52 protein-coding genes (2 of these 52 cut by a window edge) are annotated in these 57,671 nt (G+C 30.8%); 7 read left to right on the top strand and 45 right to left on the bottom strand.

The features are described from left to right. From flgL to BR66_RS0100840, 15 genes are all read right to left on the bottom strand, one after another. Nucleotides 1–468: the 5' portion of a flagellar hook-associated protein FlgL gene (gene flgL / locus BR66_RS0100910; protein ID WP_026881227.1), read on the bottom strand. 534 nt of this gene lie to the left of the window's left edge; 468 of the gene's 1,002 nt are visible here — the first part of the coding sequence; the start codon lies at nt 466–468; the stop codon falls past the left edge of the window. A 24-nt stretch (nt 469–492) separates the two neighbouring features. Continuing rightward, on the bottom strand, nt 493–2,244 hold the full coding sequence (flgK, locus tag BR66_RS0100905; RefSeq protein WP_026881226.1) for a flagellar hook-associated protein FlgK: 1,752 nt from the start codon (nt 2,242–2,244) through the stop codon (nt 493–495). 16 nt (nt 2,245–2,260) lie between these two features. Continuing rightward, on the bottom strand, nt 2,261–2,671 hold the full coding sequence (locus BR66_RS0100900) for a flagellar protein FlgN (RefSeq protein WP_026881225.1): 411 nt from the start codon (nt 2,669–2,671) through the stop codon (nt 2,261–2,263). 2 nt (nt 2,672–2,673) lie between these two features. Next, the gene (locus BR66_RS0100895; protein WP_026881224.1) at nt 2,674–2,961 is read right to left on the bottom strand and encodes a flagellar biosynthesis anti-sigma factor FlgM; all 288 of its coding nucleotides are present in this window, start codon (nt 2,959–2,961) and stop codon (nt 2,674–2,676) included. Between the two features lie 148 nt (nt 2,962–3,109). After that, on the bottom strand, nt 3,110–4,297 hold the full coding sequence (gene fliY / locus BR66_RS0100890; RefSeq protein ID WP_026881223.1) for a flagellar motor switch phosphatase FliY: 1,188 nt from the start codon (nt 4,295–4,297) through the stop codon (nt 3,110–3,112). Continuing rightward, complete coding sequence (fliM, locus tag BR66_RS0100885) at nt 4,290–5,285, bottom strand: flagellar motor switch protein FliM (RefSeq protein ID WP_026881222.1); 996 nt, start codon at nt 5,283–5,285, stop codon at nt 4,290–4,292. Before fliM ends, fliY begins: the two co-directional genes overlap by 8 nt. Nucleotides 5,286–5,302: 17 nt before the next feature. Next, on the bottom strand, nt 5,303–5,707 hold the full coding sequence (locus BR66_RS0100880; protein WP_026881221.1) for a chemotaxis protein CheW: 405 nt from the start codon (nt 5,705–5,707) through the stop codon (nt 5,303–5,305). Between the two features lie 41 nt (nt 5,708–5,748). After that, nucleotides 5,749–6,111 carry a response regulator gene (locus tag BR66_RS0100875; protein WP_026881220.1) on the bottom strand — a complete coding sequence of 121 codons (363 nt, stop codon included), beginning with the start codon at nt 6,109–6,111 and terminating at the stop codon, nt 5,749–5,751. 16 nt (nt 6,112–6,127) lie between these two features. Further along, entirely contained in the window at nt 6,128–6,730 is a 603-nt protein-coding gene (locus tag BR66_RS0100870; protein ID WP_026881219.1) for a chemotaxis protein CheC, read from the bottom strand. Between the two features lie 55 nt (nt 6,731–6,785). Further along, nucleotides 6,786–8,846 (bottom strand): chemotaxis protein CheA, encoded by a 2,061-nt coding sequence (locus tag BR66_RS0100865; RefSeq protein ID WP_026881218.1) that lies wholly within the window; start codon nt 8,844–8,846, stop codon nt 6,786–6,788. A 12-nt stretch (nt 8,847–8,858) separates the two neighbouring features. Further along, the gene (locus tag BR66_RS0100860; protein WP_026881217.1) at nt 8,859–9,626 is read right to left on the bottom strand and encodes a CheR family methyltransferase; all 768 of its coding nucleotides are present in this window, start codon (nt 9,624–9,626) and stop codon (nt 8,859–8,861) included. Between the two features lie 54 nt (nt 9,627–9,680). Beyond that, nucleotides 9,681–10,748 carry a protein-glutamate methylesterase/protein-glutamine glutaminase gene (locus BR66_RS0100855; protein WP_026881216.1) on the bottom strand — a complete coding sequence of 356 codons (1,068 nt, stop codon included), beginning with the start codon at nt 10,746–10,748 and terminating at the stop codon, nt 9,681–9,683. A 14-nt stretch (nt 10,749–10,762) separates the two neighbouring features. After that, complete coding sequence (locus BR66_RS0100850; protein ID WP_026881215.1) at nt 10,763–11,254, bottom strand: chemotaxis protein CheD; 492 nt, start codon at nt 11,252–11,254, stop codon at nt 10,763–10,765. Nucleotides 11,255–11,272: 18 nt separating this feature from the next. Then, the gene (locus tag BR66_RS0100845) at nt 11,273–11,719 is read right to left on the bottom strand and encodes a chemotaxis protein CheW (RefSeq protein ID WP_026881214.1); all 447 of its coding nucleotides are present in this window, start codon (nt 11,717–11,719) and stop codon (nt 11,273–11,275) included. A 29-nt stretch (nt 11,720–11,748) separates the two neighbouring features. Further along, on the bottom strand, nt 11,749–13,719 hold the full coding sequence (locus BR66_RS0100840) for a flagellar assembly protein A (protein WP_026881213.1): 1,971 nt from the start codon (nt 13,717–13,719) through the stop codon (nt 11,749–11,751). 360 nt (nt 13,720–14,079) lie between these two features. Here BR66_RS0100840 and BR66_RS0100835 point away from each other — a divergent pair, with 360 nt between their 5' ends. Beyond that, nucleotides 14,080–15,021 carry an L-lactate dehydrogenase gene (locus BR66_RS0100835; RefSeq protein WP_026881212.1) on the top strand — a complete coding sequence of 314 codons (942 nt, stop codon included), beginning with the start codon at nt 14,080–14,082 and terminating at the stop codon, nt 15,019–15,021. 57 nt (nt 15,022–15,078) lie between these two features. Here BR66_RS0100835 and BR66_RS22770 read toward each other — a convergent pair whose 3' ends face one another. From BR66_RS22770 to BR66_RS0100725, 22 genes are all read right to left on the bottom strand, one after another. After that, nucleotides 15,079–15,924, bottom strand: a complete 846-nt coding sequence (locus BR66_RS22770) for an aminotransferase class IV (protein ID WP_051624039.1) — start codon at nt 15,922–15,924, stop codon at nt 15,079–15,081. A gap of 18 nt (nt 15,925–15,942) precedes the next feature. After that, nucleotides 15,943–16,584, bottom strand: coding sequence for an HAD-IB family hydrolase (locus tag BR66_RS0100825; protein ID WP_026881211.1), 642 nt, complete (start codon nt 16,582–16,584; stop codon nt 15,943–15,945). 93 nt (nt 16,585–16,677) lie between these two features. Then, nucleotides 16,678–17,076, bottom strand: coding sequence for a DUF1292 domain-containing protein (locus BR66_RS0100820; protein WP_026881210.1), 399 nt, complete (start codon nt 17,074–17,076; stop codon nt 16,678–16,680). Nucleotides 17,077–17,281: 205 nt separating this feature from the next. Beyond that, on the bottom strand, nt 17,282–20,791 hold the full coding sequence (gene nifJ, locus BR66_RS0100815; RefSeq protein ID WP_026881209.1) for a pyruvate:ferredoxin (flavodoxin) oxidoreductase: 3,510 nt from the start codon (nt 20,789–20,791) through the stop codon (nt 17,282–17,284). Nucleotides 20,792–21,005: 214 nt separating this feature from the next. Then, the gene (locus BR66_RS0100810; protein ID WP_026881208.1) at nt 21,006–21,431 is read right to left on the bottom strand and encodes a flavodoxin; all 426 of its coding nucleotides are present in this window, start codon (nt 21,429–21,431) and stop codon (nt 21,006–21,008) included. Nucleotides 21,432–21,611: 180 nt separating this feature from the next. Then, the gene (locus BR66_RS0100805) at nt 21,612–22,691 is read right to left on the bottom strand and encodes an undecaprenyldiphospho-muramoylpentapeptide beta-N-acetylglucosaminyltransferase (RefSeq protein WP_026881207.1); all 1,080 of its coding nucleotides are present in this window, start codon (nt 22,689–22,691) and stop codon (nt 21,612–21,614) included. Nucleotides 22,692–22,935: 244 nt separating this feature from the next. Continuing rightward, on the bottom strand, nt 22,936–23,223 hold the full coding sequence (locus BR66_RS0100800; RefSeq protein ID WP_026881206.1) for a putative quinol monooxygenase: 288 nt from the start codon (nt 23,221–23,223) through the stop codon (nt 22,936–22,938). A gap of 29 nt (nt 23,224–23,252) precedes the next feature. Next, nucleotides 23,253–23,759, bottom strand: coding sequence for a nitroreductase family protein (locus tag BR66_RS0100795; protein WP_026881205.1), 507 nt, complete (start codon nt 23,757–23,759; stop codon nt 23,253–23,255). A gap of 76 nt (nt 23,760–23,835) precedes the next feature. Then, nucleotides 23,836–24,342, bottom strand: a complete 507-nt coding sequence (locus BR66_RS0100790) for a nitroreductase family protein (protein ID WP_026881204.1) — start codon at nt 24,340–24,342, stop codon at nt 23,836–23,838. Nucleotides 24,343–24,368: 26 nt separating this feature from the next. Next, nucleotides 24,369–25,997 (bottom strand): ArnT family glycosyltransferase, encoded by a 1,629-nt coding sequence (locus BR66_RS0100785; RefSeq protein ID WP_026881203.1) that lies wholly within the window; start codon nt 25,995–25,997, stop codon nt 24,369–24,371. 55 nt (nt 25,998–26,052) lie between these two features. Then, entirely contained in the window at nt 26,053–27,813 is a 1,761-nt protein-coding gene (gene recJ, locus BR66_RS0100780) for a single-stranded-DNA-specific exonuclease RecJ (protein WP_026881202.1), read from the bottom strand. A gap of 32 nt (nt 27,814–27,845) precedes the next feature. Continuing rightward, the gene (hydE, locus tag BR66_RS0100775; protein ID WP_026881201.1) at nt 27,846–28,895 is read right to left on the bottom strand and encodes a [FeFe] hydrogenase H-cluster radical SAM maturase HydE; all 1,050 of its coding nucleotides are present in this window, start codon (nt 28,893–28,895) and stop codon (nt 27,846–27,848) included. A gap of 21 nt (nt 28,896–28,916) precedes the next feature. Continuing rightward, complete coding sequence (locus tag BR66_RS0100770) at nt 28,917–30,131, bottom strand: M16 family metallopeptidase (protein ID WP_026881200.1); 1,215 nt, start codon at nt 30,129–30,131, stop codon at nt 28,917–28,919. Between the two features lie 114 nt (nt 30,132–30,245). Next, a complete protein-coding gene (locus BR66_RS0100765) occupies nt 30,246–32,087 on the bottom strand; it encodes an APC family permease (RefSeq protein WP_026881199.1) in 1,842 nt (613 codons plus the stop codon). Between the two features lie 167 nt (nt 32,088–32,254). Continuing rightward, entirely contained in the window at nt 32,255–32,812 is a 558-nt protein-coding gene (locus tag BR66_RS0100760; protein WP_026881198.1) for a DJ-1 family glyoxalase III, read from the bottom strand. 16 nt (nt 32,813–32,828) lie between these two features. Then, a complete protein-coding gene (locus BR66_RS0100755) occupies nt 32,829–35,717 on the bottom strand; it encodes a DNA topoisomerase IV subunit A (RefSeq protein WP_026881197.1) in 2,889 nt (962 codons plus the stop codon). A 12-nt stretch (nt 35,718–35,729) separates the two neighbouring features. After that, on the bottom strand, nt 35,730–37,688 hold the full coding sequence (locus tag BR66_RS0100750) for a DNA gyrase/topoisomerase IV subunit B (RefSeq protein WP_026881196.1): 1,959 nt from the start codon (nt 37,686–37,688) through the stop codon (nt 35,730–35,732). A gap of 208 nt (nt 37,689–37,896) precedes the next feature. Then, the gene (locus BR66_RS0100745; RefSeq protein ID WP_026881195.1) at nt 37,897–38,211 is read right to left on the bottom strand and encodes a DUF2325 domain-containing protein; all 315 of its coding nucleotides are present in this window, start codon (nt 38,209–38,211) and stop codon (nt 37,897–37,899) included. Between the two features lie 147 nt (nt 38,212–38,358). Further along, nucleotides 38,359–38,937 (bottom strand): 5' nucleotidase, NT5C type, encoded by a 579-nt coding sequence (locus tag BR66_RS0100740; protein ID WP_026881194.1) that lies wholly within the window; start codon nt 38,935–38,937, stop codon nt 38,359–38,361. A gap of 94 nt (nt 38,938–39,031) precedes the next feature. Beyond that, nucleotides 39,032–40,396: an MATE family efflux transporter gene (locus BR66_RS0100735; RefSeq protein WP_026881193.1), complete on the bottom strand. Its 1,365-nt coding sequence runs from the start codon at nt 40,394–40,396 to the stop codon at nt 39,032–39,034. Nucleotides 40,397–40,520: 124 nt separating this feature from the next. Continuing rightward, nucleotides 40,521–41,930 carry an MATE family efflux transporter gene (locus BR66_RS22765; protein WP_051624038.1) on the bottom strand — a complete coding sequence of 470 codons (1,410 nt, stop codon included), beginning with the start codon at nt 41,928–41,930 and terminating at the stop codon, nt 40,521–40,523. A gap of 163 nt (nt 41,931–42,093) precedes the next feature. Next, on the bottom strand, nt 42,094–44,175 hold the full coding sequence (locus BR66_RS0100725) for a helix-turn-helix domain-containing protein (protein WP_026881192.1): 2,082 nt from the start codon (nt 44,173–44,175) through the stop codon (nt 42,094–42,096). Between the two features lie 313 nt (nt 44,176–44,488). Between BR66_RS0100725 and BR66_RS0100720 the strand changes: the two genes are divergently transcribed. Then, entirely contained in the window at nt 44,489–44,968 is a 480-nt protein-coding gene (locus BR66_RS0100720; protein WP_026881191.1) for an S-ribosylhomocysteine lyase, read from the top strand. Nucleotides 44,969–45,035: 67 nt separating this feature from the next. Here the strand turns inward: BR66_RS0100720 and BR66_RS0100715 are convergent, their stop codons facing one another. Next, complete coding sequence (locus BR66_RS0100715; RefSeq protein ID WP_026881190.1) at nt 45,036–45,470, bottom strand: hypothetical protein; 435 nt, start codon at nt 45,468–45,470, stop codon at nt 45,036–45,038. Nucleotides 45,471–45,781: 311 nt separating this feature from the next. Between BR66_RS0100715 and BR66_RS0100710 the strand changes: the two genes are divergently transcribed. Beyond that, nucleotides 45,782–46,342: a nitroreductase family protein gene (locus BR66_RS0100710; protein ID WP_026881189.1), complete on the top strand. Its 561-nt coding sequence runs from the start codon at nt 45,782–45,784 to the stop codon at nt 46,340–46,342. A gap of 65 nt (nt 46,343–46,407) precedes the next feature. Here the strand turns inward: BR66_RS0100710 and BR66_RS0100705 are convergent, their stop codons facing one another. Continuing rightward, the gene (locus tag BR66_RS0100705) at nt 46,408–47,196 is read right to left on the bottom strand and encodes an EFR1 family ferrodoxin (RefSeq protein WP_026881188.1); all 789 of its coding nucleotides are present in this window, start codon (nt 47,194–47,196) and stop codon (nt 46,408–46,410) included. 221 nt (nt 47,197–47,417) lie between these two features. Here BR66_RS0100705 and BR66_RS22760 point away from each other — a divergent pair, with 221 nt between their 5' ends. Next, nucleotides 47,418–48,086, top strand: coding sequence for a hypothetical protein (locus BR66_RS22760; RefSeq protein WP_035795115.1), 669 nt, complete (start codon nt 47,418–47,420; stop codon nt 48,084–48,086). Nucleotides 48,087–48,277: 191 nt separating this feature from the next. Beyond that, a complete protein-coding gene (locus BR66_RS0100695; protein WP_026881187.1) occupies nt 48,278–48,922 on the top strand; it encodes a hypothetical protein in 645 nt (214 codons plus the stop codon). Nucleotides 48,923–48,947: 25 nt separating this feature from the next. Here BR66_RS0100695 and BR66_RS0100690 read toward each other — a convergent pair whose 3' ends face one another. Continuing rightward, nucleotides 48,948–49,790: a metallophosphoesterase gene (locus tag BR66_RS0100690; protein ID WP_026881186.1), complete on the bottom strand. Its 843-nt coding sequence runs from the start codon at nt 49,788–49,790 to the stop codon at nt 48,948–48,950. 190 nt (nt 49,791–49,980) lie between these two features. Between BR66_RS0100690 and BR66_RS0100685 the strand changes: the two genes are divergently transcribed. Further along, a complete protein-coding gene (locus BR66_RS0100685) occupies nt 49,981–50,181 on the top strand; it encodes a hypothetical protein (protein WP_026881185.1) in 201 nt (66 codons plus the stop codon). A gap of 175 nt (nt 50,182–50,356) precedes the next feature. Here the strand turns inward: BR66_RS0100685 and BR66_RS0100680 are convergent, their stop codons facing one another. From BR66_RS0100680 to BR66_RS0100660, 5 genes are all read right to left on the bottom strand, one after another. Then, the gene (locus BR66_RS0100680) at nt 50,357–51,604 is read right to left on the bottom strand and encodes an MFS transporter (RefSeq protein ID WP_026881184.1); all 1,248 of its coding nucleotides are present in this window, start codon (nt 51,602–51,604) and stop codon (nt 50,357–50,359) included. A 358-nt stretch (nt 51,605–51,962) separates the two neighbouring features. Continuing rightward, nucleotides 51,963–53,105, bottom strand: coding sequence for an SLC13 family permease (locus BR66_RS0100675; RefSeq protein WP_026881183.1), 1,143 nt, complete (start codon nt 53,103–53,105; stop codon nt 51,963–51,965). Between the two features lie 91 nt (nt 53,106–53,196). Beyond that, nucleotides 53,197–53,751, bottom strand: a complete 555-nt coding sequence (locus BR66_RS0100670; protein ID WP_026881182.1) for a hemerythrin domain-containing protein — start codon at nt 53,749–53,751, stop codon at nt 53,197–53,199. 5 nt (nt 53,752–53,756) lie between these two features. After that, nucleotides 53,757–54,383 carry a hypothetical protein gene (locus BR66_RS0100665; RefSeq protein ID WP_026881181.1) on the bottom strand — a complete coding sequence of 209 codons (627 nt, stop codon included), beginning with the start codon at nt 54,381–54,383 and terminating at the stop codon, nt 53,757–53,759. Between the two features lie 198 nt (nt 54,384–54,581). Next, nucleotides 54,582–56,768, bottom strand: coding sequence for an alpha-galactosidase (locus tag BR66_RS0100660; RefSeq protein ID WP_026881180.1), 2,187 nt, complete (start codon nt 56,766–56,768; stop codon nt 54,582–54,584). A 215-nt stretch (nt 56,769–56,983) separates the two neighbouring features. Here BR66_RS0100660 and BR66_RS0100655 point away from each other — a divergent pair, with 215 nt between their 5' ends. Beyond that, on the top strand, nt 56,984–57,671 hold the 5' portion of the coding sequence (locus BR66_RS0100655; RefSeq protein WP_051624037.1) for an AraC family transcriptional regulator. 140 nt of this gene lie beyond the right edge of the window; 688 of the gene's 828 nt are visible here — the first part of the coding sequence; the start codon lies at nt 56,984–56,986; the stop codon falls past the right edge of the window.

Genomic DNA, 57,671 nt, shown 5'->3' with positions numbered 1-57,671 from the left:
TTCGTTGCCTGAAGTTGAATCTTTTGTTGATTTAGTTGGTTTATCTGTTCCATCAGTTCCTCCAAATATATATTTTCCATCAAAAGTAGTATTCAATATTTGGGATAGTTGATCAATATTTTGATTTATCTCATCTTTTACGCTTTGTTCTTCATCTGGACCATAACCAGCTGATCCTGTAGAAACAAGCAATTCATTTATTCTTTGAAGGACATTACCTGCTTGTCCTAAACTTGTATCCGTTACTTTTAACCATTGTGTGGTATCTGAAATATTACTATTGTATTGTTGATTTTCAGAAATTTGTGTATTTATCTGCATCACCTTTGATGTTCCAAATGGATCGTCAGATGCTTTATTTATTAGTTGTCCTGAAGACATTCGCTGCTGTATAGTTTGCATATTAGAAAGATTGTTTCCTAGATCATTCATATAGTTATTCGCAAGCATTTGATTTGTTATTCTCATTTTATTCGCCTCCATTTTCTATTATTATTTCATTAATCCATTTACTACTACATCCAGGAGTGAATCTACAGTTGAAATAATCTTGGCATTTGCTGCATACGCATGCTGAAATTGTATCATATTTGTCATTTCCTCATCTATGGAAACACTAGAAACAGAGGCCCTTGTCTGGGTAAGTGAGTTAATAATGGTTGTTTGATTTGTAAGATCTTTACTGGCTTTTTGAGCATCTTCACCTAAAACATCAATTGTAGTGGAATAATAATTACCAGTAGTAGTTCCAGTGGAGCTATTAGCTATAGCAGAAACACCGGTTGTACTATTCAAAACCAGTCCTCCCGTTCCAATTAAGTCACTGCGAGTTGTACTAGTTGTAATATCTTGAACATTCAGCAATGTGTTTTGTGATTGTGCCACTGCTAATGCCCTAGTTCCATCAGTAGTACCTGAAGTGGCTGTGGCACTTGCAACTATTTTTGATGGGTCATTAAGTATTGCAGTATTAATTGTTATGTTACCAGCTGTTATAGTATTTTCATTACCACCATTTTTATCTACAAAGAAGTCATTAGTAGTATCTGCACCAGCTGCTTCAGCCGTTGATGATTGCTCTTCTATTGCATTCACACTAAGAGCAATAGATTTTGCAAGCTTATTCAAATCATCAGTATATTTATCAATATTTTGTTGAACTTGCGTTGTTCCTGTTAATACTCCATCGCTGGGAGTAAATAATTGTAAAGGAGCACTGGTAGATGTATAGGTTACTGAACCAGTTGTATAATTAGGTGCAGTTCCAATTGGGTTATTACTTGAATCAACAGCTACCCCATCACTATTAGCCCACAAGACCCTATTTTCTTGAAGCTGTTTTACTTGGTCATCGCTAAGACCTGTAGCATTAATAGTACACTTACTATTGGCATCACTTGTAGCACCATTTTTGTAATATGTTATATTATAGCTACCATCTGCTTGTTTATCAATTCCACTAATATATGCTAATCTATTTTCACTACTGGAATCAGTTGGATTAACTAATGTGGATCCAGCGGTTAAATTATCTCCAGCAGTCAATGTGATACTTTCTAGATTTCCAGGTGAAGATTTAAGATTGAAATCTTCACTTAATTGATCCACAAGCAAATCTCTTTGATCCATTAAATCATTTGGTTCAGTACCTGCACTCTTTAAATCCATAATCTGCTGATTTAATTTGTCTACCTGATTTAACTTGTTATTTATATCACTCACCGTATTTTGCAGAGACGTTTGGGAATCAGTTTGTAATTTTTGCAGTTTATTATACATATCATTTAATGTATCAGTAAGAGTTTTTGTCTGCTGTGCCACCAATGTTCTTGAATTTGAACTTTGTGGATCTTTTGAAAGGGTTTGCCAATTAGTATAAAATGTATCTATAACAGAAGAAAGCCCTGTACCTGAAGGTTCGTTCATTATACTCTGAATTTGAGTCATATAACTGTCTTTTGTTTCATCTGTGCCTTTAACACTTGTCGCTGCTCGCACTTGATAGTCAAGAAAAACATCTCTTATTCTTTGAATTGAACTTACAGTTACACCATTTCCAACTTGTGCTCCAAAAGGTCCATCTTGACCAATTGCACTAGCACCATTAGCTTGTAAAGCTGCTCTTTCTCTTGTATAACCAACAGTATCTGCATTTGCAACATTGTGAGAAGTTACATTTAATGCTGCTTGTTGAGCTTGTAATCCTGTATTCGCCGTATTTAATGTTGTAGCTAATCCTGCCATTAATTTTACACCTCACCTATATTTGTATCTTCCCATAATTATTATATGTTTTTGCATTTTTACTTGGCCTAAATATATTTAACATTTTATTTGTAAATATTAATCCTTGTTTAATTAATAATTCATTAGTATCCTTCTGAAAGCCAATCTTAGTTAAAATATTTTTAATTTCAATGAAATTCCCATTAAGCTCTTCGTCATTAATTTCTTTTATTAGTACCTTCATAGACTTATTACCAATAAGTTCTCTTCTCTCAACTTCCATAGTAGCCACATTAGTGTTGCTGTTTTCAATCTTTTTAACTATGGATTCCAGTGCAAACAAATCTTTCTTTATATATGCACTGTGTTGTTCATCAAGCATCTTCAGTAAATCTTCCAGAGCATCAAGCTCCTTTTGCATTACTTCCTTCAACTGATTTTTCATTGTTATACTCCTCTTTCTTTCATTTGGTCATATATTTTTTCAGCAACTAATTTTGAGTCTATGTTATATGTTCCATTTTTAACATCATTTTTAATAGCATCAATTTTAGCGCTAGATGAGTTAAAATTGTCATCAATTGAATACGCACTTAATTTTTTACCTAAAGTTGATATTTCTAGAGAGTCATTTTTAGCAATTTTTGTGCTACTATCTTTTACAGCTTTATTGGTATTATTGCTATTATTATAAAGCTTTAAAATTTTGCTTGAACCCACTCCACTCACATCCATATTTACACACTCCTTACTTTAAACGTTAAAAATTTTCTTTCTCACTATTTACATTATCGTTATTTTATATTTAAAGTTTATACTAATATTTTTATTGTTCATGGTAATTTCATATATAAAAAAACAGCCGAGTGAATCTCGACTGTAACTATCTTCCTATACTTCTGATTCTTTCCTCACTACTTACTATACTTGTTATTCTTACTCCAAAGTTCTCATCAACTACTACTACTTCTCCATAAGCTACTTTTTTTCCATTAACAAGTATTTCTACTGGTTCCTCGGCTAGCTTATCAAGCTCTATTAGAGATCCAGTACCAAAATTCAATATATCTCGTATATTTTTTTTGGTTCTTCCAAGTACTACTGAAATTTCAAGAGGCACATCCATTATTAAATCTATATTTTTAGGTGCAGAATAGTTTTGCGTTTCCTGCAATGGCTGAAAAGCTGCCCTTTGAACTTCTACAGGTGGTTGATTTCTTTCAATTGGTTTTTCTTGTATGTACTGTGGTTCCTGTGCTTGGCTTTGTTGATTGTTTTGTTCTGCTTGAACATTTCCGCCAGAAACATTTGTATTATTATTAATTTGTTCAGATGGTTTTTCCTTCTCAGGTGTATCCGAACTTCCTCCTGATTGAACGCCCATCATTATAGCACTAATTTTTTTAGCAGTTTCTATTGGTAGTACTTGCATTATAGTACTATCTACCAAATCTCCAATAGTTAACCTAAATGCAACTTCAACAATAGTTTCATCATCAGTAATTGCTGATGTTATTTCTTTTGTGTTACTATCAAGAATTTCTGAAGTTGGGGGTGATATATTAACTTCTCTTAATAACATTGTTGCCATAGAAGTTGCAGCTGAACCAATCATCTGATTCATTGCCTCAGAAACAGCACTTAATTCTATTTCGGATAGATTTTCTATTTTAGCTTTTCCATCTCCACCCATCATTAAGTTTGCTATTACTCCTGCATCTGTAACTTTCATTACAAGAAGATTTTCTCCAACTATACCACTTGTATATTTTACATCCAGTGCAATATTAGGGACTTCAAATGTACTCCTCAGTTCTTTAAGTGTTGTTATACTAACAACTGGAGTTGTTATATTTACTTGTTGACTTATTACTGTGGATAACGCTGTAGACGCTGATCCCATAGATATATTACCGATTTCACCCAATAAATCTTTTTCTATGTCTGAAAGTAGATCATCTCTATTGTCTTCTTTTTTTTCAACTTTTTTTTCTTCTTTTTTTTCGCTATCATCAGCTCCACCATTTAGTAGAGAATCTATCTCCTCCTGTGAAAGAAATCCATCACTCATAATTTTCCACATCCTTATCAATTATATCTAGTATTTGCACAGCCATATTTTTTCCAATAACTCCTGGTTTTCCAACATAGTGAACATTACCGTCAATACTTATGGAAACAGGATCACTACATTTGTTATCTAATGAGATAACATCTCCAATAGATAGCTTCAAGAAATCATCTACAGTAACATCTGTAATACCAAGCGTGGCTTCCATTGTTACTTCAACAACATTTAGTCTTTGCTTTAGCTTTTCTCTTGAATCGCTAACAATATCTTCGTCATTCTCCTGATACCAATATTGAACTACTAGTTTATCCAATACCTTTTCAATACTTAAATAAGGTATGCATATATTAATATATGAACTACTATCTCCAAGTTCAACAGAAAAAGTAATTAGTGCTACCGGTTCATGCGGTGCTAATGTCTGATTCAATGCTGGGTTTGTTTCAAGACCTTCAATTTCGGGTTCAACATCTATAACATCGCTCCAGGCTAGCTTAAGATTATCAATTAACCCTTGATTTATTTTCATGATTATATTCTTATCAATATCTGTAAATTCACGTGTTGTGTATTTTCCAGCGCCACTTCCACCAAGTAGAATGTCTATAACTTTATAAACAAACTCAGGATTTGTCTCAAATAATATGGAACCACTTAATGGTGGCATTTTGAAAATAGTTAAAATGGTGGGATTGGAAATAGAATGAATAAATTCCTCATAAGTTACTTGTTCAATGGATTCTATTTTAACCTTAACATTAGTTCTAACCTGCGCTGTGAGATAATTTGAAATTATTCTTCCATAATTATCATGTATTAGTTCTAATGTTCTAATATGATCCTTTGAAAATTTTTGAGGGCTTCTAAAGTCATATAACTTAACTTTTTGTTTTTCCTCATCCTTTGAAAGCTCATCTGGCTGAAGTTCACCAGATGATAGAGCTGATAATAGCGCATCGATTTCACTTTGTGATAAAACGTCTGGCATTATTCTACCTCATTTCTTTAACCTGTAGTTATGAGTTTATCAATATCAACGAATGTAACTATTCTATCCTTGAAATTAATAACACCTTTTTCATAGGCTTTTCGGCTATCATCACCAATACTTTCAATAATAGCCTCATCAATATCCAAAACTTCGTCCACTTGATCTACTGCAATCCCTACAAGTTCATCTTCTAATTTTAATATTATAGTACTCTGCTGTTCTGCACTACTTTCTCCAATATCCAAAAGCATATTTAAGTCTAACATAGACAACACGCTTCCCCTTAAATTTATAAGTCCTTTTACGAATCTAGGTGCATTAGGTACTTTGGTTATTGTCATAACTTCACTTATTGTCTGTACCCTAGATGTTTCTACTGCAAATTGTTCATCCTTGAGTTTAAAAATAACTACTTGCATATTTTTCACCCCCACATAACTTTAATGAGTAGAATTACTCACTATGCTCCTATAACTTTTCTTAATGCTTCCAGAACTCTGTCTGCTTGAAAAGGCTTAACAATAAAGTCCTTAGCTCCTGCCCTAATTGCATCCATTACCATTGATTGTTGTCCCATCGCACTACACATAACTACTTTAGCTGCAGCATCAAATTCCTTAATAGCCTTAACCGCCTCAATACCATCCATGTCAGGCATTGTTATATCCATTGTAACCACATCTGGTTTTTCCTTCTTGTACATTTCAACGGCCTTAATTCCATTACTGGCTTCACCCACAATTTCAAAACCATTTTTTTCAAGTATATCCTTTATCATCATTCTCATAAACGCTGCATCATCAACAATTAATACTCTTGCCATTTTTTCAACCTCCAAACTAATTTACTCCTAGTATATTTAATATTTTTTCAAGTGAACCGGGCATTGGTATATAATAAAAATGCCCACTGAGTTTTGTTGAATCATCCTGTAAAAATTCTGTTTCGAAATCCAAAACATTGTCATCAAATTGACCTGATTCAATAAAGGATGTTGATAGTATCGCACCAACCATATCAAATGAGACTGCTGGTACAGATGGTGTTAACAATAGTCCTGTGAATTTACTTATTGCATTCATATATGAACTTGATATTATATTTCCTATTTCACATAACACTGATGCACCAAATTCATTTAGCTCTTTATTTCTTGAACCTGTAAGAGCTTCTATAACATTAAATGCTGTTTCCTGCTCAAATACAAACAAAATATTTCCAGGAGCATCTCCAAGTACCCTTACCATAACACCTGCTGCAATCTCTTCACTGCCAATTCCAGTAAAAATTGTCTCAAATGGTATTACGTTAACTTGTGGAGCTGTCATATCAATCTTTCTATTCAATAGTTGAGATAATGCCGTTGCAGCATTTCCAGCACCTATGTTACTTACCTCACTTAATACATCAAGTTGCATTGGAGTAAGCTTTGAATAATCCATAAAAATCCTCCTGTTTTCCTTTGTGCTAATGAATAATGATTAGCTTACTATTAGCCTATACAAAGGCAGCCACATCTAAAATTAATGTAACAAAACCATCTCCAAGTATTGTTGCTCCAATGTATTCTTTTAGCCCTTTAAGAGTTTTACCAAGTGGTTTTATTACTATATCCTGCTGACCTTGAAGTGAATCAACAAGTAAACCTGCAGTTTTTTCTCCAACATTAACAACAACAATATAAACTTTTCCACTAGCAGTTTCACCAAGCCCTAATTTTTTATTTATCCGCACAATAGGTAGAACATTGCCTCTATAAATTATAACTTCCTTGTTGTTTGTCTTTTTAATGTCTTCTTCCTTGTAGTCAATAACACTATCAATATAATTCAAAGAAATTGCTAGACTTTCATCTCCAACTTTTACAAGTAAAGCAGTTATTATCTGAAGTGTAAGTGGTAATTTAATTATAAAAGTTGAGCCTTTGCCCTCTTCACTAATTACATCTACAGTACCTCCAAGTGCAGAAATTTTTGTCTTAACAACATCCATTCCTACTCCTCTTCCTGATATATCTGTAACTACTTCATTAGTACTAAACCCTTGGGCAAAAATCAGATTTTTAATATCATTGTCATTCATTCCATCTGTACTAATACCACTTTGCTCAGCCTTAGCCTTAACTCTCTCTACATTTATACCAGCACCATCATCTTGTACCTTTATTACGGCTTTTGTTCCTTCTTGATAAGCAATAAGCCTTATTTTACCTACAGGTGTTTTGCCACTTACTGCTCTTTTTTCCTTGCTTTCTACTCCATGATCCGCAGCATTTCTTAAAAGATGGATTAATGGTTCTCCTATCTCATCAATAACTGTTCTATCAAGTTCTGTATCTTGACCTTCAATAATTAATTCCATATCTTTGTCAAGCTCAACAGACAAATCTCTTATAAGCCTTGGAAATCTATTGAATACACTATCCAGTGGTAACATTCTTATTTTCATAACCAAATCCTGTAGATCATTGGTTGTTCTAGCTACCTGTTCAATGGTCTCATTTAATTCTGTTAGTTTATAGATGCTACTAATCTGCTCTAGTCTTGTCCTATTAATAACAAGTTCAGAAACCATATTTAAAAATTTATCTAATCTTTCAAGTTCAACCCTTACAGACTGATGAACTTTTTTCTTTGGTTCACTATTTTTCTTTGCTACAGCAGTAGTTTTTGCCTTTACTGCTTCAACTTTGACTACTGGTTTTACTTCCGTTTCTGCTTTTTCTTGAGCTTTTTTATAAGATATCTTAGCACCACTTACTATATCGGCTTCTTTCACTTCAACTTTATCTACTTCTGATATATCAAGAAGTATAGTTTTGATTTCATCTTTATCCTTATGTGTAACAAATACAAGATTAATTTCAAAATCAAAATTTTCATTTTCTAAATCTTCTGTTCCCGGAATTGATTTTATAATCTCTCCATGTTCTTCAAGATTTTTAAATATTAAAAATGCTCTAGCAGACTTTAAAAGTGTACTTTCGCTTATTTTAATATCAATGCTAAAAGCATTAAATCCCTTTTCAATGGCTTGCTTTATTACGTTTATATCATACTCATTTAAATCAATATTGTTTCCATTGTTTTTTTCATCCGGTGTTTTTTCAGCCTCTTTAGGTTTAATTTGATCTTTATTGCTAGTAGATGCATCTTCTACACCTAACTTTCCATCATGAGCATTCTTTGATATTGTTTCTAAGCTCTGAATTAACTCTTCTACTGGTAATTCTTTTTCTTCTCCATTTGATATGATGTCTACCATTTGTTCTAATGTATCTAAACATTTAAATAAAACTGTTACTACTTCTTGAGTTGCTTTTAGTTCTCCATTTCTGAATTCTGCTAAAACGTCTTCCATCTTATGAGTTAACTGTGCCATTCCGTTAAATCCCATAGTGGCTGCCATTCCTTTAATTGTATGTGCAACTCTAAATATTTCATTTAGCTTGTCTACATTGTCTGGCTCCTGTTCAAGTTGAAGTAGTGCCTGATTTAATGTTTGTAAATTATCCATTGATTCTTCTAAAAACATAGATAAATATTGAGAAGTGTCCATATATTACCCTCCTTACTGTTTTCTGTATATAAAAGTAGAAGCTTTTTCAAAACCATAGTCTTTATAATTGTATATGCTTTCTGTTGCTCCTACAAATAGTAAACCGCCTTTTTTTAGCGAATCACTAAATTTTTCATAAATCTTGTCTTTTACATCTTGGTTAAAATATATTACTACATTTCTACACACGATTAGATCAAAATTCTTTTCATAATCATCTAGAATTAAATCGTGCTTTTTAAATGTTACCATATTCTTAATTCCTGTGTCTATAGTATATTTATCATCTATTTTCTTAAAATATTTGTCTAAATATATTTTATCCACATTTTTAAGTTCAGATATTACATATTCTGCCGCTTTTGCTCTTTCCAAAATTGTGTTGTCAATGTCTGTAGCCAATATAGAATGTTTGTTTTTATTCTTTAAGTTGTCCAATATCATTGCTAGAGAGTAAGGTTCCGCTCCAATTGAACATGCCGCACTCCATATTTTTAGATTTATATTTTTCTCCTTAGAGTATATTTCGATTTCTTTTTGCAGTTCTTTAAACAATTCTGGATTTCTAAAAAATTCTGTTACGTTTATTGTTATAAAATCTAAGAATTTTTGCCTTTGTCCATAGTCGGATTTTAGTAGTTTAACATACTCATCTATATCTTTAGCTCCTACCCTTGACATCAAGCTCAAAATTCTTCTGTGAAGCTGATTCGATTTATATGCAAATAGATCTATTCCAAATTCTTTATGCACCCAAGTCTTAAATTGTTCCAAATCCAAAATTATCCCCCCAGTAGTCTTCATTATGCATATCTTGCCACTTGCAACTTTTCACTAAATCTTCTTGCCATTAACTATATCAATAATACCGTCTGCCACCTTTTCAAGAGGTATTACGAAATCAACAGCCCCAGTCTCATATGCCATCTTAGGCATACCGTAAATAACACAAGTAGATTCGTGTTCCGAAATTGTGAAACCACCATTTTGCTTTATTATTTTGGTGCCCTCAGCACCATCTCGTCCCATCCCTGTTAATACAACACTAACAATACTAGATCCATAAACCTTAGAAGCTGATATAAAAAGCTTATCAACTGCCGGTCTTACTCCCCATATTGAAGCTTCTTTATTAAGATGAATTCTTCTATCATCCCAGACTTCCATATGATAACCACCAGGAGCTATATACACCACATTATTTTGGCAATTCTCACCGTCTGTGGCTTCTACAACCTTTATCTCACTATTTACATCTAGTCTATCAGCAAAAGCTTTAGTAAATCCAACAGGCATATGCTGAACTACAAATACTGGAACACCTAAAAACTTTGGAAGTTTAGTAATAACACTATATAAAGCCTTAGGACCACCGGTTGAAGCACCTATTACTACAGCTTTAATACTCCCAAATGAAATCTTTTTTATTTTGCTCACATAATCACTGGTAACAATTTTTTTATTTAAAACTGTTTTATCATATTTATTTTTAGAAATATAGCTGTCATAAGCCGCTTTAACCTTCAAAATTAATTCAGCAGCTACTTTGTTGATATCGATGGAAATCACTCCAGAAGGCTTTGCAACAAAATCGAAAGCTCCATAAGCAAGTGAATCCATAGTCTGACTTGTTCCATCTTTTGTTACACTACTTAGCATAATAACCGGTATTGTACTCCCATCTTTTTTTAACTTTTTTAATGTTTCTATGCCATTCATCATTGGCATTTCAACGTCTAATGTAATCACATTTGGTTTATATATTGATAGCTTCTCCATCAGATCAATACCGTTTCTAGCCGCACAAATAACTTCTATATCAGCATCTGCATTTAGCATATCTGATATTATTTTTCTCATTAATGCTGAATCATCAACGACTATAACTTTCATTTTTTTCATTGGCCATCACTCCATTATAATTCTTTTGCTTCAAGACCTACTGTTCTGATTTGAACAATGTAACCAGTAGTATCAAGAATCATAGTTCTACCTTTGTTTCCCCCGACATCTTCATTCAATAATGGTATATTCATGTTTTTAAGCACTTGCCTAACCGATATACTGTTCCTATTGCCAATATCCATATTCATACTTTTATCTGAGAAGTTAAACATCGATGCTCCACCAGCAATTTTGGCTTTGATGTTTTTTAAATTAGCGCCTTTTTTTATCATCCTATCAACCAAAATAGGTATCGCAAGGTCTGCAAATTTATGTGGATTAGTAACATTATTAAATTGTTTGCTTTCAGGAAGCATAATATGTGCAAGTCCACCAATTCCATTTGTTTTATCATATAGTGCTATCCCTATGCAGGATCCAAGGCCTACAGTTATAAGTCTTTCAGGTGGAAATGCTATATTTAAATCAGCTATTCCTATTCTTATCTCTTTAATGTTTTCCATACTTTCACCCTACCAATTTTATAATAATGCTTTTTCTTCCTCAGTTAGAATATTCGCAAGATTAAGGAATATTATTATTCTATTGTCTGATTTTATGAGGCCTTTTATGTATCTTCTTGATATCCCACTTACTACAGTTGGGGTATCCTCTATTTCATCATTTTTTATATTTTTTACTTCTGATACAACATCTACAATTATTCCATATGTTTCTTGTTCATGTCTAGTAACTATTATTTTTGAATCATTTTCTCGCTTACTATTATTTAGTCCAAATCTTTTTGCCAAGGAAATAATAGGCAAAATACCTCCTTCATAATTAATAAGTCCCTCTACAAAACTAGGTGACTCTGGAAGTCTTGTTGTTTCTTCATATCCAAGTATTCTTTCAACTTCTTTAATATCGGTAGCATAATATTCACCGTTTATAATAAAGATTAATACTTTCAATTCATCGTTGTTCATTGCATCCTCCTTCATTTTTATTCACACACTTAGAGCACTAATTTTTCCACGATAATTTCTCCATTTTCATCAATGAATGCATGTACCTTCTTACATGGATTTTCAAAAGTGTATTCCCTATTTCCGATGTAAAATACTGTGTTTTGATAAACCTTTTCTGCATAGATATTTCCTTTTTGTCCAACCATTATTTTAGTGGAAACTCCGCCAGCACTCCCAATTGTTCCACATCGAACTTCATTGGTGGCTTTTACAATCCCACCTCGCGATATACTCGTTGGGTTCGTAAATTTTACATAATCATTAGCAATAATTTTTGAAACATACTGTCCTTTACCGCTTATTATTATGCTGCCCGAGCTTTGAACAGTTGAATCTTGTAAATATCCAATGTTAATACTTACTGGTACTGCCAAAGAACTACTTATTTGAGTTATGCTCTCTTGAATTATAGAATTTATATCGGCTAATTCACTTAAGTTTTTGATTTTCAAAGGACCTAATCCCGATAATTTGTCTTTAAGCATGTCCCCTATTGTAACGATGTCAATATCCTCATTATCCTTATCTGCTAATACATCACCACACAGTTTTGGTATATTTTTAAATTTACTTTCTATTAGAACCTTTATTATTTCTCCATACGGAGTATCTTCTCCCAGTAGATTATAACTTTTAACCTGTTTTACAGCATCTATTAGGCTAATAATATTATCACTTAGATTTGAATATATATCAAGCTCTTTAATCCTATTTACATCGTCTCCGCCTGCTAAAATGGTTGAATATATAACATTTTGTGCTATTACCACATCGCCCTTTGAAATAATTTTTGAATTTTGCATGTTTTTTAATGCATTAACATTATGACCTGATTCAATAATCATACCCTCTTTAATATCACCATAAATTACTATATCACCGCTGAATTTTATATTTCCAGTTGTAATATCAACATCAGAGTTAACTTCATGAACATCAAACACTGAAAATTTATTACTAGAAACGCTAGGTTTTCCGCTTTTAGTTGCTACTACTGTATTGTCCTCTTTTATTTCACAACCGTCCCCAACCTTAATATTTATTTTTTTACCTGTTTTTTTCTTTATAACAAGTCCATAAATATTCGTACCATCAGTACCTAGTTCTCCTTGCTTTTTAATCGCAATTATGGTACCTTGCTCCACAGAATCCACAAATCCGATACTTTTAAAGTCTATAGTCCCTTTGCTATCTTCATCAAACTGTTTGGAATTTTTAATCTTAAATTTAATGTCTAAAGTATCATTAGAATCATTAATAACTTCTTGCCCTTTAGCAATTAAAAGATATTCTACGTCTTTGCCGGTAGAACACTTATCTAAATTTTCTTCAATTATTCCATAAACTATATTGTTTTCTTTTAAAATATCACGAATTTCTTCCTTTGTATAAGTTGCAGGATATTCCTCATCTGCTTTTTCAGATTTAAGAGTAATTATTTTATTTTCAGGCATATCTTTTAATTTTTTTATTATTTTGCTAATGTACTTAATTGTCACATATGCTTCCATATTATTGGAGTTTGTTGATATATCTAGTTTTCTCTGTGCCTTTGGTTCTTCTTCGATTATTGTCTGTATTATATCCCCATTTTTTATATAGATCTTTGAGTTTTTCTCTTCACCATTAACAATTAATTTAACCTGAGATGATGGTACTATTGTTGCCGGTTCTCCATCATCTTCTGGATCCTTAACTATTATTTCACCATTTTCTATTTTTAAGGTTCCATCTTTTTCGTTATTTTCTTCCTGTTTTTTTAATTCATTACCGTCTTCAGTATTGTTTTCTTTGGTGACCTCTAAAACCTTTACGAGAATCGAAACCTTTTTTCTAAAAAATCTTTTCTTCTCTTCAATGACCTCATATTGAAGTTTATCTGCTGTTAACCCTAAATCTTTGCACGCTTCTTCAATACATTCATCAAGAGATGATCTAGTATATTTTATTTCACCCATGAAAATTCCCCCATTAATATAATTATAATATAAAAATCATAGGACTATATAACTTATTATACCATATTATTTATCGTAAAATGTCGCTTAAACTTTATTAAAATATTATATATGTTTTAATAAATTTTGTAAATAATTCAGCAAATAATTTATTAGCCACTCAATTTTACATATTAGTTTTATAAAATTGCATAAATATTGATTTGTTGCGTTTATTTACATAGATATTGTTTGGATTCATTGATAATTATTATCATATAATATATAATATATTATATGATAATAATTAATATCAATTTTTATTCATACAAGTAATACCTAGTATTTCGAAATAAAATTTTATGAATGGAGGTATTAACAATGAGATCAAAAACTAAAATATCAATAATTGGAGCAGGTTTTGTTGGGTCATCTACAGCTTTTGCACTTATGATTGGTGGTCTAGCTGCTGAAATTGTCATAGTAGATATTAATAAAGATAAATCGGAGGGTGAAGCCATGGATTTAGCACATGGAGCTTCCTTTGTAAAGCCTTTGGAAATAAAAGCCGGAGATTATAAGGATACAGCTAATTCAGATATAGTAATTATAACGGCTGGTGCTGCTCAAAAACCTGGAGAAACCAGACTAGATTTAATAAGTAAAAACTACAAAATCATGGGTTCCATTGTACCTGAAGTTGTAAAATATAGTCCAAATTCAATCTTGTTAGTTGTATCAAATCCCGTTGATATACTAACTTACATTGTTTATAAACTTTCTGGGTTCCCTAAAGAAAGAGTTTTAGGTTCTGGTACAGTGCTTGACACTTCTAGGCTTAAATTTATGTTAAGTGAGCATTTTAACATAGATTCAAGGAATATCCATACTTATATTATGGGAGAACATGGTGACTCTGAGATAGCAACATGGAGTATTACAAGCATTGCAGGCATGGATGTAAATGATTATTGCAAAATTTCATGTAACCAATGTGAAGGGATTAAAAATTTACACATTGAAGATGAAGTAAAAAATGCAGCTTATGAAATAATCAAAAGAAAAGGCGCAACCTATTATGCCGTAGCACTTGCAATAACACGAATAGTCGAGGCAATCCTAGGCGATGAGCACTCAATTTTAACTGTTTCTTCGCTACTTGAAGGGGAATATGGAATAAATGATATATATTTAGGTGTCCCTAGTATTGTTTGTAGTTCTGGAATTAAAAATATTATAGAAGTTCAACTTTCACCTTCAGAACTTGCAGCACTTAATTCATCCGCAGATAAATTAAAAGAATCATTATCCTCAATAAAATAGTCCGAAATAACGATACTGCCCCCAAGTATATTTACATAAATATACTTGGGGGCAGTATTACAATTTCACCCTAGGTAGGCTTTTAGCTCTTGATACTTGGGCAGTGATTTTATCGTTATAGCCCGCTGCTATATCTTGAATTACAGCGTTCTTAGCTGATGAAAATTCTAAGTTTCCTACCTTTCTCACAGGTAGTACCTTTGGTGATGTTCCAGAAATGAATAGTCCATCCATGTTCTCTATATCATTAAAATTCACATCTTTTTCCATCAATTTATAACCTTTATCTTCTATAATTGATATAATGATTTCTCTAGTTATTCCAGGTAGCACTGCCTTAAGTGGAGCTGTATAGACTTCCTTACCTTTTACAATAAAGATATTGGATTTGCTGCCTTCGGTAATGTTACCATTTCTATCCACTAAAATAGCTTCATATACATTTGCTTCATTAATTTTTTCATCTACAGATTTTCTAAAACTTACATTTATAACTTTTGCATTAGGCATATCTCTTTCTCCGTGAAAAAAAATGGTATCCACGCCCTTTTCATATTGGAGTTTATCAGGGTAATTATGTTTTAAAAAATATGCGTAAAAATTTATATTATCCTGGTAAAAGTTAAAAACAATCTTTATATTGCCATATTCACACTTATTAATCTTAATTAACTTGTATATTTGATTTTTTACTTTTTCAATACTATAAGGTAATGATAACTTCATGATTTTTGTTGAATTAACAAGTCTATCCATATGATTTTCTAAAAATATTGGAACGCCACTCTCTACTCTGAAAACTTCATAAAGAGATTTTCCACTAAGCAAAAATTCATCACTAAAACTATTGCTGTCTTTAATTTCTTCATTACAAAAATAATATTTTCTATAACTTGAATCCATAATTACATCTCCTACGATTTACTTCCAATTTAAAATTTCTATATTGTTATTCTTTTTTCTTGAATTTATAAGATAGGGATGCCCTACAAGTTTTAATAAGGGCAAATCTGAAAGGGAGTCGGAATACATATAAGAATTTTTAAAATCCACATCTAAATTTTCCTCTTTTAAAACTTGGAAGAGTCTTTTCACCTTTTCTTCACCTTTATTGTTCTCCCCAACAATTTTGCCATTATAATATCCATCTACAAATTCAAATCTTGTTCCAATTACTTTATCCACTTCTTTTATATTATATAACTCATTTAGATAAAATTCAGCTGACGCAGAAATCAAATATATTTTATATCCTTGTTTTTTTAACTTTTTCATTGTATCTATAGCATCCGTGTAAAATATTTTACTAAACCGTTTTTCATAAAATTCCTTAACTACTTCTTTTAATTCATCTTCATGTATCTTAGTTACAAAAGACAAGAAATACTCTTTGGCCCTAGCCGCACTAATAAATTTCGTAGCATATAATAGTGACGCTCCAAAACTCTTGGGCATATAAATTATTAGTTTTGGTTTTTTTGATATCATAAACATAAAAAATTCAAAAAGTGTTTCTCTTTTTGTAATTGTGTAATCCACATCGAATATTGCTAATTTTTCCATATAGTTGTCACCCCTGATATTACTTCGTTTTTAATGCTACTTAAAATCAAAAAAGGTCGCTATACAAATTCTAGCGACCTTCAAAGTTAAAATTTATTTTTCTAGTGTTGACTCATAATAAGCAGTTGCAGCATCAAATTCTTCATCTTCAGGGACAACAAGTTCTCCCTCTTCGCCTTCACCAACTACTTTAAACAAATATACTGAATCATCTTGTGGGTTTTGTACCAATGCAAATTCTGCATCATTGAAGGTAAAACCGTCTATAACTTCACATGAAACTGTATTTCCATGTTCATCTTCTAATTCAACTACAAGTGCTTCATGATCTTTACAATCACAGCCATCTCCACATTCTGATCCACATTCTTCGCCGTGATTATGTCCGTGAGCTTCATTACAACCACATTCATCACCATGAGTATGCTCATGAGTATGTTCTTTTTCTGAACAACCACAACCACATTCTGCTGTATTTTCTTTTTCGCTCATATAATTTTTACACCTCCATTTATGTTATGCTATAATTTTACCCTTAAACTCCGAATATTAAAAGCTTTTTTTTAAATTTTTTTGTATATTTTAATTTAAATATTAAAAAGCTTTAAAATATGCTCCAATGAAACTAGGTAAATTCTATATCTTATTACTTAAAATAAAAAAGAAAGAGGAGAAAAGCTCCTCTTTTTTTTATCTACTATTTACCTGCTAAAGCTTTGTATCCTGCTAATCTTTCTTTAGCATCTCTTTCTGTTTTAGCATATAACTCTTCTGCTTGATCTGGGAATGCCTTCTTAAGTGAAGCGTATCTTACTTCGCCTAATAAGAATTCTTTAAAGTCAGTTGTTGGTTCTTTAGAATCTAAGCTAAATGGATTTGTTCCTGTACCCTTAAGTTCAGGATTAAATCTGTATAGACCCCAATATCCACAATCAACAGCTTTTTTAGCTTCAAGTTGACTACAACCCATACCAGCTTTTAAACCATGATTAATACATGGAGCATAAGCAATTATAAGTGATGGACCATGATATGCTTCTGCTTCTGCAATTGCCTTTATAGTTTGGTTCTTGTCAGCTCCCATAGCTATTTGAGCAACATAAACGTAACCATAAGTCATTGCCATCATACCAAGATCTTTCTTCTTAGTCTTTTTACCACTAGCAGCAAATAGTGCAATTGCAGCTGTTGGAGTTGATTTTGATGATTGACCACCAGTGTTTGAATAAACTTCTGTATCAAAGACAAATATATTTACATCTTCGCCTGAAGCTAGTACGTGATCAACACCACCGAAACCTATATCATAAGCCCAGCCATCTCCACCAAATATCCATTGAGATTTCTTAACTAAATGATCTTTTCCTTCTAATAATTCTTTAGCAAATTCATTGTTCTTTTCTGCTTCAAGTAAAGGTACGATTTTAGCTGCTGCTGCTTTAGAACCATCAGCCTCAAACATATTATCTAACCATTCTTTAGAAACAGTTTTTAATTCTGCACTTGCATCAGATTCAATTAATTTACTAGCTGCATCTGCAAGTCTTTCTCTTGTTTGTTTAACTCCAAGATACATACCCATTCCGAATTCAGCATTGTCTTCAAATAATGAGTTAGCCCATGAAGGACCTTGTCCTTTGTAGTTAACAGTGTAAGGTGTTGCTGGTGCACTACCACCCCAAATTGATGTACAACCTGTAGCATTAGCTATCATCATTCTATCACCAAAAAGTTGAGTTATAAGTCTTGCATATGGAGATTCTCCACATCCTGCACAAGCACCACTGAACTCTAGTAGAGGCTGCTCAAATTGGCTACCTTTTACTGTTTCTTTATTCATAGGATTTTCTTTATGTGCAAGATTTATTGCATATTCAAAGTTAACTTCTTCTTTAAGTTGAGTTGCAGCTGGCTTCATAACCAATGCTTTTTCTTTTGCTGGACAAACTTGAGCACAGTTTCCACATCCAGTACAATCTAAAGGAGAAATCTTTATTGCAAAGTTTAATTTTTCTTCTGTTTTTAATCCTTGAGCTGGCTTACTTTCAAATCCTTCTGGAGCATTCTTAACTTCTCCATCAGTCAATAAGAATGGTCTTATAACAGCATGAGGACAAACATATGCACATTGATTACATTGTATACATTTATCTACTTGCCATTCTGGTACGTTTATAGCTATTCCTCTTTTTTCAAAAGCGGCAGTACCATTAGGATAAGTACCATCTTCCATACCATTGAATATACTTACAGGAAGAGCATCTCCTTCTTGTTTATTCATAGGCTCAAGCATTTCAGTAATAAATTTAGGTTTAGCTTTTGCTACTACTTTTTCGTCCTTAGCATCTTTCCAGTTAGCAGGAACATCTATTTTAACAATAGCGTTTACTCCTAAATCTATTGCATCACAGTTCATTTTAACAACTTTTTCACCTTTTTTACCATAAGAAGTTACAACAGCTTCTTTAAGGTATTTAACTGCGTCTGCTACTGGTATGATGTTTGCAATTTTAAAGAATGCTGATTGCATAATCATGTTTATTCTTCCACCAAGACCAATACCTTGTGCAATTTTAACAGCGTCCATTGTGTAAAAATTGATATTATGCTGAGCAATATATCTTTTTGTTGCTGCTGGTAAAAATTCTTCGATTTGATCTTTATCCCATATACAGTTTAAAAGGAAGCTTCCGTTATCCTTAATTCCTGCAAGAAGATTATATTTGAAAACATAAGATTGATTATGACACGCTATAAAATCTGCTTTATTTATTAGATAAGGGGATTTTATTGGTGATTTACCAAATCTTAAATGTGACATTGTTATACCACCTGATTTTTTTGAATCATATGCAAAATATCCTTGTGCATACATATCAGTGTGATCTCCAATGATTTTTATAGCACTCTTGTTAGCTCCAACAGTACCATCTGAACCTAGTCCCCAGAACTTACAAGCTGTAGTTCCTTCTGGAGTAGTGTCAACTTCTGCTCCTCTTTTTAATGATTTAAATGTAACATCATCTTCAATAGATAATGTGAAACCATTTATAGGTGCTTTAGCGTTTAAGTTATCAAAAACAGCTACGATATCACTTGGAAGCGTATCTTTTGAACCTAATCCATATCTTCCACCAACTATAAGTGGTGTTTTATCACTGTTGTAGAATGAAGTAACAACATCTTGATAAAGTGGTTCTCCGTTACTTCCTGGTTCTTTTGTTCTATCAAGAACAGCAATTTTCTTTACAGTGCTTGGTATATATTTTAAGAAATGACTAACTGAGAAAGGTCTGAATAAATGTACTTTAAGTAAACCTACTTTTTCTCCCTTAGCATTTAAATAATCGATTGTTTCTTCAGTTGCATCACAAATTGAACCCATAGCTATTATAATTCTATCAGCATCTTTTGCACCATAGTAGTTGAATAAGTGATATTCTCTACCAGTTATTTTGCTTATGTCTCCCATGTAGTTTTCAACGATTTCTGGAAGTGCATTATAAAATTTGTTTGATGATTCTCTTCCTTGGAAGTATACATCAGGATTTTCTGCAGTACCACGAGTTACTGGGTGTTCTGGATTTAAAGCATGTTTTCTAAATGCTTTAACTGCATCCATATCTACTAAAGGTCTTAAATCTTCATAATCCATAACTTCAACTTTTTGTATTTCATGTGAAGTTCTGAATCCGTCAAAGAAGTTTAAAAATGGTACTTTACCTTTTATTGCAGACAAATGTGCAACAGCTGCTAAATCCATAACTTCTTGAACACTACCTTCTGCAAGCATAGCAAAACCAGTTTGTCTTGCAGCCATTACATCTTGATGATCTCCAAATATATTTAATGCATTTGTTGCTAAACTTCTAGCAGTTACATGTAAAACAGCTGGTAAAAGTTCTCCTGCCATTTTATACATATTAGGTATCATAAGAAGTAATCCTTGTGAAGCTGTATATGTAGTTGTTAATGATCCTGATTGAAGTGAACCATGAACTGCACCAGCAGCACCTGCTTCTGATTGCATCTCCATTACTTTAACTGTTTGACCAAATAAGTTTTTTCTTCCTTGTACTGCCCATTCATCAACATGTTCTGCCATTGGTGATGATGGTGTAATAGGATATATTGCTGTAACTTCAGTGAACGCATAGGATACGTGAGCTGCTGCAGTGTTCCCGTCCATTGTTTTAGTTTTTTTCATATTTGTACACCTTCCCTTTAAGTATTAGTTTACATTTATATTATACGGTGGGAGCTATTTAAAATCAAATCTATAATAACTACCACGACTTAATATACTCTCTTGTGTATCACTTTTGCAAAATTGGATATTAAAGTTCACAGCACTTTATTTTGTTATATCATTCTATTGCTTCCTCGTGCAGGTTTATTCTCCAAATTCTGTTTTACACTGATTATTCAGCTAATAATTCACCTAAATCTTCAGCTTTTTTAATTTGTTCCTCTGTAGGTGCTTCTTTAACAGCTATGCTTCCTTTTACTTCAAATTTTTCTTCCTTCATTCTTTGACACCAATCAGTCATAAACTTTCCATCGTCCCAACCATATGATCCAAATAAAACTACTGGCATATTATTTGGTGCTAGTAACCTTATTTCCCTGATGAATGGTTCCATTTCCTGTTGCTCTATTCTATTGTTATCCATTGATGGACTTCCAAGGGCAATTGCATCATATTTCGTAATTTCATTGGGCTTTATTTCATTTACGAGCTTTATCTCTACCTCAGCACCAGCATTTTTTGCTCCATCTGCAATGTGATTAGCTAATACTTCAACATTTCCCATGTTGCTCCAATATATAACGCCTATTTTTTTCATACTTACCCACATCCTTTTATATCATTTGATAATAATTTAACAACTTAATTATAATACTACATATCCCATTTTACAAGGTTTAAATTGCAATTTTAAATATACCTTTTCCCTATTGTTATACATCATATTCGCTTTATTTTTTGTGATATATAACAACAAATAAGGATGAATTTTTATTTTCTAGTTGTCAGTGCTGTATTTCACTATTATATCTATGATATTGTCTACACCGTTTTTTATTGGACTGTTAGTCATAGCATCAATATATATTTTTTTGTCAGTACTTAATTTTTCAAGACTATTAATAATTAATTGGTCATTTAGATTTTCTTCTTCAATTACTAAGCTGTACCCATTTTTTTCAAATGATGCTGCGTTAAGAATTTGATCCCCTCTACTGGATTTTTTTGAAAGTGGAATCAAAATATTTGGTTTTCTAAGGGTTAATAATTCAAAAATAACATTTGCTCCAGCTCTAGAAATTACAAAATCAGCTGCATTCATTAGATGTGGAAGTTCTTCGTTAACATATTCAAATTCAGCGTAACCTTCTTTATTATTTAAGGCTACGTCTAAATTACCTTTCCCACAAATATGAATAACATTATAATGACGCAAAAGAAGATCTAAACAACTTCTAATAGTATCATTTATTACTTTTGCCCCAAGACTCCCTCCAATGACAAAAAGTATTGGTTTAGATAAATCACTAAATTTACATAACTTAATCCCAATTATTTTTTTACCGTTTAACAGTTCTCTCCTAATTGGTGTTCCCGTAAGAACTGCCTTGTTCCCTTTTATATGCTGGATTGATTCAGGAAAAGTAACACAAACCTTTGTACAGTATGGTGCTGCCAATCTATTCGCAAGCCCAGGTGTCATATCTGATTCATGAGCTATAGCTGGCACCCTACAAAAATGAGCTGCTATAACAACCGGCACACTAACAAACCCACCTTTGGAAAAGACCACATTAGGTTTTTCTTTTTTTATAATTCTTATTGCTTCAACTACTCCTTTTAATACCTTAAATGGATCCGTGAAATTTTTTATATCAAAGTACCTTCTTAATTTTCCACTTGAAATAGCATTATATTTAATATTTGCATTTTTAATTATACTTCTTTCTATACCGTCCTTAGTTCCTATATACTGAATTTCATATCCAAGTTCTATAAGTTTTGGCACTAAGGCTAAATTCGGAGTAACATGCCCTGCTGAACCTCCACCTGTCATAATAATTTTACGTTTTTTCAAAAAAAAAGCACCTCCAAAAACTAGTTTCTTTTTAAATTATATCAATTCGGCATTAAAAATACCAGTTTAGTTATTCATAAGTGCTTATTTTCATTATAATTTCACCGCATATTTGCCATATCTAATGGTTTTTAAATATGGTATTACCTGGGAAATTAAATATATCCTGCAGTTTAGATAATTAAAATCTATTCTACAGGATACTATTAACAAGTCAGTATTCAGTTCTATTTTGTATTATGCTTTATTCTGCTTTTTTGTAGATATTCATTTCTGTCTGTTTTTCAACAAGACCTACCAAAATGGGAACAATTTTAGTAAAATGTTCTGATACAGAATGTCTATCAAGTGCATCTTTATCTTGCCATTCTTCAATCATTGTCAGTATTTTGGCATCTTTTATATCTTGATATAACTGATATTTTATGCATCCCTGCTCTTTTCTAGTGATTTCAACTAGTTTCTTAGCATGTTCTAAAAATTCACTGATTTTATCCTCTTTCACAAAATGTTTAGCTACAATCGTAATCATTTTTATGCACCATCCTTAGTTTCAAAATATTATTTAAATTCCTCATAATGAACTTTTTTTGCATCAAATCTATTACTTGTTACATTTTGCTGTTCTTCTGGATATCCTATTGAAACCAAAGCAAAAGGTTTTATATTCTTTGGAAGGTCAAAACTTTTTTTAATGAAATCTATGGCAGAATCGGCTGTTGCAACACCTAACCACACTGCTCCAAGTCCTAGATATGTAGCTTCTAGAAGGATATTTTCGGCTGCTGCACCCATATCTTGCTGCCAAGATGTTTCGACTCTGAAATTGTCAGTATTTGCTAAAAGCACAATAGTTACTGCTGAACCCGCAACCGGCTTAGAGTAAGGAGTCATTAATGATAACTTGTTTAATGTTTCTTTATTTTCAACAACTATAAATTCCCAAGGCTGCTGGTTTGCAGCTGATGGTGCTTGCATAGCTGCTCTTAAAAGTTTTTCCACTTTTTCTTTTTCCACCGGTCTGTCCTGGTATTTCCTAATACTTCTTCTATTAAATATCTCTTTCATGGTGATTCCTCCATTTTGTCTTAATTATTCAGTTTACACCATTATAATTGTTATAAATTAGCTTTTTTATTCCACTTTACTTATAGTCTTCATAATGTATTTTTTTCTCATCGAATCTATCAATAAATTCATTTTTTTCATTATCCGGATAACCTACTGAAACTAATGCAAAAGGCTTAATGTTCTCTGGTAAATCAAAAGTTTTTTTAATATAATCAGTAGCAGCATCATCTGTTGCTATTCCAAGCCAAACTGATCCAAGTTCTAAGTATGTAGCTTCTAAAAGGATATTCTCTGTAGCTGCACCCATATCACCTTCCCAAGATGTTGCCACTTTAAATTTGTTGCTATTACCTAAAATTACAATAGTAGCGGCGGAATCAGCAACAAACTTAGAATAAGAATTCATTAATGATAACTTGCCTAAAGTTTTTTTATTTTCAACAACAATAAACTCCCATGATTGCTGGTCTGAAGCTGACGGAGCTTGCATGGCTGCTCTTAGAAGTTCTTCTATTTTTTCCTTTTCAATTGGTCTGTCCTTGTATTTCCTAATACTTCTTCTATTGTATATTTCTTTCATATTGTTTCCTCCAATAAAATTTATTTTTAATATGCTACAGAATAGTTTTCAAATTTTTTTATCTTAAACCCTTTTTTCAAAAATACTTTAATGCTAGAATTATCAATTACATAAACATCATTTTTTGATATATTAAAATTTGTAATTCCAAAAATATATCTACCAAACTTCTTAGGTGATCGAAATTCCCCATTTATATCATCATATTGTACAGTATCTACAAATTCCTTTGTGGGTATTTTTTCACAAAACAGAACATATATATACGTCATGTTAACATTACTAGTTAGATAAATATTCCCCTTAGTTTCTTCACTGGCATAATTAATTGCTTCAGGTAAAGACTTATAAAATACTATACCTATCTGTGATGGATAAGTTTTGAAGTAATAACAAGAAAAACTAAGGAATGCTGTTAAATAAATAAATGCTACAAAAACAATGGCTATTTTTATATTCTTGATTACAAACAAAATACCTAAACTACAAAAATAGATTAACGTGATAAATATAGAATTTTCTCTATTAATATTTGTTAATGTAAGAAGACTCATAATAAAAGTAGCTATAAACCAAAGAATAAATACTATAGACTCATCAAATTGCCTTTTCATAATTTTATCTATAGATATTCTTATTGAAGATATAAAACCGATTATAATAAATGGTAAACTGAATAAATAAAATATTCCATACCCATCTATTGCATTGTATATAAGTCCATCTGATTGTCTTAATATTATTTTAATAAATACAATAAGGTTTGCAGCTATACCTACATCCAAATCAGAACCCCTAAACCCACTCATAAATGGAATAGAAAACAGTGGAGTTATAATTTCAGGTATTATTCCTTTATTTATTAATATTAATAGAAATAATGGCATTGCCATTATAACTAATAAAACAACCCCAATTATAAAATCAATAATATTAATTTGTTTAAACATAATAATATACACAAATATAAGCACTAGATAAATGGGAAGAATTATATAACACAAGGCATAAGAATAAAGTGATAATCCAAACATAACCATTGAAATTATAAAAAACTTAGATTTTCTAAAAGATAAAACCAAAAAATATGTGCCAAATAGTAAAAATGCTGGAAGTAGATTTGATTCAAGTGCCCATCTTGAAATCATTATATGCCATGGACTTATTATAAGCAATACCAATCCAATTAATGCAGTGCTCATATTCCATATTTCTTTTATAAGTAAATAAAAAACTAAAAGTGACAGTGTTCCAAAGATAAGCGCTGGTATACGAATAACAATAGTGTTAAGTCCAAACAATGCTATAAGCGGTATGGTTAGATATCCGTATAAGACATTTTGTCCGCTTCCCCATGCAACAAAATACACGGGATTATGAAAATTATTTCTGTCAATTCCATACTTTAAAAGTGAGAAAGCATCATATCCTATTGATGCCTCGTCTTGGTTAAGTCCAGATGGATTAGATCCCAAATAAATGGCACGAACAGCAAACCCAATTATAATTAGTATACACACAATTATCCATTGATTTTTTTGCAAAAATTCAAGATTGTTATTTCCAAAAGATTTTCTTGATTTATTATATTTTATCAAAGATAATATACACAAAGTACATACTATTAATATAAAAAACAAATTTAATACTTGCATAAAATTACCGATCCTTATAATTTGTAATTTAATTTATTGCTAATTAAAAGCAAATTCATCTAAAGTTTTCTATAACTACTTGAATGCTTACATTTCCGTTGTATTCATTAACACTTGGATAAAATACCATATCAAGTTTCAGCCTGCAATTTCCATGGTATAATCTATCAAGTTCGTCAGATCCATATTTATCTATAATAATTTTCTCAAATTCCTCAATATCCCTGAAATATATTCCATCAGTATATTTTCCATTCCTCATAACTATTTTAAATTTAAGCACATTTCTATTTTTACCAAGAATTGATGCCTTTACTACTGTTACTTGTTTTTCACCAAATACTGGTTTAGGGTTAGCTTTTCCAAAGGGCTCTAATATGCTTAAATCATTAATTAAGTTAAGGTCAATTTTTTCTAAAGGTAGCTGCATATCTATACATATTTTAGGAATTATATCTTCATCAGTTAAAGTTACTATATCATTAAGTTTTTTTCTTAATGGCTCAACATTACTTTCATCTAATGATAATCCAGCTGCCATAGGATGTCCTCCAAAGCGTCCTAAGAGTTCCCTGCACTTGTTAAGTTCTTCAAACATATTGTATTCATCTATTGACCTTGCTGAACCTTTAATACCTTCCTTAGCTCTTGTAAGCACTATGGTAGGAACATTATAACGTTCTCTTATCCTTCCCGCAACTATTCCTACGATACTCTCATGGGTTTCTGGGATAAAAATCACGAGTACTTTGTCCTCAGCCATTTTATTGCTCTCAATATATTCTATAGCCGCCTCTATTCCTGCCTGGGTCATATCTTTCCTTTGTTTATTAAGTTCATGTAACTCTATGGCAGATCTATTCGCCTCAGCTAAGCTTACGGCAAGTAATAATTTCACACCTTCCTTAGCATTATCAAGTCTACCTGATGCATTTATACAAGGTCCTATAACAAAACCTAAATGATATGTTGATATCTCTTTGTCTTCAATTCCTGTTACTTTAATTAATTCAGCTAAACCAAGATTTGATGTTTCATTTATTAATTTCAATCCATTTTTTACAAATATTCTATTCTCGTCTACTAAATCTACTACATCACATACTGTTGCAATAGCTGTATATTCAATAAATTTATAAGCTTCTGCCTTGTCAATACCCATTTCCTCATATAAAACTTCAATAAATTTAAATGTTACACCTGCTCCACAAAGTGCTTTAAATTTATATTTGCAATCTTTTTGTTTTGGATTTATTATAACATCAGCTTCCGATCTAATAAATTCCCTATTTTTATCTTCCTTTTCTATAAAAGGAATGTCGTGATGATCAGTTACAATAATTGTCATGCCTAATTCTTTTGCATATTTTATGGTTTCAATTGCAGCTATACCATTATCACAAGTAATTATTGTATCAACACAAAGATCTTTTGCTTTATCAATAATATTCTTATTTATTCCATACCCATCAACTATTCTGTCTGGAATATCATAAACAACATCAGCTTTACATCTTTTAAGTGCTGTATATAATTGAAACAAACTGATTACTCCATCAACATCGTAATCTCCTACCACCATTATTTTTTTTTCTTGTTCTATCTTTTGCTTAATAAGCATTACACCTTTAACTAAGTCTTTCATTTCACGAGGATTATGAAGGTTTTCATAACAAGGATTTAAGAAACTTTTTATATCCTCATCCATAGTAAGATCCCTGTTCACAATTAGCTTGGCCACTACTTCACTAACATCAAACTTTTTAGCAATTTCCCCGTAATTAGCCTTTCTATTTTTTACAAACCACTTTTTCAATAAAATTTCTCCTTTTTAGGCATACCATAGCCTTATGTCAATACATTTTTACTCTTGTCTCTATATCCTTTAGTTTTAGATACAAATCTTCCTATACTTGTTATTTTACCAGTAATACATCCTCTGCAATGACTTGGTGTATCATTAACACATATTTTTCCTGGATAAAGTGCATATAATTTTCTGTACTCACCTTCTGTTATATTGGGCATAACTACATTAGCGCCTGACTGAAGTGCTATAACTCTTCCATTTTTATTTAATGTTTCCATAGCAGTGGTAGCTGGTATATTTATATCCTTTAGTAATATTCTTGTAAGAGCCATTACTTTAAGACTTAAATCAAATTCTCCACCCTTGGCGTTCTTTAAAGGAGTATCTCCATTAGGAATAAACGGTCCAATACCAATCATATCTGCACCAATCTCTTTGAAAAACAATATATCATCAGCCATGGATTCAATAGTTTGATTTGGAAGGCCAACAAGTGAACCACTTCCAACTTCATAACCTAATGTTTTTAAATCCCTTAGGCAATTTTTTCTATTTTCATGGCTCATCTTTGGATCCATAGTATCATATAAGTTTTTATCAGTGGTTTCAATTCTTATTAAATATCTATCTGCCCCAACTTCTCTATACGCCTTATACTCCTCAAAGCTTTTTTCACCAATACTTATGGTAACAGCCACATTCATTTTCTTAATGCTACTTATAATATATTTCATCTTTTCAACTGTATAAAATTCATCTTCACCTGATTGCAATACAAATGTTTTATAGCCATATTCTGTACCTTTTCGTGCAAGCTCTATTATCTCGTCTGGCATTAATCTATATCTTTTTATATTTTTATTTTCCGATCTAAGTCCACAATACATACAATTTCTTTTGCATATATTAGAAAACTCAATTAACCCTCTTAGGTGAACCTCATCTCCCATATATTTTTTTCTAACCCGGTCCGCTGCTTTATACAAAACTTCATTACAACTGTTATCCTCTAAAATAGATATTAATTCATCTCTGGTTAAATTATTTGTAAATTCCGACGTCTCTATAATTTGAACATTATTAATCATATGAACTATCCTCCTGCACTTCTAGTGGCACAAAACTTGAATTGTAGGTGAAACTAGAACTTTTTTTATTATTTTAATTATATCCTGGGCATTTATATCTTGTAAAATTTTTTGTTCATTATTAATTTTTTGCTCTCCAAACATAATTTCATTTGTTGTAAGCTCTTTGCATAATTCTATTGACTTCTCAACTCTTAGTTCTCTCTTTAGCTTTATTGCACTAATTGCTTTAATTATATCATCTTTGGTAAATATATTTTCAAGTTCCTTACTACTTGAGAGTAGATTATTTATTATCCCCATGGCTTTTTCTACATTACCGTTTGAAGTCCCAAGGCATATAATAAATAGTTTTATTCCTGATTCATTTTTAATATAGCTATAAATGTCATAGGCAAGGCCATTTTGAGTTCTTATTTTATCATATAATATACTGCTTGTTCCTTCTCCAAATTTCGTATTAAAAATTTTTAGTGCGACTACTTCTTTATCATCCAAATCATGAATTGGAAAACAATATTGAATCTTCGCTCCTTGAATACCTTCTTTATTTTTAATAAATTTACCTTCATCATTTTTTTCATAAATTTCTTGTTTTAAATGCACTATATCACCGGACCAATTCTCAAAATATTTAGTAACAATATTTTTAACTGATTCATAATCCAATGATGAAACAACACTTATAACACAATTAGTAGGGACATAAAATTTTTCATAAAAACTTTTAATATTTTCAATAGAAATTTTTCTTATACTCTTTTCTTCCCCAATTATGCAAGTGTTTATTCTCCTACTTTTAAAAGCATTTTTAAGCAGTTCATCTTCACATAGCTGGAAGTTATCGTCTTTCCATTCTCTTAATTCTTCACATATAATATCTATCTCTTCACTAAATCCTTCTTTAGGGAATATTGGATTTAATATTATATCCGAATAAATTTCAAATCCTTTTTCAAAATTTTCACTTAATGTAGTCCCATAATATATTGAGTAGGGAAAATTAGTCATAGCATTGTTGAAACCAAAGATTTCATCTAAAGCTCTATTAATTTTTATTTCACTGCGAGTTTTAGTTCCTTTAAAAATCATATGTTCTACTACATGCGCAAGTCCAAGTTCTTCTTTACTCTCCATAAGTGCACCAGCTTTAAATCCAATACAAAATGATGTAATATAATTTTGTCTATATTCATATAAAACTTTTATTCCGTTATTCATATTTAATATTTTCATAATTTATCACCATACAGAATAATATCATAAAGTAGAACTACATTTCTATAATTTATAAAAAAAACTTCATCAATTCTAAAAGAACTGATGAAGTTTTAATATTATTTTATTCATTTATTCATTTATTATATAAGGAAGAGTGGTTAATGCAATATTTCTTCTCTTCAATAAAGTACTTTGTATAAATAAAGAAGTTTGATTATGGAGTATATTTTGCCACCATTTTTTTACTACAAATTGAGGCATAACTACTGTTATTGTATCACCGGGCATTATAACAAACTCCTCTGATTCAATAAATTTAACAAGTGGTCCAATCAAATTTCTATATGGAGATTTTTTTACAACTATTGGAATACCATCTCCACATTGTTCCCATTTTTCCAAAAGTTTATCTGTCATTTCCTCATCTACAGAAACATGGAAAATTATAATATCTTCGGTAAAACTTCTAGCATAATTATATGATTTTAAAAATGATTTATTTAATGAATCAATAGGTATAATCATATAATTTTTCTGTTTTTCATGATTAATAATTTTTGGTTTTTGGTCAATATTAAGCTTTAACTCATCTGCAACTATAACGTAATGAGCTTTTACTCTTGACATAAAAAACACTATAAGCGGTATCAATAAACATACAATCCAAGCACCTTCTTTAAATTTTGTAGCGGCAATTACTATTGTTGCTACAAGAGACAATATTGCACCAATTCCATTAATTAATGCTTTATGCCTCCATGATCCTTTTTTATGTCTAAGCCATTTTAATACCATTCCTGTTTGAGCCAAAGTGAAGGATACAAAAACACCAACCGCATAAAGTGGTAATAAATTATGGTTATCACCTTTAAAATACACAAGAAGTAGAGTTGCAGCTATGGATAAAAACATTATGCCATTAGAATATCCAAGCCTTGAACCTCTTTTTGAGAATTGTCTTGGAACATATCCATCTTTTGCAATAATAGAAAGTAAAAGTGGAAATCCATTATAGGAGGTATTTGCAGCCATAATCAATATTAAGGCTGTAGCTGCTTGAATAATGTAAAACATAAAGCTATTTTGTCCAAATATTTGTATAGCAAGTTGTGCTATTACAGTTATATCTGAATTATATACTGGCTTATATATTGTAGCAAGATATGAAATACCTCCAAATAGTACAAATGCCACACAACCTAATAACAATAATACAGTTTTTGCACTTTTTTGAGATGGTTCTTTAAAACTAGGTATTCCATTACTTACTGCTTCTACTCCAGTAAGTGCAGTACACCCAGCGGCGAAAGCTTTTAAAAATATAAATAAAGTAAGTGCGTTTGTAAACCCTGGTATAACTAAAAGTGGTTTAGGATGGATTCCCATTATATTATATTTTACAAATCCAACTACAATCATTATAACCATAATTGAAATAAATAAATAAGGTGGTATAGCAAAGGATTTAGCCGATTCACTAATACCTCTTAAATTTCCTATAGTCATTATAATTATAAGCACAACACAAATAGCTACACTATAGGGCAAAAGACTTGAAAATGCTGATGTAATAGCAGCCGCTCCTGCAGCAATACTAACTGCAACAGTTAAAATATAATCAATACACAAAGCCGCTGCTGCTATTAAACTTGGAGTAACTCCTAAATTGTCTTGTGCAACTATATAGGCTCCTCCTCCGTTTGGATAACAATCAATAACTTGTCTATATGAAAATACAAGTATAAATAATAAAAATATAATCATTAATGATACATGAATCAGGTCAGTGAATGCCATATAACCCACTGCCGGTATGAGTACAAAAAGTATTTCTTGTCCTGCATATGCTACTGATGATATAGCGTCACTGGAAAGTATTGGCAGGCCCCAGAAAATACTAAATTTTTCTCCTTTTAATTGTTCAGTTTTAAGTGCTTTTCCTAATAAAAAATTTTTAATATTATAAATCATAAGTACACCTCTAATAAACATTTTACTTTTTGGACATTCCTTGATTATATATCTCAGGAATTTATATTACAATTGCAAAAATGCCTAAATTATGACTGTATATGTTAATACAGTTCATCGTTCCACATTATGACCTGTTTTCATGGTTATATCTTAGTATTTCAGCATTATATGTTATTTTCTAAAAAAGTAAGCATCATTTCACTCTTTAATTCATCTACTTTTTGAATGCCTTCAAGTTTTTCTGCAATTTTCATGGCAAAATATATTGTAGTAGCGGGACCTCTACTTGTTATAATATTTCCGTCTTCCGCTACTATTTGTTCAATATAATTGCATTCACCAAGTTCTAATCCTGGATAAGATGTTATAGTTTTTCCTTTAATTATTCCAGCTCTATCTAAAACCATTGGTGCAGCACAAATGGCCGCTACTATCTTACCTTGTTTATAAAAACTACTAACTAAATCCACTACTTTGCTGTTTTCTCTTAGATTTTTAGCACCTGGCATTCCTCCAGGTAAAACTACAGCATCATATTCGCTATCTACTATATTACCAAGTATTTTATCACAATTAACTTCAATTCCATGGGAACCTTTTACAGTAATACTATTTAGTCCACAAATATCACATTTTATATCTGCCCTCCTAAGTACATCAACAACTGTAATTGCCTCTATTTCTTCAAAACCCTCCGCTAAAAACAATATCACACTAGACATAGTTATCCATCTCCTATTATTTCAACTTAATTTCTTTAATAAAATCATCAAGAGCAGTAATCATTATGTTTTTTCCTCTTCCAGCTCTATTTTGTTGTTTAATCTCATCAATTTTCACTGTTTTAATCTCTTTGTCTTTGGATTTTAGTGTAATTTCCTCATATTGACCTTTGTATAAGAATCCATAGACCACATCATCCTCTTCACCAAGACTAACTCCTGTAACACCTGATGCAACTTTTCCCATATAGTTTATAAGACTAGAATTAAATCTAATACTCATTCCTTTTTTGGTAATGAGTATTACTTCACCCTCACTCTCATTACTTAAAAATTCTAAGTTTATAATCTCGTCATTTTCACTTCTGAATTTATATACAGTGCAGCTAGTATAATCTCCTTTAAATTCATCCATTTTCATCTTTTTTACAAAACCATTTTTAGTAAAAAAGAATATATCATTATTATAGTCTTTTATTGAAATTATATTTAATATTTTTTCCGTTTCCTTATTAAATTCATTATTTATGTTATCTAAGTTAAATCCTTCTTCAATAATATTTTGTAACAAACAAGAGTATAAACTGAGTACCTTACCTGTATTTGTGAATACTAAAATTGTATCTTCAGAATCCGTTTTACATTCTTTGAAATGGGTTCCTAGCTTTGATTTATTAGTAGCTCTACCATTAGCTTTTAACATACCTTTTTCATTAATAGAAACATAAAATGTATCATTGTTATATTGATTTATTAATTCAATATCTTTTATTTCATCGTTTTTTGAAAAATTAAATAGCTTTGTTCCAAGGATATTTCTATCCACCGCCTTGAGGCAAGGATTTTTCACTATAAAACTAAGTCCGTTAACAGTTTGGACGTGAATAGACTTAAAATCCTCATCTTTTGAAAGTAATTTTACAAAATTCAATTTTTCATTTCCCTTAAGTTTTAATGCCATAATTCTAGAGTAATTTGAGCTAAAGTTAGGAACACTTGTCCTTTTAATAAATCCTCTATCCGTTATAAGCAAAAAGTCTTGGTCACAATTTATATCACCAACCGAAAATACTCCAATTATACGCTCCTTGTTTAAGTCCAAACCTTTAATTATAGTATCAATTTTTTCACCTTTTTCTTTCCATTTATACTCAGGAATAGCATCTCCTTTAAGCTGGTACATATTTCCATCACTAGTGAAAAACATTACTATATCTTTTGTGTTGGAGTTAAATAAGTATTTGTTTGTATCTCCGTCTCTATACTCTATGTCTTCCACATTTGTATTTGATCTTAAATAAGTTTTTTGAGAGATTCTCTTTATAAAACCTTCATTTGACATTGTTACAACTGTGTCTTCAATTACTATAAATTCTTCAATATCAATTTTTGCTTCTGCTTCATCTTCAACAATTTCAGTTCTTCTACTATCGCCATACTTTTCTTTTACATCACTTAATTCACTTTTAACTACAGCTAAAAGTACGCTCTCGTTTTCCAAAATATTTTTAAGTTTTTTTATTAATTTTGATAGTTCTTTGTGTTCCTTTAGAAAAATCTTTATTTCAAGACCGGTTAGTCTGTAAAGCATAAGTTCAACTATAGCTTCAGCTTGAATCTCTGTAAATTCAAACTTCTCCACTAAATTATTTATAGAGTCTTTTTTTGATTTAGAAGCCCTTATTGTAACTATTATTTCATCCAATACATCTATTGCCTTAATCAATCCTTCAACAATATGGAACCTCTTTTCGGCTATTTCAAGCTCTCTTGCTGCTCTTCTCTTAACCACTTCTTTTTGATGCTGAACATAAAATTTAATTATTGTCTTTAGACCCATAGTAAGAGGTTTCCCCTCTGAAAGTGCTACCATATTGAAACTTATATTTGACTGAAGTTCAGTTTTTTTAAAAATATATTTAAGTACCTTTTCTACCTCATCCTTAGTTGTTACTTTCTTAAATTCTATTACTGACCTTATTCCAGTTCTATCAGATTCATCTCGAATATCGGTTATGCTTTCTAGTGCTTTTTGATGCCGTTTATCCCCGGTCATCTCAGATATACTCTGAAGTAATTTCGCCTTGTTTTTTCTGTAAGGAAATTCAGTTATAACAATGCCATATCTGCCGTTTTCAAGCATTTCTATACTTGTTTTAGCCCTTAATGTTACCTTTCCCTCACCTTTTTCATAAGCAGAAAGAAGTGATTCTCTACCTATTAGAATACCTCCAGTTGGTAAATCTGGTCCCTTTATATAATTCATAAGTTCTGCTGTGGTTATTTCATTATTGTCTATGTACTTTAACGTTCCATCTATAACTTCATTAAGATTATGAGGTGGTATGTTTGTTGCAAGACCAACTGCTATACCAAATGCACCATTTACTAAAAGATTTGGATACCTTGCAGGAAGGACTCTAGGTTCAAGTTCCGAGGAAGAATAGTTATCCATCATATCAACTACATTTTTATCCATATCCTTTAACATTTCCATAGCCATAGGTGTAAGCCTTGCCTCAGTATAACGCATTGCTGCCGCTCCATCACCATCTTGACTTCCCCAATTTCCGTGACCATCAATTAGTGGATATCTGGTTGAAAAATTTTGAGCGAGTATAACCATAGCTTCATATACAGAAGAATCTCCATGTGGATGATATTTACCTAATATGTCTCCTACAATTCTGGCTGATTTGTAGTAAGGTTTATCAGGGAAAGCCTTAAGCATATAAGCACCATATAATATTCTTCTATGAACTGGCTTAAGTCCGTCTCTAACATCCGGTAGTGCCCTTTCCTTTGCAACTTCTACTGCATATGGTAAATAATTGTCAGGCATTGCCTCTTCCAGTGGGATATTAATAATGTTATTATCCTTGGGTATATCTATCTTCTTAGCCATTGTTAGCCTCCATTAAAACTCTGCGTATTTGTATAAATAATTTTTTCTAGGTTCTACTACATCTCCCATTAAAAGTGACACCATTTTTTCAGCTTTTGCAGCATCTTCTATAGTCACTCGTTGAAGAGTTCTAGTGTTAGGGTTTAATGTTGTTTCCCAAAGCTGATCTGGATTCATCTCACCTAGCCCCTTATACCTTTGAACAAGGCACCCTTTACCAATCTCTTTTTTAGCCTCTTCTAGCTGCTGATCAGAATATGCATATTTTACAACTTCACCATTTTTACTAGCTTTATATACTTTATAAAGTGGTGGTAATGCAATATATAGGTGTCCATTTGCTATTAGTTGTCTCATATATCTATAAATATATGTCATCCATAGGGTCCTAATGTGATAACCATCCACATCTGCATCACTCATAACTATTATTTTATGATATTTTAATTCCTGTTCCTTATAATTACCAAGTACTCCTGTACCAATAGCTACTGCAAATATTTTTAGTTCCTCACTGGCAAGTACGTTTTCAAGCTTTTGCTTTTCAGTGTTCATTATTTTTCCCTTTGATGGCATAATTGTTTGAAATCTTCTATCTCTTGCTTGCTTAGCACTTCCACCAGCTGAATCTCCTTCTACTATTATAAATTCAGTTAAACTGGAGTCTTTTAAAGTACATGCTGCTACTTTTCCAGCTAACGGTGCTGTACCTCTTCCAACTTTTCTCTTTTCTGCTTCATTAATTTTTTTTATTTTTTCTCTTCTTGTACACGCTTCAATGGCATTATTCATAAAAGATGTTGCCAATTCCTTATTATCTTCAATCCACTCACAAAATCTAGTGTATGATAAATCGTTCATAATAGTATACGCTTCAGTGTTTCCAAGCTTTGTTTTTGTTTGCCCTTCAAAAATGGGGCTTGATAACCTTATTTTAATTATTGCAGTCATTCCCTCTCTTAGGTCATCACCTTCGAATTCTTTGTCTTTTTCCTTTATTAAATTCAGTTTTTTAGCCCATTCCTTAAAAGCACGGGTCATGCCTGTCTTAAATCCAGTTTCATGTGTACCCGCTTCCGAAGTTGGAATATTATTTACATAACTAGCTATATATTCTGTAGTTGAATCTGTAAATTGTATGCAGACTTCTGCACCTAGAAATATTCCATTAACTTCTCTTTCACCGCTAAATAAAATTGGTTCCTTATGAATAGGGTTTTTGCTTTCATTAAGATAATCTATAAAGTCCAAAAGTCCTCTTGCAGAATGATATGTTTTTTGAACCTCTTGATCTTTTCTTTTGTCAACAAACTCCAATGTTATCCCTTTGTTTTGAAAAGAAAGTTCTTGAAGTCTTTCATCTATTATTTCAAATCTAAAGTCTGTAGAACCAAATATTTTTTTATCTGGTTTAAATGTTACAGTTGTTCCCGTATCTACAGTTTTCTGCTCCAATTTAATAAGTTTTGTTACAGGCGTTCCTGGCATAAGTCTCTTAAGTGACTTATCCATTGAATATTCAAATCTCTGCTTATAGATGCATCCCCCTTGTTTTACTTCAACTTCAAGCCACTCAGAAAGAGCATTCACTACGGCTGCTCCAACTCCGTGCAGTCCACCAGAGGTCTTATAGCTTTTGTTGTCAAATTTTCCTCCAGTGTGAAGTTCAGTATATACCATTTCAACCCCGGATTTTTTCTTTATTGGGTGTATTCCTGTAGGTATACCTCTACCATTATCTGAAATTGTTACACTTCTATCATCATTTAATATGATAATTGCTTTATTACCATATCCATTTGATATTTCATCTATAGCGTTATCTAATATTTCCCATATGCAATGATGTAGTCCCTTGCTACCTGTAGAACCAATATACATACCTGGTCTTACTCTCACTGGTTCTAATTTTTCCAGAGAAGTTAGCGATAATACATCATAAACCTGTTCTTCTTTATTATCCAAAGTCATTGTTTCCTCCAATATCGATATATATATGATTTTAGTAAGTATTTAAACTTACATTTTAAAATTATAAGTCTATTTTGCCTATAAGTAAATTAATTATTATAAATAAATTATTTTTGGTGCAAAAGCAGCCGCTAGTTTTTACACTAGCGGCCTCTTAATATTATTTTATTATGACTATTACGTGCTTCTTGCTTTTAACTATTTTGCGTCACACTGCCTTATACTTCTCAGAAATAGATGCATCATTAATACATCCCTTTATGGTACTCTCCATAGAAATCCATGAACGTTTTGAAAACTCAACTCTTACTCCAATTCGTTTTGATTCTTTTTTTACTATCTCCACTAAATTATGTTCTACAAAATCAACAAAAATAAGTACTAAATCTGTTTTGGGACTTATTTTTATCTTCCTATTTCCGTGTTTTCTTCCTGTTACGTGCTGTATATCATCAAATCCATTTTCTTTTAATTTTTGTGTTATACTTCCAATTCTGTCTCCTCCAATTAATAATACACTCATCAAAATACCACCTTTCAATATATATTATAACTTCATTAATTGATTTTGATTATCATTATCATTCATTGGTATAATAATAACCTGCCCATTGAATTTTGTCAATAAAAAAAATGACTAAGATGTTTTATTTAGTCATTTTAAGTATATTTATATTACTTTTTGAAGAAATTTATAGTTAACTATTTCGTCATATATATCAATCCAACTATATACTCTTGTTATACCTGGATCATTTACATGGCGATTATATGTTGCATCCAATAATAGAACTTTAAACCCTACATTGGAGAGCTGCAAGGCATTATTCAAGTTATCTTCTATAAAGATATCACATTTTAACTCCTCTGCTTTATCAATTTTATAGTGTGTACCTAATACATATAATCCATGAAAATGTATTTCATTGTTTTTTAAATATGATGAAGTAATATTTTCAAGTGATTTATCCCTAGCAGTAACAAAATAAATATTATCATTCATATAAAGATCATTAATAACATCTTTAGCCCCTACTCTAAGAATATCTTGCCTATGATATTCAAATTTATATTTTTCATAAAAACCATTATAATCTTTTTCTGAAATGCCAAGGGCTTTACAAAATTCATACTCCTTAAAATCTTCATGTTTAACCTTTATATTAAAATATTCTGCAGCTTTATCTAGCCAAAAATATGAATCAGTTATGGTTCCATCAATATCAATGCAAATATTTAAATTTTTCATTAAATTCCTTCCCCTCTTATAATGTATTTGATGATACCTAATTACTATTAATATATGTTGAAAATATTAAGACTGTATTAATTTTAAATTAATTTTAGATTTTATTTTTAATCACAACATGATTTTTCCACTTCCCATTTTTGAATCTAATTACATATAAAATACCACGAACTGCCCAATCCACATACATGCCAAGAAAAATACCAACTAATCCATAATTTAATGTTACTCCAAGTACATAACCAAGTGTTATTCTAAAAATCCACATACCAATTATTGAAGTCACCATTGTATATTTTGCATCTCCTGCTCCTTTGAGCCCTGCTGGCAATACAAATGATAATGGCCAATATAACATTGCTGCGGCATTTATTCTTAAAATACTAGTAGTAATATTTATAATTTCAGTATTTGTTGTATATAAAGAAGCAAGCTCTCTTGAAAACAGAAGTGAAAGTACTCCAATCACTGATAAAAGTAAAATTGCCATCTTTGTTATATAGGATAAACACTTTTCAGCTTCTTTGTCATTACTTTTCCCCATATACCTTCCGACTAATGCCGTAGCTGCAATGCCAAGTGCATTGCCTGGAATATTAAAAATGTTTGCAATGGAATTGGTTACAGTATTAGCAGCCATGACTATGGTACCCATGTCCACAATAAACACTTGCATAATGAGCTTTCCTCCATTAAATAGTAAGGATTCTATACTCGCAGGTATACCAATTCCAAATATAGACCTCAAAAGCTGTTTATCAACTTTATAGCTTTTTATTTTTTTAAGTTGTATTATTCTTGACCCTCTAAGAAGAACTATAATTATAACAATAGCACCTATGGTTCGTGCAGTTGCTATTCCAAGGGCTGCACCAGTAACACCCATACTCTTTAAATAAATCTTATTGCCTATACTAAATCCATTTATAAATATCCATGAAAAAAACACATTCAAAATATTCATAACTATAGATATTTTCATGGGAGTTTTTGAATCACCTGCACCTCTTAATATACCGTTAGAAACTAAATCTATTGTTATTAAAGGATATGTTATCAAAGTTATACCAAGATAATTGTATCCATTTATGATTACTGAATTTTCTGCTGATCCGAATAAAAATCCAATCAATGGTTTTCTAAATACTGCCATTAAAATTGTGATAACTAATGATATAGCAATACTTGAATATAATGCCTGCTTAGTAGCTTCATTGGCTTTTTTTATATTGCCTTGTCCGATATATTGGGCAACTACAACTGTTCCACCTACAGCTAGTGCTGAAAAAAATGCTATAAATATATTATTTATTGAATCAATCATTCCTATAGCAGAAACAGCTTCTTTCCCAATATGGCCCGCCATCATTGTATTAATCATACCCATTAATGCTACAAAAAGCTGTTCCGTTATAATCGGTAACGTTAACTTAATAACGTCTTCTCTGTATAAAATCATCTGCCAAACCCCTCTGCATCTATTAATTGTTAACAATACTCATCCTAGCACAATAAACTTTTATTCTCAATAAAAAAAGATGTCTCATAAAAGATTAAATAATCATTTTACGAAACATCACTTATCACTTAGCTAAGCTTTTACTATATGCATAATCTGGTTTACTGAGCTTGAATACCGGAACTTTTGAATATTTCTGAGCCATATCTTTTTTTATAAAATATATTGATGTTACGAAGGATATCATATCTGAAACGGGATATGCAATCCATGCTCCTACAGTTCCAAACATATGAACAAAAAGTATAGCTAAAGGTATAAACAATACTAGTTGCCTATAAATCGAAAATAGGAAAGATTTTTTTGACTCCTCAATTGCCTGATAATAATATATACATATATAATATATTCCTATTACAGGGTGTACTGCTATACTGATTCTAAACGCTATTACAGCACTGTGTAATATTGAAGCATCTTTAACGAAAAATCCAATTATCGGTGTAGCAAAAATCATAAGCAAACTTCCAAATCCAAGTGAGGTAATTGTTACAGCTTTTATAGTAACTTTTAATGTTTCTCTAACCTTTTTATAATTACCTGCCCCATAATTGTAAGCTACAATTGGCTGCATTGCTGCACTTATGCCAATTATCGTTACAAAAATAAACATAGATACCTTAGTGATAACTCCGACTATAATTATAGCTGTATCTCCACCACTTGAAACTAATAATTTGTTCAATATTACTGAAACCACTGCATCAGAAATTTCAATTACAAATGTTGAAAACCCAATAGCTATTATTTCCGCAAGTAATACTTTATTAAATGATCTAACTATATTTGTTATAGTAAATTTAATACTAAATTTAGTCCTAATTTTATTAAAATGGTATAGAGTATATCCAAATGCTATAATTTGAGAAACAGTAGTTGCTATTGCTGCTCCTTCAACTCCGAATCCAAGTACAGCTACCAGAAAATAATCTATTATTATATTAAATATAGCTCCTATAAAATTTGAGTAAAGCGCAATTTTAGTATCTCCAATTGATGTCATTGTATAACAGGCTACCATGGAGAGACATTGAAAGAAACTTCCTATCAAAATAATACTAATATATTTATCTGCAAGAGGGTACACGTTGCTACTTGCTCCAAGCGCAGTTATTAACGGATTTTTAAATACAAAAATGCCTAGACACACACATAAAAATGTAACTACTGTTAAAACAAAAGAATTTACTATTATATCTTTTACTTCTTTCATATTTCCACTTCCAAGACTTCTTGCAACAAATGTTGAAGCACCTATGGATATAAGCATTCCTAAGGATGTTAAAAATCTTTGAACTGGAAATGACACGGTTAATGCAGCAATTGCATCTACTCCCACATAACGTCCTACAAAAACTGTATCAACCATATTGTACAGCTCTACAACTAAAAGTGATATTATTGAAGGTATTGCAAACCTTAAAAGTATTTTACTTACTTTTTTTTCTTTAAATATTGAATTGTCCATTCCCATGAAATTTCCACCACCTTTGCTTTACTTCATGAGTTTTTTTATTTCTATAGTATTATTATATTTTAAATGTGCATTTCATTAAACTCACTAAACTGTTAACTAAAAGGTACTAATAAGGTAATAGTATACTTGCCCAATTTTATACAAAAAGTACAAAAACACCTTATCTAAGGTGTCTTTGTACTTCTTTAATTGTTATTAGTACTGCTCCATAGCCTGTAAGCTCTGCTAGCAGGTTAAGTACCGCACTTTTTTTTGTAAATTTAAAATTTATTTCTGGAAATGATGCCTTATGAATTATTTCTTTTTCTTCTTTATTAAGCCTGCCAGGTCTCCCCATATCAAGCCAATAGTTATAAGAGGAACCCACTTCCTCATCTATCACATATGTTGTGATCCTAACTGAAGATGTTATTTGAACTATATTTAAAGAGAATTTTTTTTCCTTTGAATTCCTAAGACCCCTAAGTTTTGAGTAACTCTTAAGTTCAATAAGGTTATCTATTTCTTCATTATAACTATATAAAAGTATTTGATATTCCCCTTGTTTTTTTGTAACGATATATCCATTATCCCTCTCCACCAAAGTATCCCCTAGCATATTAAGCAAATAATAGGCGTAAAAAGCTGGTTTTCTTATTCCTTTATCATTCACAATACCAGGATATCCAAAAAACACTTCATTTGTTAAATTAACTTGACTACCAAGCACATCAAATGCTCTAAGCATTCCTAAATTTTTTTTGCCTTTTATTTCATTTTCTATTATAAATGGTAACATATAAGCGGTATCATAAATTGGATTGATATTTAAAGTAGCATCATAGTACTCTTTTATAATATTTAATTTATATTCCTGTTCAATTATTTCTCTGGCAGACTTTAATATTTCCTCTGGTACTACCGATGAAAATTGAAATGCAAAATCATTTAAATTTAAAGTTTCTATGTCATCAAAAAAATCCAGGAAAGATTTTAATGCTACTATAAATTCATCTCTATCGAAACCTATATTGTCAATTACGATTAAAGGATTTATATTTAAAGTATCAAGATATTCAAAAACCGTCATAGCTCGACTCCAATTATAAAACTTAGCTCCTGAGAATATTCCCATGTCCAAAGAAAATACATTTAATAATCTTGCGTAATTATAACCTATTTGCTGCTGTAGCTCCTCAAGAATATCTTTATTATCCTCAATGAGTAAATCAAATGCTTCCCCAACATTAATAATGTTTTTAAAGTTTTTTTCAAATTGTCCTAAATCCTTACTCATGTCTATATTGATTTTATTAATCTTATTTTCAGAGTTAAATCTATCATAATCCTCTAAATAATATATAACTCCTTCAATAGCTTCATTTAATGGATGATGCTCCATTCTTTTATGTTTTTCAAATGTATCATCATCCATCTTGAATTTTTTTCTAAAATTTAAAGGTGTCATTTTGTAATATACCTTAAAATTCTTATTAAAATACCTTGTATGCGAGAAACCAACTTCTTCAGATATTTCCGAAATGCTCTTATCACTGTCTAGTAAAAGCTTAATGGATTCTTCAACTCTAGTAATATTTATTAAATCCGTAAAACTAGATCCTGTAGCATATTTAATTTCATGTGATAAATAATGTGTACTTAAAAATTCTTTATCAGCAATATCTTGAAGAGTTATATTATTATTGTAATTGTTAAATATATATTTTGCTATGCGATGATATCTCTCTAGCTGTTCTTCGTTTTCTTTTAATTCTTTTTGCTCATACATTAGATAGTGAAAATTGTTTATAAGATAATATAAAAGTCTAACCAAGTTGTCTTCAATTTCTTCGTCATAATTATCACTTTTTTGGACAAACTCACAAAGTATTATACTTAAGAAAGTTCTAAGTTCATCATATTCCTCACTATCTTGAGCACCTTCATCGGAGGTATTCGTATAAAAAAACATATTTTCTATATCATTATAATATTTTTCAAAAAAGAATGGATCTATATGAAATATCAAAACTCTATTATTCTTATCATTTGAATATAATTTATGTAATTCATCTACATTAATTATCTCAATTTCATTTTCCTCTAATTCATAAGTCCCATTGTTAATCGTTACTTCAATTTTCCCCTTAAGTACATAAATCATTTCAATCGCATTTTGCCAGTGCATAGGATATTCACTGACAGTAACAAAATCAATATATACAGGCACTCCCAGCGAGTAGTCTATATATTCCTTCGCCATTAATTATTTCCTCCTCTATTAATTTCATTTTAATTATCATGGATATTAAGATCAGTGCTCTTCAGCGCTAAAATATAATTAAACTTACTTACGTTTAATTATATTCTAAAAAGCAGTACTTTATCAAATTTTATGATTTGTTATCAATATTAGTTAGCTAAGCGTGTTATATAAAATATACTTAATTTACAATATAAATCAATTCTCTGTATATACTTTTAATATTTATATTAAAGTGTTATGATTTTAATATAAACAATTCTATAAAATGAAGGTGTTTTTACAATTATAGATTTACAAGGAGGATAATACTATGGAAAAAATAGCAAGTTTCACTGTAGACCATTTGAGATTAAAACCCGGAGTATATGTTTCAAGAAAAGACAAGGTAGGCGAAAATGTTGTTACTACATTTGATTTAAGATTAACAACCCCAAACCTTGAACCCGTTATAAATACTGCTGAAGTGCACGCAATAGAACATTTAGCTGCAACCTATTTAAGAAATGACCAGGCTATTTCAGCAAAAACTATTTATTTTGGACCAATGGGATGCAGAACTGGATTTTATCTTATACTTAGTGGCGATTATAAATCAAAAGATATCATTGACCTATTAATTGGTTTATTTAAATTCATCGCAGATTATGAAGGTGATATTCCAGGTGCTGCCCCTAAAGATTGTGGTAATTATCTTGATATGAATCTCCCTATGGCTAAATATGTTGCCAGAAAATATCTTAATGAAGTTCTATTAAATATTAGCGAAGAAACTTTGAATTATCCACAATAAAAAAAAAGATTGGCAATGATTTTATTTACTAACAAATCATTGCCAATCTTTTTTATTTATTTATCTATTAAACAGTTTCAACTTCTTTTATATTTTCTTCTTTTTCTGTTTTTTCAATATTTTTTTCTGGAATACTTACTTTTGCAATTTCTGTAACAAGTTCATCTTTACTTAATAGTTTTAATCCTTTTGAAATTTTATCATTGATTATGCCAGCGCCTACTAAAACAAATGCTATACCACAATATACACCAATAGAATTAAATATTGCAGGAAGTAGTTGAGATGATATTAATTGCTTAGATGCTGCGCTTACCTGGGCTGCTGTAGCTCCTTGTGCTTCTTGTGCAACATATGAAGCGATGGTAGTTCTAAACACCATAACATTAGTGACTAGTGATGCTACCCCAATAATAGCTACAATAATAGCAACAACATATAAAACAATGGAGCTTTTAGCAGTTTTTGATTTTTTTGATAAATTTTTTTCTTCAACACTCATAATTTTTTCTCCATTCCGCCCTAAAAGGCTATGTAATAATTTCAACGATTCAATATATTATTTGAATTTATTATATTATACCACCTAATCATAGTCTAAAAATGAAATCTGTAATAATTTACATTTTGTTTTCATTAGGAACATAATTTTAACAAATATATATCATTTAGAATTAACATATAAAAATTAACATCCAATATCTATAGTCACTAAAAAGATACTATCTTACATAAAAGTGTCTACTTTATTATAATACCAAACTAGTATATAATTTATACATTATATATCTTATTAAGAGAGGACTGAATTCTATGAATGAAATACTACAAGTTATAAAAGAAAGAAGAAGCATTAGAGTTTTTAAGGATGAACAAATTAAAGATGAGGAATTAAATGAAGTTTTACAAGCTGGATTATATGCACCAAGTGCTATGAACCAACAATCTTGGCACTTTACTGTTATTCAAAATGATACTGTACTTGAAAATTTTACTCAGACAGCAAAAGACACATATGCCAAATCCGGTAATGATCAATTAAAAGGTATGTCCAATAATTATAAATATAAAGTATTTTATAATGCTCCAACAGCTATATTAATATCAGGTGATATTAATGCCGCTAATCCACAAGCTGACTGTGCAGCTGCAGCTGAAAATATATTACTTGCTGCCGAGACATTAGGTCTTGGTGCATGCTGGATAGGCAGTATGCCTTATATATTTGGAAATGGAAGCAATGAAGCTCTAAAGAAAGAACTTGAAATACCAGATGGCTATAATCCTATATATTCCATTGCACTAGGTTATGCTGCTTCAGAAAATGCCCATGCCCCAGTTCTAAAGGCAAACAAAATAAATATAATTAAATAATTTTATAAGCCACCATTTTTATGGTGGCTTATTTTATGTGTAATTATATATTACAACTATTATTCTTATTTTATCATCATTTCTTTAACATTTATATTAGGATTTTTATATCTTCCTTTTTTTTCTGTTCCTTTTCCATACTGAATTGCTCGTTTGGGACATAAATTAATACACGCTAAACACTGAATACACTTTTTTCCCCAAATTGGCTTTTTCCTTACCTTAATATTTTTGCAATTACAAGTACTTTCACATATCCCACAGCCTGTACAGTTATGACCTGCATGAAACTTTTTAGTATCCAAACCTTTTTTGTTAAAAAGCGGACTAATAACTGAAGTTAAAATTCCAGGCACAAATCCTTTTTCAATTTCAAATATTCCATCTTTACTATTTTTAACAACATCATTAATTTTATTCAAAACCAATTCTGCTTGTGAAAGCTTTTCCTGTTCCACCTTTTTTGTATAAACGTCTCCTGAAATTATATAATTATTAGGCATTTGTATAGAAAATCCACTTTTTAGTGTTAGATTTTTTTTATTTAAAAGATTACTAATAACTTTAATTGCATTTCCCACATTTTCTCCACATGTTGCTACTGTAAATATATAATTGTTTTTATAGTTGTTAAACTTTAATTTTTTAATAAACTGAATAACCATTTTAGGAGGTGCCCAAGCATAAATTGGATAAACAAACCCTATGATTTCACCATCTTTTAGTGTGTATTCATAACTTTCATCTTTATTATTTATGGCAGATGCTATTGAAACCAGCTCTTCTTTATTATGCTCACCTATATTTTTAGCTACATACAAGGAATTCCCTGTACCTGAAAAATAAAATATCATTACTTATCTCCTCTTAAAATATTCTTTGATTTAATCTAAACTTATAAATTATAGCATAATATGCACAAATTTATTTTAATTGATGGCTTAATACTTGTCAATCCTTTATATATGAAGTTCATCAATGTTATTACTACTTGCTTAGCGCCATCTTTTGCCTTGTTTATTTTATTTATTAACCTTCATCATAGCTAATGAATATACTGTACAGAGGTGATTATATGATTATATCAGACTACAAAAGTAGCAATTGGAATTCTAGCCAAGCTGTCTCTACTACGGTTCCATCACCTGATTTAGTTGCTAAAACAAATAGATTTTATAAACTCCCAGTATTTTTAAGTCATCCTACTAGTAATACCCTAAATGATGTTCAAATCAAATTTCTGATTAGATTGATGGAAGAATTAAAAAGAGAATTGATATTCCCAAGGACTTTGCCAAATACCGAGCAGTATCCTGAATCAACTATGTCTAGCATTAGAACAATGATTTATTCAAGTTTTGGTATGGTAACTTTAAACCTAGCAAGAAAAAAAGTTAAAGTCACTGAAACAAATGGTGCAACTATATACCAAAATGATGTAGGTACAGAATATTGGACAGGTTCATATTTTTCATTTATTGAACCCGCCATGGCATATCAATATGGACTACCTCAATTATTTATTACAGAAATCACTGTTTCTAATCAAGACGTTTATGAATCAGGAGGGATACTTCCCTACCGTGTACTAGTTTGGGATTCTACCCAAGGGCTTGAAAGTATTGATATCTTTTTTAATAGTATAGAATGGAAAGAAATGCTAGAGAACTGGACTGCAGAAGTTAGAAGTGGTTATTTTCTTCAGACTCAGCCGCCATTTCAATATACTGGAGAAAACAAATAATTAATTTTAATTAAGATGTTCTGCCATAATTCTTGGCAAAACATCTTAAAACATATTTTTATAAACCTCTTCATTAATAAGGATTTTATCATTTAATTATTTCCATACCAACTTCTCTTGTTTATAACTTGTAAATACTATATTATATTAGATAATAAACAATTTTACTTATCATTAGAGGAGTGATACTCATGGAAAGCTTAATTACACCTAAAACTCCTCTTGAGGAGATTCAATTTCATATATATGACTTAGGAACTTCATATTACGGTGGCAGTCAATATTGGTTTCCAAAGAAATTTCATCAACTCAGTGGTTGTGGTCCTGTTGCTGCCGCTAATATAACTGCTTATTTGTCTCAAACATTTCCAGATAAATATAGTAATTTATATTCCTATAAAGGTAACATAAATAAAAATGATTTTGTAAAGCATATGGTTGAGATTCGAAAATACGTAAAACCAGGAATTTTTGGGCTTACCTCTGTTAATCAATTTTCAGATAATGTTATGGATTTTTCTAAAGAAAGAGGTGTATCCCTAGTTCCTCATATTTTGAATGGTAATGATTCTAGTATTGATGAAGCTATAATCTTTATTTCAGAAGCCTTATCTCAAAAAATACCCGTTGCCATCTTAGTTCTTAAACATCCAGTAAAAGAATTTAAAGAATATACTTGGCACTGGATGACTATCACTGGCTTAAATATGAATTATCAAGATAACATATATTATATTTCAGTATCATCTTATGGCGTTCGTGAAGAAATAAATCTAGATTTACTTTGGAATAGACGACGTTCAAAACATATAATCAGTCTAGCATATTTTGCATAAATTAGATTTATGCAAAATATCATCTTTAATTTTTTACACTAGTTCCAGTTTTTAAATTAATTTGTACAATTTCTGGGCTAGCAAAAAATCTTATAGGCAGTACTCCATTACCTATTCCTTTAGTTACTAATATATCTCTATTTACTTCATGAACGATATTTTTCACATATTTTTGCCCATATTTTGAAGATGTACATGGTGCATATAAGCCGAAAAAAGTAACTTGACCACCATGTGTATGCCCAGCGAGACCTAAATCATAATTAATTACATTTTTATAATCACTAAAAAAATCCGGATTATGAGAAATAGCAATAGTAAAACTTCCACTATTTTTTTTAAGTATATTAACATCTGGATTTCCTTCGACCAGATCATCCACTCCAATTAGTTCAATGCTTTCTTTACCAATATTAATAACTTTTTTTTTATTTTTAAGTATCTGAAAAGAACTTAATTTAATTTCATTTAATAAAGAATCTCTTCTATTAAAATAATCATGATTCCCGAGCACTGTAAATATGCCTATCTGCGCTCGTAATCTTCTTAGTATTTCAAATTCCTTATTTAAATACTTGGTTACATCTGACTTACTTTTTACTGAAATATCCAAGTAATCTCCACCTATTATTATAATGCTAGGGTCTAGTTTATTTATCATTTTGACTATGCTAATTAATCTACTAGCCCTAAAAAATCTTCCGTAATGAATATCTGATATAAAAACGATTTTAAAATTATCGAAATTGTCCTTTATTTTGTTATTCTTAATTTTAGTTTTTCTAACTTTATAAACCTGACCTTCAATTAAAATCCACGATGTAAAAAAAATAAATAGGTATAATAAAATGTACAATATATTAGCCATGCATGCGCTCCTTAGTTAAACTTTATAAATTACTTCTATCATAACATTAAAAATAAATAAAATGAACCATGTTAACAACTAATTTCTTCCCTGTTATAGTTACTACTCCATAAGTACACTCCCATTGACATGGACTAAGTAATGTGATAAGTTTCAAGAAAAGAACTAACACAAAGGAAGTGGATTAGTAATGCCTAAATATTTAGTTTGTAAAAATACAATGAAATACAATAAATTAGCTAAGTCGCTAGAAGAAAAAAATATTAAATTTGAAACTAAAAATTGTTTAAATAAATGTTCTAAATGCCACAGTAAAATTATGGTTAAAAAAGATGATGAATATATCTCTGCAAAAAGCATTGATAAATTATTAGAAAAATTAGATATATAAGTATAATTTACCACTTAATAAATATAATTGGTTGTTATTTCCTAATTATTTTATAAGAATAACAGCCATTTCATTTATAATTAGTAATGATATCATTACTAATTATAAAATTACTATACATACATTTTTTATCTTCTTCATTATAATCCTCCTATGCTTTTCTCATCATCATGCATCAATTCGCTTCGTAGGCCTCATCGCAAGCTTTAATTAGAAATATTGCTGTCACAAAAACGGATAATATATTTACAATTATCAAAACATTATAATATTTCATCTCATCAAGTAACGTACCAAATAATAAGGCCCCTAGTGGCATGGCTCCCTGCGAAAACATTCCTAGTATTGAAAAAAATCTAGATCGCATTTCCTCTGGAACCAGATTTTGAAGATTTGTTGAAATTGGAGTATTCACAAAAGCGTTAAAAAATTCCATAGCTATACATCCCATTGATACTGATACAAACAATGTGAAAGTTACTCCACCGTAAATTTTTACTACGGCAGGTAAAATTAATGCACAAACCACTAATCTTAAACTAGTCTCAATAACAAGTCCATACTTCATAAGTTTTCTCAACCCTAATTTTTTAAAATATAGTGATATCCCAATATTACCCAGTAGTATTCCTACTGCTAAAAAACCCATTATATAACCATACTGCCGGGAAGTAAAACCAACCCCTCTCTTTAGTGCATAAGGCATTATTACATCAAATAAAGGGACAAGCAAAAAATTAGCAGTCATAGCAAAGGTAAACAATTGAAGTAATCCTTTTTTAGCAACAATAAATTTAAAAACTTCAGAATTTTCCTTTAAAAATAGTTTCAAGCTTATTTTTTGTTTTTTTTCTACTTTTTTATTATAAGCAATAAACATTGAAAATACTGATGAAATTATAAAGGAAATTCCATTTGAATAAAACACCATCTTTATTCCCCACAATCCATATATTATTCCACCCATTACAGGTCCTAAAATGGTTGAAGCTGCATCAAACCCGCCCTTCATAGAATTAGCTTCTATCAGTTCAGTTTTAGATATTAAATCTGGCATTAATGCAGAAGATGAAGAATTAAACAAACTGTCCATTATAGACACAAATATTTGTAGAACAAATAGAGCATAAATATTAAAATTACCGGTGGTTGCAAGTATTCCAAACCAACAAATAAGTATGCCTCTTCCTAAATCCATAGCTATCATTACGTTTCTTCTGTTTCTCCTATCACCTATTATTCCCGAAAACGGTGAAGTTATAAGTGCTGGCAGAATTGTTAACATGGAGAATACACCCATTAATGTTCCAGACCCCGTTAAGTCAAGTATGTAAAGCGGTAGTGCTATCATTTGAATACCACTACCCATAAGTGACACAAACCTCCCACCTAAAAACATATACAAGTTTTTGCTCTCTTTCATATTTTACCACTTACTCCTTCCCCCAATGGCTACTGCAATGATTTGTTCTTTGGACATTAATATATTATCTGCATCAATTTTATAACATATTTGTGTGATTGTCTATATATAAATAAACTTTAATCACTTTTGTCTACAAGTATTTCTGTGGTCAATCCATTATCATCAACCCCAAATGGATTGACCACATTTATTTCTCATTCCATTGGATTATCTTTTTTAGTTAACATTTTGATACCTCCTAAGTTGTTTAAACCTTTCACATTATATATTTTCAAGAAATAAAAATCCCTTCGTCCTAATATTAATAAGGACGAAGGGTTAATCTCCGCGGTTCCAACTAAAATATTACTAAAAATCACAAAACTCTGATCCATAAAAACATTACTAGTGTAAATAATAGCAAACTAGAGAAATTGTATAGATTAAATTTCTTCAAATATACTTTACCCTTGTCTTCGTTTTCTTTTACATATATTTTATAAGATATAAGGCTAGCTAAGGATGCTATAATTGTTCCCATTCCACCAATATCAACACCTAATAGTATCTCTTTCCAATTGTTTGTAAAACTTGATACCAATATAGCACAAGGCATATTACTTACAACTTGACTTAGTATTATTGATGAAAAATAGGTCATATGTTGTAATTTTAGAAACCCTTTTAAGTAGATCTTTACTATTTCTATATTTGAAATATTTCCAATAAAAACAAAAAAACATATAAAAGTAGCTAGCAAAAAGTAATCCACCTCTTTAAACAATCTCCTATCCATGATTATTATTCCAAGTATAACCGCAATCAAAGTGTATTTGTAGTTAATTATGCCAAATACTGATGCTATTACAAAGATGAAAAGGATTATATATGCCGTCACTCTTTTTTTATCATTAATATGTACTTCTTTAACTTTAATCCGTATACCTCGTTTTGGTACTCTTCTATTAAGCCATAGAAGCCAAATAAATCCAAATAATACAAAAGGTATGATTACTTTGAAAAATTCCATTGCATTCAAATTGTAGTGAGTAAATAGGAACAAATTCTGAGGATTCCCCATTGGTGTTAGACTACTTCCAATGTTCGCTGCTAGGGTTTGAAGTATAATGGTTTTCATTGGATCGACCTTAGTTTTATTAAAAGTTAAAATAGTTAAAGGTACAAAAGTTATCAGTGCAACATCGTTTGTTACAAGCATAGATAAAAAAAAGGTTATGGCTATAAATACCATTGAGACTACCCTAGTGCTACTACATTTTGATAAAATCTCCATAGCAATTATATCCATAACCTTTAATTTTTTAAATGCTGCAACTATAATCATTAAATTAAAAATAAGTACCAATACTTTAAAATCTATATAGGATAATTTGGGAGTTGTTATGAATGAAGAACAGATTGCTAAGAGCATTGCTATTATTAAGACTTTTTCCTTCCAAAGTTTTTCAATAAACATTGTTATATAATCCACAACTGCTGATATTGCTACATTTTTCATTTGCTTATTTTCTCCCTAGTAACACATATTTAGTATACAACTATTATACACTGTACACTAAATATATACTTATATTTTGGGACAATATCAACTATAAATATTTATTTTCTAGTTCTTCTAAAAGGGCTATATAGGTTGCTTGAATTTTTTTCTTCTCATTTTCAGCTTCATATTTTTCGCATTCCTCATCTATCTTGTCAAAAGATGCTTTACTTAATCCCCTCTGTGCAAAGGGATATGTAACTTTATCTTCCTTATCAATGTGCCTGGTTAAAAGATGAGTATATGAAATTGCATTTGCTATTACGTCAACTTTAGAATCCTCGTCCCCGTTTTTTACCCGTGCTAAAGCTTCTTCTAGGTCCCTAATAAAAAGCCTTCCAAGATCATGTTCCACAAGCATTCCGTGTTTCACAACTATGTCGGCTATATCTCCCATTTCCGCTACCATTCTTGTAAACAGTATTTTCTCCTCTTTTCCATGATGATGGGCATCAGCATAATTTCTTACGAAAGAAATGATTTTTTCAAAATCTTCGTAATTAATATTATCTTCTTGCATAACCTTAATACTAGCCTTTCTAACAACTACTAACATTCTTTTAATATATTTGTGTTCCTCCACCATTAATTTAATACTGTCCATATTTATCATCCCTTTCTTATTTTATTGTACCCATCTTCACTGCGAGTATAAACGTATTTTCTACCAGTTGCTGATAAAAATCCATTTATCCAAGCATCTCTTAAAGTATAAAAATTAGTTATTTCACCATTAGCATTTTCCCAATGTTCTAAATGTATGTTTCTTGTAGTTTTCCAAGAGAATTCATCCTCAGATTCATTTACTTCTTCGTTAACTCTGTCACAAGGCATTCCCTCAAGAAGATTGTCGAAAATTAATATATATAAAGCCTTTGGTGATAAATCTTCTACAACTGTAGTTTCCATAAGCTTTTTACCATTTTGAAAATAAACTTTACCAATGTCCTCAATATTCACTTTATGGTTTTTTATTAACTCCGTAACCAGCGCTGCTGTCCTATTTTCAACACCTTGTATCTTTAACTGTAACCATCCATGAATATTATCTTGATTAATAACCTGTTCAAGTGGTGTTGTCTCTGGATAACCATATTTTTCATTAATTTTTAATTTTAATTCTTCTACTGGAATGTTTTTTTCTTCTGCTAATTTTAATGTTTCCTGTTGTAGTTTTTCCTGTACCTGTATTTTATTATATAATAAAAAATGTATCTTTCCCAAAAATGCACTCATAACCATACCTCCATATAATATCAATTTTATCAACTTATCCTCTGATTTATTTTGTTTTCTTAACTTGATAATATTATTATACTTGGAGTATGTTTTTAAGTATGTAACCTATGTTACCAAAAATTAAAAGTGTTAAACTTAAATGTCTTATTCTTCATTTTAAATGAAATCATAGCAACTTCAAAATAAAGTCACATTTTATTTTACTTTCTTAAGTCTCCATACAATACTTGAAAAATCTCCAACAAACCTTGTGCTATCAAGCCCTATATACATAAGTTCATCTCCACCTAACGTCATATCATACCCAATAACTTCATATTTATATTTTGAGTTAAGACCTTGAAGTTTAATTCTTTTTGATGGCACATAGGGTTCTGCCAATACTTTTACATATGTACCTATTGCTTCTGTTTTGTCTTCTGTAACAAATATCCATGCTGCTTCATTGCTTTCAAAAGGACTAATCAATCTATAAAAATCTCCAAATTGAGTTATATGCCTTATCTCTTTATAATTTTTTACTTGTTTTTTTACAATTTCTTTTTCCAGCTCTGTAAACTTTGTTAAATCAAGTTCATAGCCAAAATTACCTGACATTGCCACATTACCACGGGTTTCTAAACTAGTCATTCTACCAACCTGATGATTGGGACAAGTTGATACATGAGCTCCCATAGTAATTGCTGGGTAAACTATGCTAGTGCCATATTGTATTTTTAATCGTTCTATGGCATCAGTATCATCACTTGTCCAGGTTTGTGGCATATAATATAAAATTCCACCGTCAAACCTGCCACCACCTGAAGCGCAACTTTCAAATAAAATATTAGGGAAAATACTAGTAATTTCATCCATAACTCTATAAAGTCCAAGCATATATCTATGAGCAGTTTCTCTTTGCCGTTCTGCTGGAAGACACGCCGATCCCATCTCGGTAATCCCCCTATTCATATCCCATTTCACATAGGATATAGGCGCACTTTTCAATATATCTGAAACAGCTTTTATTATATAATCGCACACTTCTTTCCTTGTTAAATCAAGTACGAGTTGATTTCTTTGGTATTTCCCTTGAGATTTTAGTCTATTATCTACATGGATGCACCAGTCTTGATGTTTTTTATATAGATCACTGTCTGGTGATACCATTTCAGGCTCAAACCAAAGCCCAAAATCTAGTCCAGTATCATTTATTTTTTTAACTAAATCTTCAAGGCCATTAGAAAGTTTATTTTTGTCAACTGTCCAGTCTCCTAAGGAACTGTTATCTGAATCCCTTTTTCCAAACCAACCATCATCAAGTACAAAAAGCTCTATTCCAAGCTCCTTGCCAACTTTAGCTATATGTTCAATTTTGTTCGCATTAAAATTAAAATAAGTTGCTTCCCAGTTATTAACCAATATCGGTCTTAATTTATCTCTAAAGTTGCCTCTACATAATCTTTTTCTATATAATTTATGATAAGTTCGAGACATTTCTCCAATACCATCTGATGAATAAACCATAACTACTTCTGGAGCTTGAAAGACCTCATCTGGTTCTAAAAGCCATGTGAAGTCAAAAGGATTTATCCCTAGATTTACCCTAGTATTAAAATTAGGGTCAACTTCAGCCTCAGCTATAAAATTGCCACTGTAGACTAGGTTAAAACCATAAACTTCTCCATGAGTTTCATCTGCTTCTTTACTTAACAATGCCATAAAAGGATTTTGACCGTGACTGCTCATTCCTCTTTTGCTCTCAATAGATTGAGAGCCTGGAACTAAGCTGCGTCTATATATATGTTTTTCCCTACACCAAGCTCCTGATAATTGAAGCATGTCATAGTTATCATTGTCAAAATCCATACTCATACTTAATGCCCTTAAAAGCTTTAAATTTTTTTTACCTTTATTGATAAATTTCACCGATCTAGTGATAGCATTTAGTTCATTAAAAATAGTATATGAAAGCACCACGTTTAAGCCTGTAAGTTTATCTAGCAAATCTATCTCTAAAGTATCTGCCTCCTCTTCATTCTCTACATATGTGCCTGGAAGATTAATGAGTTTTGGTTTACCTTTAGATATTTTATGTGAAACATATGCTAAATCACATATAGTTGAACCGTTTTCAAGTTGCACATGAAAGGCAGGATTTCTGAAATCGCTATTACCATATGCAGGATACTCCTGTGGAATCACGTCATAATTTAATTCTTTATCTAAAATATCATAGCTTGAGGAGGCTATTATAGATTTATTATTAAAATTTAATGTATCTACCTTTCTTCCCCAATAAATATGTGCCAAATGTCCGGTTTCAGTTATTTGCAAAACATAGCTTGTTTTATTTGTTTGTAGATGAATTATTTTTTCCCTCTCATTATAGCTAATTGACATTAAATCACTCCCAATATTAAATAACCTTATTTATAAAACATATATATTTATAATTTTAAACTCTATCCTTATTTTATAGTTTTTTTCACCTAATTAATATAGAATAATGTATACTGTTAATATTATAATGTAACTTTATTTAGTTCAAATAACTACTCTATATTGGGTATTTAAAATTTAATCATTGGAATTTTTAAGGAGAGTGAATATATAATATGATGTTTGAAGAATATACTAGTTCAAACTATATTAATACAGATTTGAATATTACCTGCTATGGACATCAAATATGTGATGCTACTCATTATTGGGGACCTGGAATAAGGGATTATTATTTAATTCATTATGTTGTAAAAGGAACTGGAATATTCAAAATCGCTGAGGAGTCATATAATCTAAAACAAGGAGATATATTTTTGATAGAACCTAGTGTTCTTACCTATTATGAAGCTGATAAAGATGATCCATGGGAATATATATGGCTTGGGTTTAATGGTACAAAGGCTAAACACTACATATCTCAAATATACAATAAAGATATTTTGCCTATTTTTACTTATAAGGGTGAAAATAAATTGCAGATATGTATAAAAGAAATGTTATCTTATTCATATGAACAAAATGGGCGTGACATAATACTTCAGTCTTATCTGTATAAATTTATTTACCTTTTGATTAATAATATAAAAAATTCGACCAAGATTCCTAAAGAAGATGCTACCAGAAAATATGTTGAAGATGCTACCTTTTATATTAGTAATAATTATAGTGATGATATTACTATAAACAATATTGCGAAATCAGTTAACATAACACGTGGTTATCTTTACCGATTGTTTAAGAAATATTTAGATAGCTCTCCTCAAAAATTTTTAATTAATTTTAGGATGGAGAGGGCCTCTG

The sequence above is a fragment of the Clostridium akagii DSM 12554 genome (genome assembly GCF_000686725.1).
GTDB lineage: Bacteria > Bacillota > Clostridia > Clostridiales > Clostridiaceae > Clostridium_I > Clostridium_I akagii.
The sequence above is the reverse complement of the archived record's forward strand: the minus strand, read 5'-3'. Positions and strand labels throughout refer to the sequence as shown.

Bases quoted from the DNA above. Each gene is read 5' to 3' on its own strand.
- BR66_RS0100760 (WP_026881198.1), bottom strand. From the start codon at position 32,812: ATGTCTAGTGTGATATTGTTTTTAGCGGAGGGTTTTGAAGAAATAGAG.
- BR66_RS0100810 (WP_026881208.1), bottom strand. From the start codon at position 21,431: ATGAAAAAAATAGGCGTTATATATTGGAGCAACATGGGAAATGTTGAA.
- BR66_RS0100820 (WP_026881210.1), bottom strand. From the start codon at position 17,076: ATGAGCGAAAAAGAAAATACAGCAGAATGTGGTTGTGGTTGTTCAGAA.
- BR66_RS0100850 (WP_026881215.1), bottom strand. From the start codon at position 11,254: ATGGAAAACATTAAAGAGATAAGAATAGGAATAGCTGATTTAAATATA.
- BR66_RS22765 (WP_051624038.1), bottom strand. From the start codon at position 41,930: ATGGGAATGGACAATTCAATATTTAAAGAAAAAAAAGTAAGTAAAATA.
- BR66_RS0100855 (WP_026881216.1), bottom strand. From the start codon at position 10,748: ATGAAAAAAATGAAAGTTATAGTCGTTGATGATTCAGCATTAATGAGA.
- BR66_RS0100835 (WP_026881212.1), top strand. From the start codon at position 14,080: ATGAGATCAAAAACTAAAATATCAATAATTGGAGCAGGTTTTGTTGGG.
- BR66_RS0100795 (WP_026881205.1), bottom strand. From the start codon at position 23,759: ATGAAAGAGATATTTAATAGAAGAAGTATTAGGAAATACCAGGACAGA.
- BR66_RS0100895 (WP_026881224.1), bottom strand. From the start codon at position 2,961: ATGGATGTGAGTGGAGTGGGTTCAAGCAAAATTTTAAAGCTTTATAAT.
- BR66_RS0100790 (WP_026881204.1), bottom strand. From the start codon at position 24,342: ATGAAAGAAATATACAATAGAAGAAGTATTAGGAAATACAAGGACAGA.
- BR66_RS0100845 (WP_026881214.1), bottom strand. From the start codon at position 11,719: ATGAACAACGATGAATTGAAAGTATTAATCTTTATTATAAACGGTGAA.
- BR66_RS0100765 (WP_026881199.1), bottom strand. From the start codon at position 32,087: ATGATTTATAATATTAAAAATTTTTTATTAGGAAAAGCACTTAAAACT.
- BR66_RS0100755 (WP_026881197.1), bottom strand. From the start codon at position 35,717: ATGGCTAAGAAGATAGATATACCCAAGGATAATAACATTATTAATATC.
- BR66_RS0100660 (WP_026881180.1), bottom strand. From the start codon at position 56,768: ATGTCAATTAGCTATAATGAGAGGGAAAAAATAATTCATCTACAAACA.
- fliM (WP_026881222.1), bottom strand. From the start codon at position 5,285: ATGCCAGACGTTTTATCACAAAGTGAAATCGATGCGCTATTATCAGCT.
- hydE (WP_026881201.1), bottom strand. From the start codon at position 28,895: ATGATTAATAATGTTCAAATTATAGAGACGTCGGAATTTACAAATAAT.
- BR66_RS0100870 (WP_026881219.1), bottom strand. From the start codon at position 6,730: ATGGATTATTCAAAGCTTACTCCAATGCAACTTGATGTATTAAGTGAG.
- BR66_RS0100680 (WP_026881184.1), bottom strand. From the start codon at position 51,604: ATGAAAGAGAGCAAAAACTTGTATATGTTTTTAGGTGGGAGGTTTGTG.
- BR66_RS0100720 (WP_026881191.1), top strand. From the start codon at position 44,489: ATGGAAAAAATAGCAAGTTTCACTGTAGACCATTTGAGATTAAAACCC.
- BR66_RS0100880 (WP_026881221.1), bottom strand. From the start codon at position 5,707: ATGCAAGTAGTTATTTTTAAACTCAAGGATGAACAATTTGCAGTAGAA.
- BR66_RS0100900 (WP_026881225.1), bottom strand. From the start codon at position 2,671: ATGAAAAATCAGTTGAAGGAAGTAATGCAAAAGGAGCTTGATGCTCTG.
- BR66_RS0100785 (WP_026881203.1), bottom strand. From the start codon at position 25,997: ATGCAAGTATTAAATTTGTTTTTTATATTAATAGTATGTACTTTGTGT.
- flgK (WP_026881226.1), bottom strand. From the start codon at position 2,244: ATGGCAGGATTAGCTACAACATTAAATACGGCGAATACAGGATTACAA.
- BR66_RS0100750 (WP_026881196.1), bottom strand. From the start codon at position 37,688: ATGACTTTGGATAATAAAGAAGAACAGGTTTATGATGTATTATCGCTA.
- BR66_RS0100670 (WP_026881182.1), bottom strand. From the start codon at position 53,751: ATGGACAGTATTAAATTAATGGTGGAGGAACACAAATATATTAAAAGA.
- BR66_RS22770 (WP_051624039.1), bottom strand. From the start codon at position 15,924: ATGGATTCAAGTTATAGAAAATATTATTTTTGTAATGAAGAAATTAAA.
- BR66_RS0100725 (WP_026881192.1), bottom strand. From the start codon at position 44,175: ATGGCGAAGGAATATATAGACTACTCGCTGGGAGTGCCTGTATATATT.
- fliY (WP_026881223.1), bottom strand. From the start codon at position 4,297: ATGAGTGATGGATTTCTTTCACAGGAGGAGATAGATTCTCTACTAAAT.
- BR66_RS0100770 (WP_026881200.1), bottom strand. From the start codon at position 30,131: ATGAAAATATTAAATATGAATAACGGAATAAAAGTTTTATATGAATAT.
- BR66_RS0100800 (WP_026881206.1), bottom strand. From the start codon at position 23,223: ATGATTACGATTGTAGCTAAACATTTTGTGAAAGAGGATAAAATCAGT.
- BR66_RS0100705 (WP_026881188.1), bottom strand. From the start codon at position 47,196: ATGATATTTTATTTTTCAGGTACAGGGAATTCCTTGTATGTAGCTAAA.
- BR66_RS0100690 (WP_026881186.1), bottom strand. From the start codon at position 49,790: ATGGCTAATATATTGTACATTTTATTATACCTATTTATTTTTTTTACA.
- BR66_RS0100745 (WP_026881195.1), bottom strand. From the start codon at position 38,211: ATGAGTGTATTATTAATTGGAGGAGACAGAATTGGAAGTATAACACAA.
- BR66_RS0100685 (WP_026881185.1), top strand. From the start codon at position 49,981: ATGCCTAAATATTTAGTTTGTAAAAATACAATGAAATACAATAAATTA.
- BR66_RS0100735 (WP_026881193.1), bottom strand. From the start codon at position 40,396: ATGATTTTATACAGAGAAGACGTTATTAAGTTAACGTTACCGATTATA.
- BR66_RS22760 (WP_035795115.1), top strand. From the start codon at position 47,418: ATGATTATATCAGACTACAAAAGTAGCAATTGGAATTCTAGCCAAGCT.
- BR66_RS0100710 (WP_026881189.1), top strand. From the start codon at position 45,782: ATGAATGAAATACTACAAGTTATAAAAGAAAGAAGAAGCATTAGAGTT.
- BR66_RS0100695 (WP_026881187.1), top strand. From the start codon at position 48,278: ATGGAAAGCTTAATTACACCTAAAACTCCTCTTGAGGAGATTCAATTT.
- BR66_RS0100665 (WP_026881181.1), bottom strand. From the start codon at position 54,383: ATGAGTGCATTTTTGGGAAAGATACATTTTTTATTATATAATAAAATA.
- BR66_RS0100740 (WP_026881194.1), bottom strand. From the start codon at position 38,937: ATGAAAAATTTAAATATTTGCATTGATATTGATGGAACCATAACTGAT.
- BR66_RS0100875 (WP_026881220.1), bottom strand. From the start codon at position 6,111: ATGGCAAGAGTATTAATTGTTGATGATGCAGCGTTTATGAGAATGATG.
- BR66_RS0100825 (WP_026881211.1), bottom strand. From the start codon at position 16,584: ATGGAAAAATTAGCAATATTCGATGTGGATTACACAATTACAAAAAGA.
- BR66_RS0100675 (WP_026881183.1), bottom strand. From the start codon at position 53,105: ATGAAAAATGTAGCAATATCAGCAGTTGTGGATTATATAACAATGTTT.
- nifJ (WP_026881209.1), bottom strand. From the start codon at position 20,791: ATGAAAAAAACTAAAACAATGGACGGGAACACTGCAGCAGCTCACGTA.
- BR66_RS0100840 (WP_026881213.1), bottom strand. From the start codon at position 13,719: ATGGGTGAAATAAAATATACTAGATCATCTCTTGATGAATGTATTGAA.
- BR66_RS0100715 (WP_026881190.1), bottom strand. From the start codon at position 45,470: ATGAGTGTTGAAGAAAAAAATTTATCAAAAAAATCAAAAACTGCTAAA.
- BR66_RS0100865 (WP_026881218.1), bottom strand. From the start codon at position 8,846: ATGGACACTTCTCAATATTTATCTATGTTTTTAGAAGAATCAATGGAT.